This window comes from Leifsonia sp. GW821-FHT13C09, from assembly GCF_058806435.1.
In genome coordinates, this window is the sequence record NZ_JBXAPS010000002.1 from 282,383 (window position 1) to 338,527 (window position 56,145).

A 56,145-nucleotide genomic window follows, 5' to 3' on the forward strand; every position below is an offset into this window, starting at 1 on the left:
CGGGGCGAAGAAGACCGCCCGGAAGAACGAGCCTGCGCGGATGCGCTGGTTCAGCAGCACGGCGACCAGCAGCGGCACGAGCAGCAGGAACGGCACGCTCGCCACGGTGAAGATTCCGGTGGCGAGCATGGATTGCCAGAAGTCGCCGGAGGTCGCACTGCCCGGCGTGAACAGCTCGAGGTAGTTCTTCAGCCCGACGAACGACTGCGTCGCGCGGAACGGGCTCCAGTTGGTGAGGCTGATCCACAGGCCGAAGACGGCCGGCGCCAGCACGAACACCAGGAACAGCACCAGGAACGGCGCCAGGAAGAGGTAGGCGACGCCCGTGCGACGACGCCCGCCCGGCCGTCCGGCCGCGCGGGCGGGCCGGGTCGACCGGACGGAGCGTGCCGAGCCGCGCGGGCGGGGCGCCCCGGTCTCCCGGGGCGCCACCAGCGAGTCGGTGTCAGTTGCCATACGTGTCTTTGTTCTGCTTGATCAGCGCGTTCGCCTTGGCGGCGGCGTCGTCGAGCGCCTGCTGCGGGCTCTTCTTGCCGGTGATCGCGTCATTCACGGCGGTGGTGATGGTGGCCTCCACGCCGGTGATGCCGGGCGCCGTGGCCTCGTAGTGCGCGTACGGCAGCTCGTCCAGGAACGGCTTCAGGGCCGGGTAGTCCTTGACCAGCTTCGGGTCGTCGCGCACCGAGTTCTTGGCGGGCAGCTCACCGGTCTTGGGCCAGTCGGCGGAGTTGTCGTTCATCCACTTGACGAAGGTCGCGGCAGCGGAGGTCTTGTTCTTGTCCTGGCCCTTGTTGTTCATGAACATCCAGTGGGTGGAGCTCGACCAGACCGCCTTCTTGTCGCCGATCTGCGGCACGGCGACGGCCTGCCAGTTCAGTTTGCCGAACGCGGTGTTCGTGGTCTGCCAGACGCCGTTCCAGTTGAACGCGGTCTTGCCGGCGATGAGGGCGTTGATGTTGCCGTCCTGAGCGACGTTCGCCGGGCTGTAGCCGTTCTTGATCAGGTCGGTCATCCAGGTCAGCGCCTTGACGCCGGCGTCGGAGTTGAAGGTCGCCTTGGTGACCGGCTTGTCGAAGAGGTCGCCGCCGTACTGCCAGAGCAGGCTCTCGAACTCGAAGGTGCCGGTGAACACGTAGCCGTCCACCCACTCGCCCTGCACGCCCGCGGTCTTGAGCTTGGCGAGGGCCGCCTCGTACGAGGTCTTGTCGGCGGGTATCGAGCTCGGGTCGACGCCGGCGTTCTGGAGGACGTCCTTGTTCACGTAGAGGCCGAGCGGCGTCACGCTCCACGGCACGGCGTACTGGGAGCCGTTGTACTTGCCGGCGTCCATCAGGCCCGCGGGGAAGTCGCTCGCCGAGTAGCCGAGCGACTTCACGATCGAGTCGGCCTTCAGAACGAGACCCTGGGCCGCGTAGGTGGCGATGTCGTCGCCGTGGCCGACCGCGACGTCCGGGCCCTTGCCGGCCTTGACCGCGAGCGGCATCTTCTGGGCGATGTCCGACCACTGCATCGGCACGTCCTTGACGACGATGTTCTTGTGCTCGGAGTTGAACTTGTCGATCATCTTCGGCACGAGGACCGGGGCGGCGCCGCCGGTCCAGCCGTTCCAGAAGCTGATGGTCACCTTCGGGCCGGTGTAGTCGCCCGAGGAGACCTCGGAGCCTCCGGAACCCGAGTTGCTTCCGCACGCCGTCAGCGCGAGGCCCAGCCCCACCGTGACGGCGGCTGCGACCGCGCGCACCGCGAATCGCTTGTTCATGTGATCTCTCCCTTGAGTGCTCCCCGCCGGCCGCTGAGACGCGGCGGCCTGCCCGGGAAGGGCCGATGGTGTCCTTGCATCTTTACAGCGCTAGATATTTTCTGTCAAGCGGTCGCGGTTTTCCTCCGACGGTACACTCGTGCTCAGCAGTGCCACGCCAGAGGGGAGCCGACATGGCCGTTCGCTTGCAGGATGTCGCGGAGTACGCGGGCGTCTCCATGAAGACCGTCTCCAACGTCGTTCGTGACTATCCGCACGTCAGCCCGAAGATGCGCGAGCGCGTCCAGAAGGCGATCGACGAGCTCGGCTACCGGCCGAACGTCATGGGCCGCCGCCTGGCGACCGGGCGCACCGGGCTCCTCGCGCTCGCGTTCGCCGACGTGCGCATCCCCTACTTCGCCGAGCTCGCCCGGGTCATCGCCGACGCAGCCGAGGAGCGCGGCTACCGCGTGCTGCTGGAGCAGACCGAGGGCACCCTGGACGGCGAGCGCGCCGTCGTCTCGGCCAGCGAGTCCGGCCTGGTCGACGGGATGCTGTTCCAGCCGAGTCTGATGAACTCGACCGAGCTGGCGCAGAACCGCGCGGACATCCCGCTCGTCGTGCTGGGCGAGAACGCGGCTCCGCTGACCGTCGACCAGCTGATGGTGGACAACGTCGCGGCGGCCCGCACGGCGACGGCGCACGTGATCGCGCACGGCCGCCGCCGGATCGGTTTCGTCGGCCACGAGGCCGGCGGCCTGACGCGGACCTCCACCCTGCGCATCGCCGGCTACCAGCAGGCGCTCGAGGACGCGGGGATCGCGCCCGATCCCGGCCTGCTGATCCCCACAACGGCGATCAGCGCGTCGAGCGCGGTGACCGCCGTGGGGGACGCACTCGACGCCGGGCTGAAATTCGACGGGCTCGTCTGCCGCGACGACCTTGCCGCGATCGGCGCGCTGCGCGCTCTGCACGAGCGGGGCGTCCGGGTGCCGGAGGACGTGGTGGTGACCGGCTGGGACGACATCCCGATGACGCAGGTCACCTATCCGTCGCTGACCTCCATCGCGCCGGATATGCGGGCCCTGGCGACGCGCGCGATGGACATGCTCCTCGAGCGCATCGGCGGCTACGAGGGCATGGGGCGTCATGAACTCGTGCCCTACACCCTGGTGACGCGGGAGAGCGCTCCCGCGATTTTCTAACTTTACAGCGCTGGATAGTTGCGTCATGCTTGAGGCGTGCTCGACTCCATCCCCACCCGCCACCGCTCCTCCGGCCTGGGCCTGCGCGCCAGCGACCAGGACGGCGGCCACCCGCGTCCCCAGCTGATCCGCCCGGACTGGCTCGACCTCGGCGGCGCCTGGACCTTCGCCTTCGACGACGACGACCGCGGCCACGCGGAACACTGGGAGCGCCGTGGCGAACTGTCCGGGCGCATCATGGTGCCGTACCCGTCCGAGTCGCCCGCCTCGGGGGTCGGCGACACCGGGTTCCACCCGGTCGTCTGGTACGCGCGTCGCATCGCGGTCGATGAGCTCCCCGAGGGCGAGCGGACCCTGCTGCACTTCGGCGCCGTGGACTACCGGTGCGAGGTCTGGATCGACGGCCGGCTCGCCGGACGCCACGAAGGCGGCCAGACCCCCTTCAGCTTCGACATCACCGACCTGATCGAGGGCGACGAGCTGACGATCACAGTCCGCGCCGAGGACGACCCGTTCGACGTCTCCCAGCCGCGCGGCAAGCAGGACTGGCGCGAGCGCCCGCACTCCATCTGGTACCACCGCACCACCGGGATCTGGCAGCCGGTCTGGCTGGAGGGAGTGCCGGCCTTCCACGTCTCGCAGGTTCACTGGAGCAGCGACATCCACCGCGGCATCGTGACCGCCGACCTCCGCTTCGCCCAGCGCCTCCCGGAGGGGTCGCGCGTGCGGCTGGAGCTGGCTCACGGAGAGCAATCGCTGGCGTCGGTGGAGGCCGTCGTCTCCGGGACCCGCGCCGAGCTGGTCGTACCGGTCGCCCGGCAGCACAACGGCCAGGCCTACGAGGAGCTGCTCTGGTCGCCGCAGCGCCCGACGCTGATCGACGCCACCATCGCGGTGACGGCGGACGGTGCGACGGGCGATGTGGTGCACTCCTACCTCGGCTTGCGCTCGATCGCAGTGGAGAACGGCCAGTACCTCCTCAACGACCGCCCGGTGTACCTGCGCTCGGTGCTCAACCAGGGCTACTGGCCGCAGTCGCACTCGGCCGCGCCCGACTCGGAGGGGCTGCGCCGCGAGGCGGAGCTCATCCTCGACCTGGGCTTCAACGCCGCGCGGCTGCACCAGAAGTACGAGGACCCGCGCTTCCTGTACTGGGCCGACCGGCTCGGCCTCCTGATCTGGGCGGAGGCGCCGGCGGCCTATGCGTTCGACGCCGACGCGGTCGAGCGCACGATGGCCGAGTGGATCGCGATCCTCGACCGCGACCGGTCGCACCCGTCGATCGTCACCTGGGTGCCGCTCAACGAGAGCTGGGGCGTGCAGCACCTGGCGCACGACCAGCGGATGGTCGCCTACGCCAAGGCGCTCGTGCACACCACCAAGACGCTCGACCCGACCCGGCCCGTCGTGTCCAACGACGGCTGGGAGCACGTGGAGTCGGACATCCTGAGCATCCACGACTACGACGCCGACCCGGACGCCGTGCGCGAGCGCTACCGCTCGCGCGAGCACATCCTGAGCGCGTCGCACACCTTCCCGGGCCGGCGGCTCGTGGTGGACGGCGCACAGCGGCTGGACGTGCCGATCATGCTGACCGAGTTCGGCGGCATCTCGTACATCGAGCAGGCGAGCGAGGACGCCTGGGGTTATTCTTCCGCCGCCACAGCCGACCAGTTCGGCGACCGGCTGGACGCGCTGTTCGACGCCGTGCGCGCCAGCGAGGGGCTCGCCGGCTTCTGCTACACCCAGCTCGCCGACACCGGCCAGGAGACCAACGGCCTCGTGTTCGAGGACCGTCGGCCGAAGGTCCCGCTCGAGCGCATCCGCCGGGCGGTGACCGGCCGGGAGGCCTGACGCCCCGGGAGGCCTGACGCCCACGGAGGCCTGACGCATCGAGATCTGAGGCACCGGGAGACCTGAAGCACCATCCATCCAGACGAAGGAGTCTTCATGCGCACCACGACCGTCGCGCTCGCGATCGCCGCCACCGTCGCCCTGCTACCGTTCGCGCCCGCGACGGCCGCGGAGCCGGGAGCGTCGCCCGGAGGCTCGCCCGGCGTCTCGGCGTCGGGGCGCCCCACGACGCCGGGGAACTATCAGAACCCGATGACGCTGCGGCTCCCCTCGGGCGAGACGGCGGCGAGCTGCGCCGACCCGTCCGTCATCCACGGCGCGACGAACGGCGACACGAACTGGTACCTGTACTGCACCACCGATGCGCTCACCTCGACCGAGAAGGCCGCGGACGGGTCGCTCGTGATGCACAACGTCCCCACGTACCGGTCCGCCGACCTCACGCACTGGACCTACGTCGGCGACGCCTTCCCGCAGAAGCCGTCCTGGCTCGGCGCGAACGGGTCGATGTGGGCGCCGGACGTGGTCTTCCGCGACGGCCGGTACCTCCTCTACTACGCGGCCTCCGACTCGGCGCTGCCCGGCGGCGGCTCGGCCGTCGGCGTCGCGACCAGCAGCAGCCCCACCGGCCCGTGGACCGACACCGGCACCCCGGTCGTCGCCCCGCAGGCGCATCCGTCCGACCCGAACACTCGCCGCTGGGAGTTCGACCCGGAGGTCATCACGACCGGCGGCACCAGCTACGTCTACTTCGGCAGCTACTTCGGCGGCGTCTTCGCCCGGAAGCTCAGCGCTAACGGGCTGACCTCGATCCCCGCCACCGAGACGCCGATCGCGATCGACAACCGCTACGAAGGCACGAACATCGTCCAGCACGACGGTTGGTTCTACTTCCTCGGCTCGGCGACGAACTGCTGCGCCGGCCCGCTCACCGGCTACAGCGTCTTCGCCGCGCGGTCGCGCAGCCCGCTCGGGCCGTTCGTCGACCGCGACGGCGTGCCGATCCTCGCCAACCGCGTCGGCGGCACCCCCGTGCTCGCACAGAACGGCGACCGTTGGGTCGGCGCCGGGCACACCTACGTGGTCACCGACTTCGGCGGCCAGGACTGGATGGTCTACCACGCGGTCGACAGGAACGACCCGTACTACGCGGGCGACGTCGGCTACACGAAGCGACCGGTCCTGATCGACCCGCTCGACTGGAAGGGCGGCTGGCCGTCCGTTCGCGCGGGAGCCGGGCCCTCGGACTCCGTCATGCCCGGCCCGGCCGCGCAGCCCGGCCAGCGCACGGCCTACAAGCCGGCGTACGCCCCGGACCCGCGTCCCGGCCGCCCGGACCTCTCGCGCTCGACCGAGTTCGACGGGACCTCGCTCGGCGCCAGCTGGAGCTGGGTGCGCCGGCCCGACCCGGCCACCTACGCGGTGAAGGGCGGGACGTTGACCTGGCAGACGCAGGCGGCCGACCTCCAGCCGCCCGCAACGCCGCTCGCGTCGGTGCTCACCGAGTCGGCGCCGTCGGGTGACTACGTGGTGGAGACGAAAGTGTCGGTGAACACGCCGAACGACGGCAGCGTCCACAACTACGTGCAGGGCGGCCTGATCGTCTACGGCGACGACGGCAACTACGTGCGGCTGACCTCCAACAGCATCTGGAACACCCGCCAGACCGAGTTCGGCAAGCACGTCTCGCCGGTGCCCGCGGGCTACCCGAGCTACGGGAACGGCGTCGTCGGCCCGGTCGCGGACCGGACGTACCTGCGCATCGTGCACCGCGTCCAGCAGGGCACGGACACCTACACGGCGTACACGAGTGTCGACGGCGGCCGCTGGGACCGCGGCGACACCTGGACGGCCGATCTGGGCGCGCATCCCCGCATCGGGCTGATCTCGCTGGGCGGCGCCGGGTACACGAGCAGCTTCGACTACGTGCACGTGAGCGCGCCGGCGGGAGGGCCGACGCAGTAGGAGCGGCTCAGCCGGCGGGCTCCGTCCAGTACGCGTACTGCGACGCGGGACGGAAGCCCAGCCCGGCGTAGAGCGCATGGGCGGCCGCGTTGTCCGCGAGCACCTGGAGCCACAGGTGCCGGACGCCGCGGCCGCCTGCCGCGTCCGCGAGGGCCACGGCGAGCGCGCGGGCCAGCCCGCGCCGACGGGCGGCCGGGAGGGTGGCGACGGCGTAGAGGCCGGCCCAGTCGTCGGCGAGCGCCAGCCGGGCGACGGCGTCGGGGGCGGCGGGATCGCCGGACCAGGCGTACAGGGCGGGAGCGGCGTTCAGGATGCGGGCGACGATGTCGCGCTCGGCGTCGCCGCCACGGCCGTCGACGGCCCACCAGGTCTCCAGCCAGCCGGGTGGCGGGGTGTCGGAGACGGCGATGGGGGCAATGCAGACCCGCGTGCGCGGCGCCCCATCGGCCGGCGGGATGGCGGTGGTCGCGGCGGCTCCCGCAGCTCCCGCAGCCGCGACCTCCGCTCGCTCGGCCACCAGGATGTCGGTCTGCGAGTGCTCCCGATAGCCGCGGCCCGCGAGCGCCGTCACCAGCTCGGACGGGGTCGCCGGGCTCACCTGGAACACCGCCGGCAGGCCGCGCTCCCGGTACCAGCCCTCGGCGCGGCCGATCGCGGCCTCCACGTCCGCAACCTCCCCGCAGGTCAGCACCGAGTTGGCGCGGTTGGTGACGCCGCCGGTGGCCCGCAGCGTCCAGCCGTCCAGCCGGTCGCGCTCCAGGGCCGGCCAGCCGCGGTCGGCGAGACGGTCGAGATCGGCGGGCTCCGGCGGGCGCATCCGTCGACTGTATCGGCTGCCACGGCCGGCCGCGAAGGCGTACCGTTCGTGCCATGACCGACGCGAAAGACGCCGCCTCCGCAGCCGGCGCCGACCCGTTCCCCGCGGCCGAGATCGCCGGGCTGAAAGCCAAGACCGTGGCCCATGTCGTCCACTACCGCCGGAAGACCTACGTCACGCTGCCGGCCGAGGGCTACGCCCTCCTGAAGCGCGTCCGAACCCTGCTGCGCGACGGCACCACCGACCTGGTGCCGCTGGTGCACCGCGACGGCTTCGTGTGGCTGGCGATCGGGCCGAACATCCCGATCGCGGTGGACGAGGTGGAGACCGACAACGGCGAGAGCGAGAAGCACACCCTCAAGCGCCTCGGGCTGCGCTGACGCGTTGCCCGGCTGCCGCGCTCAGTTACCCGCGATCTGCAAGAGCTGTCGCGCTGCCGGCTCGATCGGGATGGGCTGCGCAGGGATCGACCCGGTGTCGGCCGGCCCCGCGTTCGCGGCGAAGTCGCGCAGCCACGGCAGGAGGTCGGGGCCGAGATCGTCGCGAGCGACGGCGAGCTGCACGATGGCCTTGAGGTAGTCGAGCCGGTCGCCGGTGTCGTAGCGACGGCCGCGGAAGACGACGCCATGCACGCCGCCGGTCCAGGCCGGAGCGGTGGCCAGCCCTTCCAAGGCGTCGGTGAGCTGGATCTCGCCGCCCTTGCCCGGCGCCGTCTTCTCGAGGATGTCGAAGATCTCCGGCCGCAGCACGTAGCGACCGATCACGGCATAGTTCGACGGCGTGTTCTCGCGGCTCGGCTTCTCGACCAGGCCCGTGATGCGCAGGACGTCCTCGTGCTCGGTCGGCTCGACGGCCGCCGCGCCATACAGGTGGATGCTCTCCGGCGGCACCTCCATCAGCGCGACCACGGTGGTGTTGAGCGCATGCTGCACCTGCAGCATGCGGCTCAGCAGCGGGTCGCGCTCATCGATCAGGTCGTCGCCGAGCAGCACGGCGAACGGCTCGTGGCCGATGTGCATCTTGGCGCGCAGCACGGCGTGGCCGAGGCCCTTCGGGTCGCCCTGGCGCACGTAGTGCAGGTCGGCGAGCGACGTGGAGTAGTTGACCTTGTGCAGACGGTCGGTGTCGCCCTTGCGGGCCAGGGTGTCCTCCAGTTCGGCGTTGCGGTCGAAGTGGTTCTCCAGCGCGTTCTTGTTGCGCCCGGTGACCATCAGGACGTCGTGGAGGCCGCTGGCGACCGCCTCCTCCACCACGTACTGGATGGCCGGCTTGTCGACCACCGGGAGCATCTCCTTCGGCATCGCCTTGGTCGCGGGGAGGAACCGGGTGCCGAGCCCCGCGGCGGGGATCACGGCCTTGGTGACGTAACTGCTCATGTGGATCGCTCGCTTTCTCGAATGTGGAGTCCGCAGAGGGACGTCAGTGGATGGGGAGGGCGTCGGGGACGAGCGACGCGGAGGCGGGGACGCGGCCCATGCCGAGGACGGTCCAGCCCGCGGCGTTCCAGGCCGCCTCGTCCAGGCAGTTGCGGGCGTCGATCACGGTCGCGCCCGCCGTCAGCGCGCGCACCGCCGCCGGGTCGGCGCCGGTGAACTCGTCCCACTCGGTGAGGACGACGGTGAGATCGGCCCCGGTGAGCGCGTCCTCCATCGAGTCCGCGTAGCCGAGGGTCGGGAAGAGCCGCTGCGCGGTTCCGCGCGCCTGCGGGTCGTACACGACGACCTGCGCGCCGCGCAGGTGCAGGGCAGCGGCGACGTTGAGCGCCGGCGAGTCGCGGACGTCGTCGGTGTGCGGCTTGAAGGCGGCGCCGAGCACGCCGATCCGGCGGTTGAGCACCGAGCCGCCGAGCGCCTGGAGGGCCAGGTCGATCACGCGTTGCCTGCGGCCCATGTTGATCTCGTCCACCTGCTGCAGGAGGCCGACCGCGGCGTGCGCGCCGAGTTCGTTAGAGCGGTGCATCAGCGCGCGGATGTCCTTCGGGAGGCAGCCGCCGCCGAAACCGAGACCCGCGTTGAGGAACTGGCGCCCGATCCGGGAGTCATGGCCGAGCGCGTCGGCCAGGAGGGCCACATCGGCTCCCGCGGCGTCGCACACCTCCGCGATGGCGTTGATGAACGAGATCTTGGTGGCCAGGAAGGCGTTCGCGCTCACCTTCACCAGCTCGGCGGTCGGGAGGTCGGCGACCAGCACCGGTGTCCCGTCAGCGATCGGCTTCGCGTAGACGCGGCGGAGAACGGCCTCCGACCGCTCCGAGGTGCCACCGAACACGAGCCGGTCGGGCCGCATGGTGTCGTCGACCGCCTTGCCTTCGCGGAGGAACTCGGGGTTCCAGACGAGTTCGGCGTCGACGCCCGCCGGCGCGGCCTCCGCCACGATCGCCCGCAGGCGCGCGCCGGTGCCGACCGGCACGGTCGACTTGCCGACGATCAGCGCCTCATGCGTGAGCGCGGCGGCGATACCGCGGGTGGCGGCCTCGACGTAGCTCAGGTTGGCGGCGAACGAGCCGGACTGCTGCGGCGTCCCCACGCAGATGAAGTGCACGTCGGAGGCGGCGACGGCCTCCGCGAGGTCGGTCGTGAAGCGCAGCCGCCCGGCCGCGACGTTCGAGCGGATGAGCTCGGGCAGGCCAGGCTCGAAGAACGGCGCCCTGCCTTCGGTGAGCTCGGCGACCTTGTGCGGGTCGGTGTCGACGCCGATGACGTCGAAGCCGAGCTCGGCCATCGCGGCGGCGTGCGTCGCGCCGAGGTAGCCGGTGCCGATCACGCTGATGCGCGGGGCGGGCAGGTCCTTCTGAGGCTTCTTGCTGGTGGTCATGTCGATTCCTTCCGGGGTCACGGTGCCGGGGTGAGGGTGAAGTCGTCTTCCGGTCGGGTGAGGCCGGCGATGAACGCCGACAGCGAGTCCGAGCGGGAGTCGATGCGCCAGTCGTTGGTGGCGCGCACGCCTTCGACGTAGCTGGTCACGGCGAGGTTGAACCAGGAGAACCCGATGATGTCGGAGTTCTCCGGCTTGGCGAGACCTTGGAAGAAAGAGGTGATCCAGGCGGGCTTGTGGCCGTCCGTCTCGGACGCGCCGACCTCCGCGAGCAGGATCGGTTTCTTCGTGATCGCGCGCAACGCATCCAGGCTCGGCTTGAACGTGTAGTCGAAGCTGAAGTCGTTGTCGGACTTGTACGGCGGGCGCAGGTACCCGGAGACTCCCACCCAGTCCACGTACTGGTCGCCCGGGTACAGGGCATCCAGGTAGCCGGGCACCTTGTGCGAGGCCGGGAGGTTGTTGACGATGTTCGGAGCCCACACCCAGACGACGAGGTCGTTCGCACCCTCCTGCTGGAAGATGTCGTGGACGTGTCGCCACATCTTCACGTAGTCGCCCGGGCTGTTGCCGTTGATGGACTTGCCCGCTCCGTCGGTCTCCGACCACGGGTACCAGATGCCGTTCATCTCGTGGTCGAGCCGGATCGCGAGCGGGAGGCCGCTCGCGACGACGTCCTTGGCGTACTGATGCAGGTAGGCGTCGAAGCCCCCGTTGATGATCTTCGGGAGGGAGTAGTCGGGAGCAGAGTTGGACGAGTTGTCCGCGCTGATGGGGCGCGACTCCCAGGTCATCATCGGCATCCGGCCCTGCTGCCAGGCGCGTTTCACCGCGTCGGCCCGGAACGTCTGGTCCCAGCCCTGGAAGTAGCCGACCAGGTTCGGGGAGACGCCGATCTTCTTGCTGGTGGCGTCGAAGCTCGCCCAGTTGAAGGGCGCCTGGTCGGTGTACATGCCGAAGTAGCGGGTCGCCGGGTTCAGGAGGCCGGCGCGCGCCGGAGCGGTGATCGGCGTGGTGGCACTGCCGGAGGAGCCCGACGACCCCGCCTTGACGGACACCGTCGCACCGGTCGAGCCCGCGGATGGGTGGCCGGCCTTGGCCTGCGCTGCGGCGAGCTGCGCCTTGACGCTCGCGAGCTCGCTCTGCGCGGCCTGCGCCTTCTGCTGCGCGGCGGCGAGTTGCTTGGCGGCGCCGGCCTGCGCCGCGAGCGACTCGGCCTGCATCGCCGTCATCTTGCCCTTCTGGGAGGCGATGGTCTGCGTGGCGCGGTCGAGGTTGCGCCGGAGCTCCGCGTTCTGCGTGGCGAACGGCGTCACGGTCTCGGTGGCGTCGGCGACGGCCTCCCGCAGGGGGGCGCTGCTGGGCGAAACCCACACGTACGCGGAAATGCCGACGAGGGTCACGGCGAGCACGAGGAAGGCGGCCAGGGTCGCCTGCGAGCGGGACTTGGGCTGGGCCCACCAGCTGTGGGCTCGGCCGGCGACGCGGCCGGTGAAGGTCGGGCTAGACAAGGAACAGGGCCTCCAGGGTCAGGATCGCGATGCCGATCACGTACGGGATGGCGGCGAGCGGGTTCAGCCGGCGCCGACGGCGGGTGGTCTTCGTCGCGGTCGTGGTGGCCGCCTTCACCTGCGCTCGGGTCGCGACGGCGGTGGTCGGGCGGGTGGCGGTGGCGAGCGCGGTCGTCGACGTAACGCCGCCGACAGCATCCGGCAGGTCGAGCGCCGGCGCGCTGGTGGTCGTCGTGCCGAGCGCGGCGATCTCGTCGTCCGAGCTGATCTCGCCCGGCCCTCCCGCGTACGCCCCGGCACGGGTCCCCCAGCCGCTGGCGTGCGCCATCCGGAAGAATCCGAGCAGCCGGATCGGCATGAGGAAGAACGTCGAGACGATGATGAAGACCGGCAGCCGGAAGAAGTCGCTCGGCTTCTCCGAGAGGTGCCGGATCTGCCGGATGGACATGCTGATGACCGACGACGCGACCATCAGCGCCGCCACCGTGAGGATGCCGCCCTGGATGCCGTAGGACTTCAGGAAGCCCTCGTAGAAGTTGTAGCCCTCGCCGGTGATCGACCGGTAGACCCAGCCGCCCATGACGCCTGCGAGGATGAACGGCAGCAGGATGTCCATCACGAAGAAGAACGCCAGGATCGGCGCGTGGCCGAGCATCCACGGGAGCATCCGCATCGTGTTGTACTGGCTGCCGCGCGCCCAGCGGAGCTGCTGCTTGAACAGCTTCTTCACCTTCAGCGGGGCGTCCGTGTAGCAGAGGCTGGTGTGCTGGTAGACGGTGCGGTAGCCCTCCTTCAGCGTGAGGTTCGTAAGGGTGCGGTCGTCGGAGACCTCCAGGAACACGCCGAGGAACTTCTCGGTCATGAACTTGTCCATGACGCGCATCAGGATCGAGCGCCGGAAGGCGATGGTCCGCCCGGGCAGGCAGCCGATCTGGCCGACCACGCTCTGCGCGGGCATCGAGTAGAGCGCCCGCGAGTTCTCCAGCCAGTCGGCCCAGCGGGTGATCCAGCTCCGCTCGGGCTCCAGGATGCGCTGCTTGGTGGTGACGCCGCCGACGCGCTCGTCGGCGAACGGCTTGACCAGCTCGCTGAGGGTGTCCTGCGTCCAGACGGTGTCGGAGTCGACCAGGACGGTGATCTCGCCGGTGGACATCCGCGTCCCGATCATCACGGCGTTGCGCTTGCCCGGGATGGGCGTGTGCACCCAGCGCACCAGCGGGGCGAACTCCTCGCAGACCTCCGCCAGCTCCGGGTTGGGGGCGCCGTTGATGACGACGATGATCTCGCCCGGCTTCTGCTCGACCATGCGGCCGAGCACGTCGCGGAACAGGTCGAGCGGTTCGTCCACGACCGGGACGACCACGCTGGTCGTGCCGTGGAACTCGCCGGTGTACGGGCGGTAGCGACGCGACATCAGCACTTTGACGATCCAGATGACCCAGATCAGCGCGGAGTAGATGGCGAACAGGTAGAACTCGGGATGGCCGCCGAGCATGTGCCGCAGTTGCAGCAGGAAGATGAACACGAGACAGGCCTCTCGGGGTGCTGAAGGGGATGGCATCCACGGCGGTGGGGATCTGGTCGGTTCGGGTGGTCCTAGTTGTACGGGTCCTCATGAACGACCCGCAAGTGGGGGTGGAACGGACTTGACGCCGCGTCGCCGATCTGCATCCGGGGGACATGTCCGCCGAGATGCCGACACGCAGTGCCACCCCTTCGAGGACCACAGGAACCCCAGGTCAACGCAGCGATCCGTGAGCGCAGGCCCGGGCGCGTGGCCGACGGAGGCCGGCATTTCTGTACCCCGATGAGGCCGAGAAAGCGCTCTCTATGAGGTTACGAAGATTTACACGCATGACACACAGCGTTCACACGGGAGGGCGGTTTCGCGGCCTCCCCTGACCGCGCGGACGGGCCTACTGCGATCGCCTCCGCCGGGGCTATCCTGACGCCGTGAGCGCAGACGCCGGTTTCGCACCCCGCACCGCACAACGCGGTGGGCCAGCGCGGACGCGTCGCCGCGTCGCTGCAGCACTCGTCGGAGTGGCCGTGCTGGGGCTCCTGGCCGGCTGCGACCTGATCGCCCCGCAGGACACGAAGTACATCCAGGAGACGGCGGACGGCGTGAACGGCGACATCGGCTCGATCTTCATCGGCGACGCCGTGCTGCTGACGGCGCAATCGTCGTCGCCGGTGAGCCTGGTCGCGACCCTCGTCAACCAGGGCAAGTCGACCGAGGACGTGCGCATCGTGACGTCGGCCGGGTCCCACACGGTGACGGTCAAGCCGGCCGAGTCGCTGCAGCTCGGCACACCCGAAGGCCAGGCGGTCACCTTCGGCGGTCTCGACGTGAAGCCGGGCGCCCTGGCGCCGGTGACGTTCCAGACGAGCACGGATGACCGAGACGCTCGAGGTCCCGGTGCTGGACGGGTCGCTGCCGCAATACCGGGATCTGGTGCCCTGAGCGCTGGGCCGGTCAGGTGCTGTGCCGGTCAGGCGCTGCGCCGGGTCAGCGGCGCGCTGCGAGCAGGGCCCTCCAATCGGCAGGCACGCGGTCGGCCGGCCCCGGAGTCGTCTGGGCGGCGGGACGGCTGTCCGGCGGCGCGAGGCGCGGGCCGTCCACGTACGCGTCGAGGGTGTAATCCCAGAACCAGTCCTCCCCCGGCTCGAAGCTCTGGGCGACCCGATGCCCGGTCGCGGCGGCGTGAGCGCGCGCGTGACGGGAGAGTGAGGAGTCGCAGCAGCCGACATGCCCGCACCCGGCGCAGCGGCGGAGGTGGGCCCACCACCCGCCGACGGCGTCGCAGTCGACGCAACCGGTGCGCCCACCGCCCGCAGAAGCGCCACCACAACTGGGGCGCTCCGCCGCCCCTTTCCTGAGAGCACCATCATCGTCGACCGGCGCCGACTCAGCGGGGAGGCCGTAGGTTGGAATGTCAGCCAACGAGGAGGTCGCGTGTCGCAGCAGGTTCAGGAGGGGTCGCTCCAGCTTAGGGGGACGCTCTTCGACGGAGACACGCGCACGGATGTCGCGTCGCTCGCCGACCTCATGGAGGAGTTGCAGACCTCGACCGCTTTCGGGTTCCTCGAGGTCCAGGATCCCGACCGGTTGCAGCTCGCCGAGCTCGCCGACCGGCTCGGTGCGCACGACCTCATGCACCCGCCCGCGTCGGCCTCCGCCGGGCACATGCCGCTGGTCGCGGGCGAGCACGTGCGACTCTCCACCCACCGGGTGCAGCTGGAGGAGCCGACGTTCCAGCTGGCCGTCGCGGACCTGCACATCTACGTGCTGCCGCGGTTGCTCATCCTCGACCACGACGGCGACTTCGACTTCGAGCCGCTGCGCGCGCGGCTGGCCACCGAGAAGCGCCACCGCGACCAGGGCGTCGGCTGGCTGCTGTGGATCGTGCTCGACCAGCTGCTCGGCGAGGCCGGCGCCGCCCTGAACGCGCTGGACGACGAGCTGGACGACATCGAGGACGTGCTGCTCGCCCCCGGCGCGAAGCCCGCCGTGATCCAGAACCGGGTGTACCAGCTGCGCAAGTCCGCCTCCCGCCTGCGCCGCTGCCTCCTGCCGCTGCGCGACGCCGTCGACGCCCTGCTGCGCCGCGAGGCCGACTGCGTCAGCCCGGCGCTGTTCCCGCTGTTCCAGGGTCTTTACGACCGGGGCGTGCACCACGTGGAGTGGGCGGATTCGCTGCGCGACCTGGTGACGGCGCTGTCCGACACGCAGATCGCGATGGAGGGCAACCGGCTCAACGTGATCATGAAGAAGGTGACGAGCTGGGCGGCGATCATCGCGGTCCCGGCGGCGGTCACCGGCTTCTACGGGCAGAACCTGCCGTACCCGGGCTTCAACACGATGGGCGGGCTGTGGATGTCGACGCTGCTGATGGTGGTCGGCTGCGGAGGGCTGTATGTGACGTTCAAGCGGAAGGATTGGCTGTAGCGCGACGCTTAGGAGACACGTCACCAAAATCCTGGAATACCCTCCCAGGTCCATGTGTTCACATGGACAGAAGAAGGCAATGGAGCCTCGTGATCCCGTTTTCCACCGTCGAGGAGTTCCACCCCATGTCGCTGACCGACACCGTCAACCGCACCGCCGACACGTCCTTCCCGCTGCTGCCCGCGCTCGCCGAGCGCTGGAGCCCGCGCGCCTTCGACACCGAGGCCGCGATCGACGAGGACAAGCTGACCGCCGCCCTGGAGGCCGCCCGCTGGTCGCCGTCCGCCAACAACTCCCAGCCGTGGCGCTTCATCGTCGCGCGGCGCGGCAGCGAGGCGTTCGACGCCATCGTCGCCAACCTGATGGGCTTCAACCAGGCGTGGGCCGGCGCGGCCGGCGCGCTCGTGGTCGCCCTCGCCGAGGTCGCCGACGCCGAGGGCAACGAGCGTCGCTGGGCCACCTACGACGTCGGCCAGGCCGTCGCGCACTTCACCGTCCAGGCCCACCACGACGGCCTGCACACCCACCAGATGGGCGGCTTCGACCCGGCCGGCATTCGCGCGGCGTTCGACGTCGAAGAGCGGTTCCTGCCGGTCTCCGTCACCGCCGTCGGCATGCTCGGCGACGTGGACGCGCTGCCGGAGCCGCTGCGCGAGCGCGAGCTCGCCCCGCGCACCCGCAACGCGCTCGACGAGGTCGTGCTCGTCAACTCCTGAGTCCTCCCGCCCCGCACAACGGAAGACCCGCACAACGGAAGAAGGGCACGTCGCGAAACGCGACGTGCCCTTCTTCCGTTGGGAGACCTACGGACGCACCAGCGTCTTGATCGCGCGGCGCTCGTCCATCGCGGCATACGCCTCGGCGATGTCCTCCAGCGGCACCTCCAGGTCGAAGACCTTGCCCGGCTCGATCGCGCCCGACCAGACGTCCTGCAGCAGTTCCTCCACGTAGTTGCGGACGGGGGCGACGCCCCCGTTCACGCCGACGTTGGTGTTGAACAGCGTGCGGATCGGCAGCTCGGCTCCGCCGTTCGGGACGCCGACGTAGCCGACCATCCCGCCCGGACGGGCGGAACGGATGGCCTGGTCCATCGACTCCTTGGTGCCGACGGCCTCCAGGACGCAGTCCGGGCCGATGCCGCCGAACAGCTCCTTCACGGCCGCGATGCCCTCCTCGCCGCGCTCGGCGACGATGTCGGTCGCGCCGAACTCGCGAGCCAGCGCCTGGCGCGACTCGTGGCGCGACATGGCCACGATGCGGGAGGCGCCGAGCCGCTTCGCCGCGAGGACGGCGCACAGGCCGACCGCGCCGTCGCCGACCACGACGACGGTGCTGCCCTCGGTCACACCCGCCGAGACCGCGGCGTGGTGGCCGGTGCCCATGACGTCCGACAGCGTGAGGAGGCTCGGGATGAGCTCCGCGCTCGGGTACTCCGGGGTCGCGACCAGCGAGCCGTCGGCGTGCGGGACGCGCACCTTCTGGCCCTGGCCGCCGTCGGCGAAGCCGCCGAGCCGGTCCTCGGCGCCCCACCAGCCGCCGTGAAGGCAGGAGGTGCTGACGCCGTTCTTGCAGTTCTGGCAGGTCATGTCGCAGTCGTAGAACGGCGCGATCACGAAGTCGCCGACCGAGATGGTCTTCACCTCGGGGCCGACTTCCTCCACGACGCCGACGAACTCGTGGCCGATCCGGCGCGGGGAGGCGGTCGGGGTCACGCCGCGGTACGGCCACAGGTCGGAACCGCAGACGCACGCCGCCACGACGCGCACGATGGCGTCTCCGCCGGTCGAGAGGACGGGGTCCGGGACTTCTTCGAGGCGCACATCGCGCTCTCCATGGATGATGGTCGCAAGCATGCCCTCCAGCCTACGCGCGGCGGGTGAATACCCCCTCTCTGCGGGCCAGAGGCCCGCCCGGCGGATGCTCTAAGCTCGCATCCGTGCTCCGCGGAAACCCGCCGCGACGAGCCGAGGAAGGATCGCCCGTGCCCGAGGTGTCGCGACGTGCCGTGACGGCGCTGCGCACGCTCGTGCTCGGGACGTCCGAGCTCGGCGCCGGCGAGCCGTGGCCCGCCCGGCTCCGCCCCGTCGAGGCGGTCGAGGCGGTCGGCGCGGCCGAGCCGAGGCCCGCGACGGCGCCTCCGGCGGTCCTGCCCGGCCGGGTGACGCTGAGAGCGGCGACGCCCGCCGACGAACCGTTCCTGCGGCGCGTCTTCCAGGACGCGCGCCGCTGGGAGTCCGGCGCCGGCGCTGCCGACCTCGACCCGTCCCTCGGCCTCAAATACCGGGCGCACTCGGCCGACCGGCGCGACCGCTACCCGGACGCCGAGACCTCCATCGTTCTGGAGGACGGCCAACCGGTCGGCACGGTCACGGTGCACGTCGACGACGGCCGCACGCACCTGGTGGCTCTCGCCGTGATCGCCGAGCGCCGACGCCGCGGGATCGCGTCCGCCGTGCTGACCGGACTGCTGGGCACGCACCACCGGCTCACCGTCACCGTCTGGGAGCGCAATCGCGCGGCGCAGCGGCTGTACGAGCGGCACGGCTTCGCCGTGGTCGCCGAGCAGTTCGGCTACCTGCTGATGGCGACGGAGGCCGACCGCTGAACGGCCGGCCCCGCCGAAGCGCCTAGGCCTGCTCCTCCGGGGGTCGGAGGGACCTTCAGCCCCAGCGCCTAGGCCCGCTACTCGCGGACCGGCGCGACCGTCAGCCGTTCGCCGGACGGGTCCAGGTCGACCCGCACCGTGTCGCCGTCGCGGATCTCGCCCGCGAGCAGCTCGGTTGCCAGCCGGTCCTCGATCTCGCGCTGCATCAGCCGGCGCAGCGGACGCGCCCCGTAGATCGGGTCGTAGCCGCGCTCGGCGAGCCAGCGCCGGGCGTCCGGGGTGACCGCCAGCTCCAGTCGGCGCTCCTCCAGCCGCCGCATCAGGCGGTCGATGTTGAGCTCCACGATCTCGCCGAGCTCCTCCTGGCTGAGCGCCGAGAACACGACGATGTCGTCGAGGCGGTTGACGAACTCGGGCTTGAACGCCTGGCGCACCATCTGCAGCACGGCCTCCTCGCGCTCGGTCTCGCTGAGCGTCGGGTCGACCAGGAAGTTGCTGCCGAGATTGGAGGTCAGGATCAGGATGGTGTTGCGGAAGTCGACCGTGCGACCCTGTCCGTCGGTGAGCCGGCCGTCGTCCAGAACCTGCAGCAGCACGTCGAAGACCTCGGGGTGGGCCTTCTCGACCTCGTCCAGCAGGATGACCGAGTACGGACGGCGCCGCACAGCCTCCGTCAGCTGGCCGCCCTGCTCGTAACCGACATAGCCGGGAGGGGCGCCGACGAGCCGCGAGACGGAGAACTTCTCCCCGTACTCGCTCATGTCGATGCGGACCATCGCCTTCTCGTCGTCGAACAGGAACGCGGCGAGCGCCTTCGCCAGCTCGGTCTTGCCGACGCCGGTCGGGCCGAGGAAGAGGAACGAACCGGTCGGACGTCCGGGGTCGGAGATGCCCGCCCTGGTGCGGCGCACCGCGTCGGCGACGGCTTGCACGGCCTTCTTCTGGCCGATGATGCGGCGGCCGAGCTCGTGCTCCAGGTTGAGCAGCTTCTCGGTCTCGCCCTGGGTGAGCCGATCGACCGGGATGCCGGTCCACGCGGCGACGACCGCGGCGATGTCGTCCGCGGTGACCTGCTCGTTCACCATGCGCGGGTGGCTGTGCTCGGCCTGCTCGGCCTCCGCCAGCTCGCGCTCGATGTTCGGGATGGTCTCGTACTCGATGCGGGAGGCCTCCTGATAGCGGCCGTCGCGCAGTGCGAGGTCGCGGCGGGTCTTCGCCTCTTCCAGCTCGGAGCGGAGCTCGCCGACCCGGTTGAGCGCGGCCTTCTCGGCGCGCCAGCGCTCCTGCAGCTCTTCGAGGGTGGCCTCCTGCTCGTGCAGGCGCTCGCGGAGCTGCTGGAGACGGTCCTTGCTGGCGTCGTCCTTCTCCTTCTTGAGCGCGAACTCCTCCAGCTTCATCCGCTCCACCTGGCGCTGCAGGGTGTCGATCTCCACCGGGGCGGAGTCGATCTCCATCTTGAGACGGCTGGCGGCCTCGTCGATGAGGTCGATCGCCTTGTCGGGGAGCTGCCGCGCCGTGATGTAGCGGTTGGAGAGGGAAGCTGCGGCGACGAGCGCGGAGTCCTCGATGGTGACGCCGTGGTGCGCCTCGTAGCGGCCCTTGAGCCCGCGCAGGATGGCGACGGTGTCCTCCACGCTGGGCTCGCCCACGTACACCTGCTGGAAGCGGCGCTCCAGGGCGGCGTCCTTCTCGATGAACTCGCGGTACTCGTTGAGAGTGGTCGCGCCGATCAGCCGCAGTTCACCGCGGGCCAGCATGGGCTTCAGCATGTTGGATGCCGCGACCGAGCCCTCCCCGCCGCCGGCGCCCATCAGGATATGCAGCTCGTCGACGAAGGTGATGATCTCGCCCTCGGCGTCGTTGATCTCCTTGAGGACGGCCTTCAGCCGCTCCTCGAACTGGCCGCGGTACATCGCGCCCGCCACCAGGGCGGACAGGTCGAGGGCGACCAGTTGCTTGCCCTTCAGCGAGTCGGCGACGTCGCCGGCGACGATGCGCTGGGCCAGGCCCTCCACGACCGCGGTCTTGCCGACGCCCGGCTCGCCGATGAGCACCGGGTTGTTCTTGGTGCGCCGGGTCAGCACCTGGCTGACGCGACGGATCTCGGCATCTCGCCCGATGACCGGGTCGAGTTTGCCGCTCTTGGCGATCTCGGTGAGGTTGATACCGTACTGTTCGAGCGCGCTCTTCGCGTCCTCCTGCGTGGACGGGGCGCCCTGCATGTTCGCCATGCTGGTGGGTTTCCTTTCGAAGTCCTGTGACAAAGTTGAGTCTAGTAGGCTCAACTTTGCTTCCGCCAGAGGTATTCCGATGCGACTACCCTGACTCCCATGATCGACCCGTTGGACGTGCGAGTGGTACTGCTCGACGGTCCGACCGCGGCCACGCTCGCGCAGATCCTCCCGCTGCTGCTGCTGACGCTCATGGTCGAACTGCGGCGGGTGGAGGTCCACCGGCGCGGGCGCATCCGCCTCACCCGTACCCTGCTGGCGCTGTTCTTCATCGCGTTCGGGATCGTGGAGACCGTACTCGTGATGTCGATCGACGGCACGTTCATCCCGTTCGAGTGGACCGACCTGGCGCTGGCGCTGCTGATCTTCGGGCTGCTCGGGCTGCTGTTCTGGCTGTCGCTCTTGGACGCGCCCAGCACCAGGAAGCGCGCGCACGACGACGCTCGCTCGGAGCACCCCCGGTCGTGACGTCGGCTCCGGAGGAGATCCGGGCCGATACGCCGCCGCCGAGCAGCCGACGGAGGAGATCGCTGCGGAGACGCGCCGCGACTCCTCCGTTCGCGCCGGGTGGGGAACGGAGGAGTCGCGGCGGTGGGAGGGGCTGATGTCCTCCGCTAGCTGCGGTCGGACGGGGTGTCGGGGCTGGACTCCTCCGTTGCCGACGGGCGCCTCCGTGTGAGGAGGAGGATGACGACTCCGATCACGGCCAGGGCCACGATGCCGATCGCGATGCCGATGACCAGGCCGAGGTTGTCGTCGGCCGCCTTGGTGGGCACGGCGGTGGACGCGGTCGAGGTCGGCGCGGGGGCGGCGACCGTGGTCGCGGACTTCGCGCAGCCCGGGGTGGCGCTGCCGGGGGCGGCCGACGTGCCGGCGGGCGGCTGGTAGGTGAAGCCGTAGGAGCCGGACACCGTGTGGCCGTCCGCGGAGACGACCTGCCAGTCGACCGTGTACGCGCCGGCGGCGCCGAGCGCGACCGGAGCCGAGACCGCGGTGTCGAGGATGGTCGGGCATCCCGTCTCGTAGTGCTTGCCGGCGCCGGTCACCCGGAGGACCGCGGACGAGCCGTCGCCGCCCAGGTCGAGTATGCGGTCGTTGAACGTCAGCTTCACCTGGGTCAGCGGCTCGGTCTGCGTGGAGCCGCTCGCGGGTGACGTAGCCACCAGATAGTCGTGGGCACTTGCGGTGACGGAGGGCGCCAGCGCCAGCGCGACGGTGGCCACGATGGCGCCGATCCCGGCGAGCACGCGCGTCGTTCTCGTCATCTCACTGCTCCTTCGTGGTAGCACGCGGCCGCCGGGTCACTGCGAACACCGCGACGACGAGCGCGATTGCGCCCAGCGCGAGGCCGCCGATGCCGAGGCCGATCGCGACGGCCGCGGCGCCGGGGGAGGCGGCGGCCGGCGCCGTCGCGGCGGAGGTCGCCAGCACGCGCGACGCTGAGCCGGCCGCCGGGGGCGCGTCGTTGATGTACACCGTGGGCGCGGGGTGCTCAGGCTCTGCGCCGGAGGCCGGCGTCGTCTGATCCCAGTTCACGACCGTCCCGTCCGAGTAGTACTGGTGGACCGGGAGGAGGATGCTGCCGGTGTCGGGCATCGCGCCCGCCGAGATCACGAACTGCTGGAACTGGCCCGGGGCGACCTGGACTCCGGACGCGGCCGTCCAGATGACCTTGACCGGGGCCTCGTTCACGGTCCCGTCGTCGGTCTTGATGGGCTTCGCGAGCTTCTCGGTGACGACCTGCGTGGTCCAGCCCGTGAGGGGCTGGTATGCGACCGAGCCCAGGGGCGTGTCGGTTGGGAGGTCGACCTCCAGCTTGACGGTGCCCGCGGACGCCGACTCGGTGGGGACCTTGAAGGTGAGGGTGGCGTAGCTGCCGGGTGCGGCCTGGTCCGGTCCGACGGTGACGTGCGCGCTGGCGGCGAGGGGGGCGGAGAGCGCGAGGGCGAGGGCGGCGACCGAGGCGGCGCCGGCGACGGCCCAGGTGCGGGTGCGGGAGGTGAGGGAGCGTGCGCGAGTGCGCGCGGAACTGCGGTTCATGGGTTCGTCCGATTTCTCGACCGCGCGGAGGCGGCCGGGTGGGGAGAGGGGGTGAGCCTGCCTTCCCCGGACGGCGACGAGCGAGCGTTCAGCCGGCCGGGACGACGACCCGCGGCGGCCCCCGGCGCCGCATCGCGCCGATCAGCGCCTCGACCCCGTGCAGGGTTGCGGGAGCAGTGTCGATCGGCGCGGAGACGCGGCCCAGCGCCACCGGCGTCACCGCAGCGACGCGGTCGACGAACCGGCGCAGCCGGAAGAACGTGAAGCGGGCGACTGCGAGCAGCGTCCGCTCGGCGTGCAGCAGCACGGCGATGGTCAGGGCGGCGGCCGCGGCGTGAGCCAGCCACATCCAGCCGTCCTCGCCCAAGAAGGTCGGGCCCAGGAAGGTCGGGCACAGGAAGGTCGGGCGGGCCGTCGCGGCGCCGGAGGCCGCGCCCGGCACCAGGGTGAGGTGCATGCCCGCGTGCAGATGCCCACCCATCGGCATCCCGCTGAAGCTCGCCGACGGGCTCAGCGTGAACAGGGCGTGGAAAAGGAACTGGCTGACCGCCACCGCCAGCGTCACACGCCAGAGCGCGACCCGCCGTCCGACGAGGACGATGCTCGCGAGCGACGAGAAGACGAGGCTGAGCGTGAGGGCGACGGCGCTCGGCGCCTCTCCGCCTCCCGCCATGTGGGACAGTGCGGCGACGAGCGTCGCGACGCCGGCGGCCGCGAAGCCGCGGACGACCCGTGCTCCGCGCGAACTCATGCGTCCCACTCTACGCGGCGTCGAAGACGCGGCCCCGCGCACAGACGCGAACGCCGAGCACAGACGCGAACGCCGAGCATCCCGGGGTCAGTGGATGCTCGGCGTCTGCGTCGGGCAGACAGGGCCGCGTTCGGCTCGGGTCAGAGCGCGGCCGGGTCCCTGTCGTCGATGTTGGCCGGGGCCTTCGCGTCGAGCTCATCCGGCAGCTCGAGCGGACGGCGAGAGTAGTACGCCTTCCCCTTCCGGTAGAAGAGCACCAGCGGGACGATGCCGACTGCGATCAGGCCGACGCCCAGGACGTTCACGATCGGGTCGTTCTGCGAGATGCCCATCACGAAGATGTAGCCCATGAAGATCGCGCCGACGAGCGGCCAGAGGAAGATCAGGAGGGCGTTCTTCACCGATTTGAACAGCACCCGGCGATAGGCCACGACCACCGCGAGGCCGGCGAGCGTGTAGTAGAACGCGATCTGCATTCCGATCGACGCGATGGCGTTGGTCATGATCTCGCCGACCGAGCCCAGAAGGTTCGAGCCGATGAACAGGATGATCGAGACGCCGACGACGATGAGCGTCGCGAACGCCGGGGTCTTCCAACGCGGGTGGATGCGGCCGAACGCCTTCGGGATGGTGTGGTCGCGGCCCATCGCGAAGAGGGTGCGCGTCACCTGGATGAGCGTTGTCTCCAGCGTCGCGATGGTGGAGAGCGCGACGGCGACCACGAGGATCTTGCCCCCGATCCCGGGCCAGACCGCGTCGCCGAGCACCGAGAGGATGTTGGCGCTGTTGTTCTCGATGGTCTTCGACGGCAGCATCACCAGCGTCGCGATGGTGAAGATCTCGAACAGCAGAAAGACGATGACGATGCCGATGATGCCGGCGGACCCCGCGTTCTTGTGGCCGTCCTTCGTCTCCTCATTGAGGTTGGACGAGACGTCCCAGCCCCAGTAATAGAAGGCGGCGATGAGCGCGGCCGAGACGAAGACGCCCTGGCCGGTCAGGTGGCTGAAGCCCAGCCAGTCCCACGAGAAGTTGGGGCCGGCGTGGCTGCTGGTCGCCGCGCGCACGATCATCAGGACGGCGAAGAGGATGAGGATGCCCACCTCGATGAGCGACATGATCCACTGCGCTCGCGCGGTCACGTGAACGCCGAACAGCACGCACGCCGCCATCACGAGGAACCAGATCGCTCCGACTCCGGTGATCAGCCAGGCGTTGTTGGCCTGCTCCGGCGCGAACAGCGTGACCGTCATCGCGCCGGCCGGGAGGGCTCCCGCGACCATGAAGATCGTCGCCGAGATGACCAGCGCCCAGCCCGACAGGAAGCCGAGGATGGGGTGGAGGGCCCGGGCGACCCACGAGTAGGTGGCCCCGGCGTTCACGTCGGCGCGACCGAGGTAGAGGAACGCCCACGCGATGCCGAGCATCGGGAGGCCGCACCAGAGCAGGGCGGCCGGCGCCCCGAGCGCCGCGGCGCCCACGAGCGTCGCGGTGGTGGCTGCGATGGAGTATGCGGGCGCGCTGCCCGCGACGGCCATCACGATGGATCCGGCGGCGCTCACTCCGTTTGCCTGCAGCTCGTGCTTGTGTTCGCCCCCGCGAGGCTCGGCTCCGCTTTCGGGTGCAGCGGAGTCCGGCCGGGAATATTCCTGCGTCATTGCTCTCCCTGGCTAGGGTCGCGTATGCGACAGGGGGACGTTAGCAATTCCAGGACCCGAGGACAAGCTTTTTTCACCACGAAATCGGTTGTTAATTTGACCGAAACAGACGGAAACAGAGGTGAATCTCGGTCTACTCAGAGATTATCGATACTTTTTGCTCCGAACGGCGGCGTCTCCCCAGCCCCGCACACCGGCTGGGCCGCTCGATCGCCGGCATAGTCCGCCTCCGACAGCACGAACGTGGCCCGTCGGGTGGTCCCACCCGCCAGGCGGAAGCCCAATCGGAGCGCCAATCGCGCGGACGAAAGGTTGGCGCGGTCCACCACCGCGGTCACCAGGCACGCGCCGAGCTCGCCGAAGGCCAGGTCCAGCATCGCGCCGGCGGCCTCGGTCGCGTAGCCGTGGCCTCCCTCCGCGGAGAGTTGCAACCAGCCGATCTCCGCGACCCTGGTCTCCGGCGCGACGGTGCGCAGATGCAGCGAGACGTCGCCGATCACGTGGCCGTCGTGCTCCACCGCGAGCACGAGGAGGTCGCCCGGTGCGGCGAGCACCGTGTGCGTCGTGCGCGCGAGCAGGTGGTCGCGCACCTGACGGGCGGTCCGGAGCGGCCAGTCCAGCCCGCGCCGCACCTCCTCGTCGTCCTCGATGCGGCGCCAGTCGGCGTCGTCCGTCGAACGGTAGGGCCGCAGGAGCAGACGCGCGGTCCGCACCTCGTGCGCCTCGACCGGCACCCCGAGGACCGGGGAGCCCCACAGCGCGCGCAGCGCATGGCGGCCCCGCAGGCGCGGGCGGCCCCGCAGGCGCGGGCGGCGCGGCAGAGAGGTCACGGCGTCCTCCTCTCCTCCTCGACCGTAGAACGGGCGCGCTATGGCTGCGCTGCGACCTCCGCGGCGAGCGTGAGAGGCCCGGAAGCGACGCATAGTCCACGCCCAGGGCGGTCGAAGGCGGCTGGATCAGGCGCGGCGGGAGGCGGTGACGGTGAACTTGGGGTTGCGGGCGATCTGACGGGTCGGGCCGACCGCGCGTTCCAGGGCCGGGCGGTAGCCGAGGTGCGAGTTCCACACCGTCCACAGCTCGCCTCCCGGCGCCAGGACCCGGCCGGCGTCGGCGAACATGCGGTGCGCGATCCCGGTGTGCACCGCGCCGCCGATGTGGAACGGCGGGTTGAGGACGATGAGGTCGGCCGACGCGTCCGGCTGGGAGGCCAGGCCGTCGTCGCGCACGACCTCCACCCGCTCGGCGACGCCGTTCGCCACGGCGGTGGCCCGCGCCGACGCGACGGCCGCTGCGGACTGGTCGGTCGCGATCACGCGCAGGCCCGGCCGGGAGACGGCGAGCGCGGAGGCCAGCAGCCCTGTTCCGCAGCCGAGGTCGATCGCGGTGTGAGCGCCGGGCACCGCGTCGCTGAGCACGGTCAGCAGGAACCGTGTCCCGATGTCCACGGTCGCGCCCGCGAACGCGGCGCCGTACGCGCAGACGTGGAGGCCGGTCGCCTCGTCGAAGGCCCGGTCGGGCCAGTGGTCGAGCGCCATCGCGGCCGCGGGCTCTGGCGTGCGGGCGGTGAGCACGCGGGCCTTCTGCCGGGCGAGCGACGCCTGCACGTCGCCGAAGACCTCACCCAGCACGCCGTTCATCGCGGTGGTCATGTGCTTGAGCATCCCGCCGGCGAAGACCACGACCTCCGGATGTGCGTGCTCGGCGGTCAGAGCTGCGATCTCGGCGAGCGCCTCCAGGCTGCGCGGGAGCCGCAGCAGCACGGTGCGGGCGCCGGCGACGAGGGAGGCGTCGAGCGGCCGGTGCTCGAACGTGCCGGCCAGCCCGAGCTCGGCGGCGTTGGCGTCGAGCGCCCGCTCGCCGGTCAGCGGGTCCTGGCACACGCGGATGCCGCGGGCGCCGCGCACTGCGGCGGCGAGGGTGAGCGCTCCGTACGCGTCGCCGATGACGACCAGCCCGTCGAGGAGGACGTCGTCGCCGGCGACGTCGGCGAGGAGGCGGTCGGCGGCGTCCGACGCGAAAAGGTTGGGCGCCTCGACGTCGGGGCGGCGGCGCAGGCGCTCGTAGGGGAACACCGGTTCAGTCAACCAGACGGAACCGCGCCGTGTGGTACTCCTGAGCCATGACCGACCCCGACCCGCACGTCCTCGCGCCAGGGCTCGCGCCGACGCCGTTCACCGCCGCGGAGATCCGCACCGGCTGCCCGACCGGGCGCGTGTCGGTGGTCCGCACGCCAGGCGGCCTGACCGCGATCCGGTTCGCGGAGGGCGACGAGGAGGGCGCCTGGATCGAGGACACGCCGCTCGACGAGGACGGGCGGCCCGCCGGCCCGGTCGAGCGGGAGCGGTCGACCTGGCTGGAGCTGCAGGAGCACGCGGCCTTCCCCGCCGAGCACACGACGATCGATCGCGTGGAACTGCTCGGTCCGCTGGAGCAGCGCCGCTGCCTCCGCTACACGGTGCGGCGCGGCGAGGCGACCCTGGTGTTCTGGTTCGCCGTGGACCTCCCGGGGATGCCGATCCGGGTCGAGCGCACCGAGGGCGGCGAGACGCGGACCACGCTCGAGGTGGTGTCGGTGTCCGGGGTGCCCGCCGTCAGAAGCTGACGTCGGCGGTCCGCACGACCTCCGCCGTGCGTCCGGGCGCCCGGTGGTTGCCCCAGTACAGGTTGGTGTGCGCGATGACGAGATCCGGCGTCGGCGCGCCCCACTCGCTCAGGTCCTCCGTCGTGTGGGCGTCGCCGACGAGCGTCACGTCGTAGCCGCGCACGAGGCCGCCGTGGATGGTCGAGCGGATGCACTCGTCCGTCTGCGAGCCGGTCACGACCAGCCGGCCCACACCCGCGGCGGCGAGCACGTCCTCCAGCTGCGTCTCCTCGAACGCGTCGGCGTAGTGCTTGGGCACCAGCGCCTCCGCCTCGTCGCGGGAGAGCTCGGGGACGTACTCCCACGCCTGGCTGCCGTACTCGACGTTCTCGTCGGAGTGCTGGATCCAGACGACGGGGACGCCCTCCGAGCGCGCCCTGTCGACCAGGTCGCGGATGTTGGCGACGACGTCGTCGCGGCGGTAGGCGCCGCCGATGACGCCGTTCTGGACGTCGATCACGAGCAGGGCCGAGCCTTCGCGGCCGTGGAGTGTGGTCATGCGTTCCCCCTTACCGGCCCGAGGCTACTCGGGTCGGCCGCTGGAGGAAATGGTGCGCCCCACCGACGGCGCCCCAATTCGGGCCCGGTCAGTCGGTGGCGTCGCGCTCTGCCAGGAAGCGCTCCATGATGAGACGCCCTCCTATCCGCCGAGTCCGAAGGTGATGGCCCAGTGGGCGTCCTGCTCCAGGGTGTTGCGCACCGCCTGGGTGATGCCCTGGCTGAGCTGGCCGACGCGTTCGATGTGGCGGTCCATCCGCTGATCGACGGCCCGGACGGCGGCCGTGTCGACGTTCTGGTGGACGTGGAGCCGGTGCCGGTCGATGCAGGCTTCGATGTCGTAGGCGGTGATCGTGGGCAGGAGTGCGGCGGCGTTCTTCGCCGCCAGCAACCCTTCCTCCATCCGCGGGATGATCCGGCCGTTGGCGGTCTTGATCTCCACCAGCGCGACCGCGGTGCCGCCGATGCTCGCCGCCAGGCCCAGGGCGGCGACCGTGTTGACCGCGACCAGGGCCCCGGATGCGTTCTTGCCCAGCGTCTTCATCGCCGCAGGGTTGCGGGTGATGCCCGCCAGCCCCAGCAGCAGCGGAGAGAGGGCCTCGGACGCCCCGGGGAGGGAGGAGTCCACCATGTTCCCGAGGATGTCCTCCAGCCGCCGGCCTTTCGCCCCGGCTCCCACGATCGAACCATCCTCGAACGTGAACGCCCCCTCCTTGCCGATGTTGTGATAATCCAATTCGCTGCGGCCCGGCTCGTCGGTCACGAAAACGGTGGAGCCGGTCCGGTGGGCGTAGAGGTTGCCGATCAGGTCCCACTCGATCACGTAGTTGGTCATCCGGTCGCGGCCCGCGCGCTTCTCGGCCTCCAGCCGTTTCTTCGCCTCCGGCGACAACCACTCCCACGGGTCCGGGCCGTTGAACGACGTCGCGTCCCAACCGTGCTCCGCGGCCACCAGCAGGGCGAGGAACCCGCCCAGCGAATGCCCGGCGGTCGAGATGGACGAGTCGGGATGCGCCTCACGCACCTGCTCGGCGAACCGTTGCGCGTCCGCGACCTGGCTCAACGGACCCTGCGTGCCGCCGACGACCGTCACGATGTCCTCCACCACATCGGCGCGGTGATCCGGGTTCGTACCCGCGTACGACACCACGATGTGCGACAGGTCAGGAACGCCGTCCACGAGCGGCGCGACCGCCATTGCCTGGAAGCCGTTCGCGGGGTGATCCTGGGTCTCGATCACTCGATACTGCTGCTTGTTGGCGTCGCTTCCGACGCCGAATTCTTCGCCCACGCTCAGCGGGGGGTCTTGGATCAAACGATCGACCCGGTATGCGTGTTCTGCCAGGTCCATGTACTCTTCGGCGGTCGTCACTCGATCACCTCTGACGTTCCGTCGCTATAGATCACCGTCAGGGGGAGGTGCTGTGCCGGCGTCGGCGCCTCGGGGGGCACACCATCACCACCCACGAACGACGGGCCCGTGTTTGGCCCGATAATCACGTGGTAGTCCAAGCCCTCTATGGTGGCCACGGCGTTCACACACCAGGGGACCCCCAGGCCTGGCCTGCTGCCGTCACGAGTGAACCGGATCTTCTCGACGTTCGGTCGCCACTCGTCGCGGAAGTAGAGTGCGGATGCTCTCTGCTGTTCTTTGACCGGGGGGTCTGGTGTCATGAGGCGATCTCCTATCAATGAACAGGCCGTCAGGCCGACAATCAGCGCAGCGGTCAGCAGGACGGTGCTCACCGCTCGAGTTACTCGCACGCGCAGCCCGTTCCCGCGGTGTTTCATCCGAGTTGCGGCGGTCGTCACTCGATCACCTCCAAGGTGCCGTCGCTGTAGATCACCGTCAGTGGGAGGTGCGGAGAAGGAGTCGGCGCTTCGGGCGGCATGCCGGTACCTCCGACCCAAGCCACACCGCTGTCCGGCCCGATGATGACGTAGTAGTCACTGCCAGCGACGGTCGCGATCGCGTTGGCGCTCCACGCCGCGCCGAGTCCTGGGCGATTTCCGTCCATCGTGAACCGGACCTTCTCGACGTTCGGTTGGTACGTATCGCGGAAGTAGAGCGCGGACGCTCGCTGCTGCTCTTTGACCGGAGGGTCGGGTGTCATAAGCCGATTTCGTATCGGCGAACACGCCGTCAGGCCGACGACCAGGACAGCGCCCAGCAGCACAACGCTCGCCGCTCGAACCACCCGCATGTGCACCCTCCCGCATCAGCCGACGTGACGCGAATTCACGGCCGGACGCAGGTGAGCCGGCACTGGAGAGACGCGTCGTTCTACCCAACCGGACACCTGCGACGGGAAGTGCGCGATCGGGCCGTAGGTCACGCGGGCATCGGCGACGGTCTCGGCCGCGCCCTGCCCGAGAATCACCGACAGCAGCAGCCGCGGGCACTCCCGCGCGTCACACGGACGCCGCCGGGGTATCCGGCTCGATGATCACCCGACGGTTCACACCCTCCATCGCGAGGACATGGTGCGCCCCCTCGGCCGGGAGGTCACGGCCGAGGGGGCGGGTCTCGCAGCGGACGGCGCAGCCGCCCCGGACTCACACGGTGAACCGGATCGGCCCCCCGAGGGTCGCGACGGAGGTGCCGACCTGCACGGCGTACTCGCCCGGCTCGGTGCGCCAGGCGTGGTCGTCGACCGACCAGTACTGCAGCGAGCGCGGCTCCAGCTCGACGGTCGCGACCGCGGCCTCCCCCGCGTGCGCGCGGATCAGCGCGTAGCCGGCCAGCCAGAGCACCGGGCGCTCGATGTCCGACTCGGACACCCGCGACAGGTAGACCTGGACGACCTGCTTGCCCGCCCGGTCGCCCACGTTCGTGACCGGGACGCTGACGGTGCGGCCGTCGAGGGTCGCCTCGCCGAGCTCCCACTCGGTGTAGCCGAGGCCGTGCCCGAACGGGATGGCCGGGGCCGGGCCACCGAGGGCCGCGCGGCGCAGCCACTCGCGGTAGCCGACGTTCAGCTTCTCGTCGTAGAACAGCTTCCCGTCGATCGGCTCGACCTGCCACACCGGCACGTCCTCCTCGTCCGCCGCCCAGGTGGTCGGGATGCGGCCGCCGGGCTCGCGCACGCCGGAGAGCACGTCGGCGAGCGCGCCGCCGGTCTCCTGGCCGGGGAACCAGGTGAGCAGCACGGCCGGGGCCTCCTCCAGCCAGGGGAGGATGACCGGGCCGCCGGAGTTCACGACCACCACGGTGCGCGGGTTGGCCGCGAGCACCCGGCGGACCAGCTCGTCCTGACCGTCCGGGAGCCGCAGGCCGGTGCGGTCGAAGCCCTCCGACTCCAGCGTCTCGGTCGTGCCGACGACCACCACGGCGACGTCGGAGGCCGCGGCCAGCTCGACGGCGCGCCGCAGCTCGGCCTCCGGGTCGGAGAAGGGCTCCTCGTAGCCGAAGGTGAACATGACGGCGGCGAGCCCGGCCTGCTGCTGCGGGCGGTGCTCCAGCCGCAGCGAGACGCTCTGGCCGGCCTTCAGGTCGACGGGGAACGACTGCTTCGGCGGGTTGAGGAACGCCATGAACGGGTCGGTGCCCTCCGGGAAGAACAGGCCGTCGCTCTTCAGCTCGCCGTCCACCTCGAACCGGAACAGGCCGAGGCCGGCGAAGCCGACCGAGTACTCGCCGTCCGCCGGCGCGGTGAACTCGGCGGTGGCCTCCACCACGGCGGTGTCGCCGAGGATCGGGTCGCCCAGCCAGACGAGCTTGCCGGAGGCCCGGTGCTCGTCCAGCAGCACGGCGCCGTCCTCCGCCAGGAAGCGGACGTGCACTCCGGGCTCGCCGGTCACCGGGTCGGTGGCCACGCGCCCGTCGATCGGGAGGACCGACTCCGACGACTTCACGCCGGCCGCGTAACGGACGCGCTCGGCGCCGTAGGCCTCCACCAGCCCGTCGAACGGGGTGACGACGTGATCGGGGAACACGGTCGCCGAGCCGCCACCCTGGGTTCGGGCGATGCGGGCGTGCTCGCCCAGCAGCGCGATGGTCGGTGCGGCAGCGGGATCGAGCGGCAGGACGCCCTCGTTGCGCACCAGCACCATCCCATCGGCCGCGGCCTCGCGCAGCAGGGCGTCGATGCGCTCCTGCGGCCAGGGCTCGGCGGGCGGGGTCGCGGCCTCCACGCCGTCGAGCGCGCCGAGGCGGCCTGCGAGGCGGAGGATGCGGCGCACCTTCTCGTCGATCGCGGCCTCGTCCACCTGGCCGGCCTGGACGGCCTGCACCAGCGCGTCGCCCCAGACGCCGTCCGGGCCGGGCATCGCCAGGTCCTGCGCCGAGCTGCCGGCGGCGACGGTGTCGCGCACGCCCATCCAGTCGGAGACCACGACGCCGTCGAAGCCCCACTCCTCCTTCAATGGCGAGCGCAGCAGGTCGTTCTCGGTCATCGTGACGCCGTTGACCGAGTTGTAGGAGGACATCACCAGCCAGGCGCCGCCCTCCACGACCATGCGCTCGAACGGGGCGAGGTACACCTCGCGCAGAGTCCGCTCGTCCACCTGGACGTCGACGGTCATGCGGTCGGTCTCGCTGTCGTTCGCCACGTAGTGCTTGGGCGTGGCGCCGACGCCGCAGGACTGGACGCCCTTCACGAAGGCGGTGCCGACGACGCCGGAGAGCCAGGGGTCCTCGCTGTACGCCTCGAAGTGGCGGCCGCCGCGCGGCGAGCGCTGGATGTTGACGGTCGGGCCGAGCGCGACGCCGACGCCCTTGCGGCGCGCCTCCGCCGCGATGAGCTGACCCAGGCGGTGCACCCGCTCGACGTCCCACGACGCGGCGAGGGAGGTCGGCGACGGGAGGCTGGCGGACGAGTCGCGCTCGTCCCAGAGCTGCCCGCGCACGCCGGCCGGGCCGTCGGAGACCACGATGGTCTCCAGCCCGATCTGCGGCTCGTCGTGCAGGGTCCAGAACGACGCGCCGGTGAGGAGGCGGACCTTCTGCTCCAGGGAGAGGGAGCCGAGCAGGCCGTCGAGGAACTCGTCGGCCACGTCGGTGGTGGTGATGTCGGTCATGACGGTGGTGCTCCTAGCGGACGGACTTGATCGGGAGGACCGCGAAGGCGCCGAGGAGGGCGATCACGATGCCGATCGGGAACAGCGCGGCGTAACCGCCGAGCGAGAGGATGACGATACTCGCGATTCCGGGGGCGAGCGTCTGCGGAAGGGTGGCGGCGATGTTGAGCACGCCGAGATCCTTGGCGAAGTCGTCCTTGGACGGCAGCACCTCGCTCATCAGCGCGGTGTCGACGGCCTGGAATGCGCCGAAGCCGAGGCCGGCGACGAACGCGAACAGCATCATTCCGACCAGCGACGGGAAGATCAGCGGGAACACCATCGAGAGCGCCATCACCGATCCGGCGACGATGACGACGACCTTCCGGCGCCCGAGCTTGTCGGAGAGCGGACCGCCGATGAGGGTGGTGATGATCGTGCCGGCCATGCTGATCAGGCTGAGCAGCGGAACGAACGCGCCCGCCTTGGCACCGAGGCCGACGTAGTCGCGCAGGATGAAGAGCTGGTAGCCGGTGACCATGAAATAGCCCGCGTAGAGCAGGAGTCGGCCGGTGAAGCCCCAGAAGAAGTCGGGGTGCTTGACCGGGTTGACCCAGAAGGTGCGGAGGAAGGCAGCCAAGCTGAACGGCGGCTTCGGCTCGCTCTTGTTGGAACGGTCCGGGTTGAACACCACGAACAGCACCAGAACGATCAGCGCGAAGCCGGCGAAGACCAGGTAGCCGGTGGAGACGTTGGAGAGGAACATCGCGCCGGCGATGCTGCCGCCGAGGGCGCCCACCATGAGGCCGAGACCGGACAGCGACGAGAACGTGCCGCGCGCTCCGCTGGGGACGCGGTCGGGCAGGATGGCGGAGAGCGGGCCCTGCGCGAAGTTGTAGCAGATCTGGACCATGACCCAGGCGATGCCGACCTGGACGATGCTGTTCGAGGCGCCCATGAAGACCAGCGACAGGCCGCCGAGGAGGCCACCGGCGACCATCCACGGTGCGCGACGACCGAAGCGGCTGCGGGTGCGGTCCGAGACCAGACCGGCGATGGGCTGCGCGACCATCGCGGCGAACGCGCCGATGGTCGCGATGAGACCGAACGCCCCGACACTCGCGTCTTTGCCGACGATGTTCGTGATCTGCGTGGGCAGCAGGAGTCCGGGGACGGCTCCCCAGATGCCGAACACCGCGATGTTGGCCAGGGCCATCCACAGCATCAGCTTCAGCAGCTTGCCGCGCACCTTCACCTTCTGCGGCGCCTGGGCGGACACGGCGGAGGTCGGGGCGGCGGAGAACGCCGAGTCGGCGGTGGTCAGGGTCGAGCCGAGGGCCACGCTGTCGGGCGCGCCGGAGAGGTTCGGCGGCAGGGTGGGCTGGACTGGTCGGGGGCCTTCGGGGAAGTCATCAGACGGCGTTGTCACGGGGTTTGTCCTTTCAGAGCAGGCGACGTTGCGTGCTAACACGCGTAACCATACGGCACCGGCTTCCCCGAATACAAGTCATCGGTCGGTTTTTGCTGACGCGAGTAAGCAAACCCCTGGCCGAGACCTAGACTGAGCACACCATGTTCACGCCGCAGGTCGTCAAAGCCCCGACGAGCGCCGACGTCGCGCTCGCGGCGGGCGTCTCACGCGCGACAGTGTCGTTCGTCCTCAACGACAAGCCGAACTCCCGCGTCTCCGACGACACCCGGCACCGCGTCCTGGAGGCCGCCCGACTGCTCGGCTACACGCCGAACACCGCCGCCCGCTCGCTCGCGAGCGGCGAGGCCGTCGCCGGGCTCCTGGTCGCGTCGTCGGCGACCGACCACGGCGCCACGGTCGCCCGGGCGCTCGAGGCGCTGCTGGCCCGCACAGTGGACGACGGGATCGACGCCCTCCGGCACGCCGACACCGCGACGACCGGCGCGGAGGCCGGCCAGCTCTGGGCCAAACTGCGCCCGGAGGCCGTGCTCGCCGAGTCCGCGCGCTGCGACGCGGAGGCCACCGAGGTGCTGCGCCTTGCTGGCGTGCGCGCCCTCGTCGTCCACGGCACGGCGGCGGTCGACTACGCGCCGTCGCTGGTCATCCCGCAACGCCCCTTCGGCGGCCTCGCCGTCGAGCACCTGGCGGCGCTCGGCCACGAGCACATCGTCTACCTCGCCCCCGCGACCCCCGGCCCGGCCGCGGCCGAGCGCCTCGCCGGGGCCCGCGAGACGGCTTCACTGCTGGGGGTCCGCCTGGACGTCACCCACGCCGCGGCGTCCGCCCGCACCCTCCGCGACTGGGCGCACGGCCTCCGCTACTCCCCTGCGGCGCCGACGGCGATCGCGGCCTCCGATGACGGGCTCGCGATGGCCGCGATCCGGGCGCTCGCGGACGCCGGCCTGCGGGCGCCGGCCGACCTGTCGGTGATCGGCGCCGACGACCATCCGGGCGCGGCGGACTTCCTCCCCCGGTTGAGCACGGTGACATTCGACGCGGACGCGCTCGCGGGGACGCTGCTCGACGCATTCGCGCGGATGCGTGCGGGCGAGCGCGTGGAACTGCTGGAGGCGCCGCCGATCCGGCTGGAGGCGCGGGAGTCGTCGGCGGCGCCGGGGCGCTGAGGCCAGTCCACCCCTCCACGGGCGCCACCCGGTTACGGGGTCGCTCGCCGCTCCTGACGGCCGAGCCCGCCACCTAGGCTGGATTCGTGGGGACTCTCGCCTGGCTCACGCTCGCTCTGGGGCTGCTCGCCGCCTACCCGGTGGCGCGTTTCGCCGTGCGCGGCTGGCGGTTCCGTGCCGGGTCGACCGTGCGCCTGGTGGTCGTCGGCCAGGTCGCCGGGCTCCTGCTCATCGTCGGGTGGTGCCTGTTCGCACCGCGCGCCGACCTCGGCGGGATCGGCTGGTTCGCCGTCGCGCTGGCCGCGCTCGCGTTCCCGCTCGCGCTCGGCGACGCCCTGCAGTCCGACGGGCGGCTCCGGGTGCTCGCGATCGCGCTCACCGCGACCATCGGGCTGGCGGGTGTCGCCGCGGGAGCGCTCACGATCGCCCCGAGCTTCACGACGGCGACGGTTGCCGGGAGGGTCGTCCCGGTCACCGAGCAGACGCTCACCGACGGCGCGCAGCTCGCCGTGCACATCCCGCCCACCGCCTCCGGGTTCTCGGCCCGCGACGCGCACCTCTTCGTGCCGCCGGGCTGGCTGCGCGACCCGTCGAGCACGCGTCCCGTGGTCGAGATGATGATGGGCCAGCCGGGCAACCCGACCCTGGGCGCGACCCTCGACGCGCTCCACGGTCTCGACGCCGAACGGCTGGACGACGCGCCCTTCATCCTCGTCGTCGACCAGCTCGGCAACGTCACGGCGAACCCGCCGTGCAGCGACACCAGCGCGGGCAAGCTCGACACCTACCTGTCGAAGGATGTCCCCGCCTGGATCCGGGGCAACCTCCCGGTGAGCGGCGACCGCGCGGACTGGGCGGTCGCCGGGTACTCGCACGGCGGCGAGTGCGCGGCCTACCTCGGCGCGACGCACCCGGCCATCTGGGGGAACGTCGTCTCCCTGTCCGGACCGGGCAAGCCCGGTGAGCACCGCCCGAACTACACCCGCGACACCTACTACGGCGGCAGCCAGGCCGCGTACGAGGCCGCCTGGCCGGAGAACATCCTCGCCTCCACCCGCTACCCGCAGAAGACGACGGCGATCTTCGTCGCCGGCGCTCTGGACCCGCACTTCCGCCCGCAGATCGAGGCGACGGCGACGGCCGCGGAGAAGGCGGGTTGGAAGGTGACGTACTGGGCCGTGCCGGACTCCACCCACACCCAGGTGCTGGAGCCCGGGCTGAAGACCACGTACAACCAGCTCATCGGAGGCTGGGTCTCCTCCGGCGCTGTGGCGCCGCAGGCCGACCGGTTGTCGTGCTCCCCCGACCAGGACGCGCGAGCGTGCGGCCTGACGCAGGCGGGCGCGGTCGTCGGGACCGTGACGATCGTCGACTTCAGCGTGCTGGCCGTATTCCTCGCGGCACAGCTGCTGCTGTTCTTCCGCCGCGGGAGGCCCCTCGGCGTCGACGCCGCCTGACGGCAATCGTGATTCGCGCCGAATGTGGCGTTAGGCGGCGGCTAACGCGACATTCGGCACGAATCGTCAGGCGGTGACGGCGTCGCGCGCGGCGCTGAACGCCGCGACGCAGCGGCGGATCTCGTCGTCGGTGTGCGCCGCGGACAGCTGCACGCGGATGCGCGCCTTGCCGCGCGGCACCACCGGGAACGAGAACGCCGTCACGTAGACGCCGTGCTTCTGCATCTCGTCCGCGATCCGCGCGGTGAGCGCGGCGTCGCCGAACATCACCGGCACGATCGGGTGCTCGCCCGGCAGGAGGTCGAAGCCAGCAGCCGTCATCAGCTCGCGGAACAGAGCGGCGTTGGCGACCAGGCGCGCACGCAGCTCGTCCGACTGCTCCAACAGGTCGAGCGCCGCCAGCGTGCCGGCGACGATCGACGGCGCGAGCGTGTTCGAGAACAGGTACGGCCGGGCGCGCTGGCGCAGCAGGTCGACGACCTCCTGGCGGGACGACACGTAGCCTCCCGAGGCCCCGCCGAGCGCCTTGCCGAAGGTGCCGGTGTAGATGTCGACGCGGTCGGCGACCCCGCAGAACTCCGGCGTGCCGCGGCCGTGCTCGCCGACGAAGCCGACGGCGTGGGAGTCGTCCACGAACACCAGCGCGCCGAACTCGTCGGCCAGGTCGCAGATCTCGCGGAGCGGCGCGATATAGCCGTCCATCGAGAACACGCCGTCCGTGACGATCACGGTGTACCGGGCGCCGGCCTCCTTCGCCGCCGTGAGCTGGGCACGGAGGTCGTCCAGGTCGCGGTTCTTGTACCGGAACCGCTGCGCCTTCGACAGCCGGATGCCGTCGATGATCGAGGCGTGGTTGAGCTCGTCGGAGACGATCGCGTCCTCCGCCGAGAACAGGGTCTCGAACACGCCGCCGTTGGCGTCGAAGCACGACGAGAACAGGATGGTCGCCTCGGTGCCGAGGAACTCCGACACCCGGCGCTCCAGCTCGAGGTGCTGCTCCTGGGTGCCGCAGATGAAGCGCACGCTCGCCATCCCGTAACCCCACTCGTCGAGGGCGGCCTTCGCCGCGTCGCGGAGGACGGGATGGTCGGCGAGGCCGAGGTAGTTGTTGGCGCAGAAGTTCAGCACCTCCGCACCGTCGGCGGTGATCAGCGCCGCCTGCGGACCGTGGATGCTGCGCTCGTGCTTGGTGAGCCCGGCCTCCTCGATCTCCGCCAGCTGTGCCGCCAGGTGCTCGCGAAACGTCCCGTACATCAGACCTCCGTCCAGTCGAGGATGACCTTGCCGCCGCCGGCCGATGCCGCCGCGGCGAACCCCTTCTCCCAGTCGCGGGCGGGGAAACGGTCGGACACGATCGAGGCGATGGAGTCGTGCAGCGGCTTCGACGTCTGAAGCATCGCGCCCATCGCGTTCCAGGTCTCGAACATCTCGCGGCCGTAGATGCCCTTCAGCGTGAGCATGTGCGTGACGACGATGCCCCAGTCGACGGCGATCTGCTGGCTCGGCAGCCCGAGCATCGCGATCCGGCCGCCGTGGTTCATGTTCTCGATCATCGAGGGAAGCGCGGTGGGGGCGCCGCTCATCTCGAACCCGACGTCGAAGCCCTCGCGCATCCCGAGCGCGCGCTGGGCCTCCCGGATGTCGTGCTTCGAGACGTCGACGGTGAAGTCCGCGCCCATCCCCTTCGCGAGCTCCAGCCGCTGCGCGCTGACGTCGGTGCCGACGATGAAGCGGGCGCCGACATGCCGGGCGACGGCGATCGCCATCAACCCGATCGGGCCGCAGCCGGTGACGAGGACGTCCTCCCCGACGACCGGGAAGGCGAGAGCGGTGTGCACGGCGTTGCCGAGCGGGTCGAACAGCGCGCCGACCTCCGGCTCGATGCCGGTGTGGTGCACCCACACGTTCGTGGCGGGCAGCACGAGGTACTCGGCGAACGCGCCGTCGCGCTGCACGCCGACGCCCTGCGTGCGGATGCACATCTGGCGGCGGCCGGCGCGGCAGTTGCGGCAGGTGCCGCAGACGATGTGACCCTCGCCGGAGACCTTGTCGCCGACCTCCACGTCGTGGACGAACGGCCCGACCTCCACGACCTCGCCGTAGAACTCGTGACCCGGAACCAGCGGGGCGGCGACGGCGGAGGCCGCCCAGTCGTCCCAGCGCAGGATGTGCAGGTCGGTGCCGCAGATGCCGGTGCGCAACACCCGGATCTTGACGTCCTCCGGGCCGATCTCCGGCTCCGGGACGTCGACCAGGGCAAGCCCGGGCGCGGCTTCGCTCTTGTACAGGGCCTTCATTTCGCCATCCTCGTGGGGTCGTGCGGGTGCGTCTTCGCGGTGTCGCTTGGCTGTGGCCGGCGTGCCTTGTGAGCGTGGAGGCCGCGCACCAGCCTACCCGCCCGGGCGCGCTACATTTCATCCCATGTGGTCCCCGTTCGGGCACGTGCTCGCGGAGTTCTTCCCCCTCGCGGTCGGGGTGGCGATCAGCTCGACGCCGCTCGTCGCGGTGCTCGTGATCGCGCTCGGCCCCCACGGCGCTGTGCGCGGCGCCGCGCTGGTCCTGGGCCGCTTCCTCGGCATCGTCGTGGTGGTCGGCGCGTTCGCGGCGGCGTCGGAACTGTACGTCGACTTCCGCGGCTCCGACATCGTCCTCCACATCGTCACCGCACTGATCGGGCTGGGGATGATGACGCTGGGCGCCGTCACCTGGGTGCGCCGGCCACGCGGCGCCGTAGCGGGTAGGCCGCCGCGCTGGCTGACCTCCCTCACCCGCGTCTCGGCCCCGAACGCGTTCGGTCTCGGCTTCGCGCTCGCGGCGACGAACGTGAAGGAGCTCGCCCTCGGCGCCGGCGCCGGCGTGGTGATCGGCGGCTCGCTGACGGAGCCGCCGCCCACCATCGCGGCGGTGGCGGTGTTCGCGGCCATCGGGGTCGTCGCGGTGACTGTCCCGGTCGTCGCCGTGGCCGTCGGCGGCGACCGCTTCCGTCCGCGCCTGACCCGGGTGCGCGCGGCCCTGGAGCGGTCGAGCCGGACCATCACGTGCGTGGTGCTCGTGCTGTTCGGCGCGGTGCTGGTGGGGAACTCGTTCCTGTGACGCGGTCGCTATAGGCTCGGCGGCATGACGGGCGAACTGATCGCGGGCGGCGGGGGCCGGCCGTGGACGGACGCCGACAGCGCGCTCTGGCACACCGCGCGCATCCTCGCCGCAGTGGAGAGCGGAGTGGTCCCCGATCCGGGCATCCGCACGCTCTTCCCCCTGCGGGACGGGGAGGTCGCGCTCGCGCAGGGCGCCTACACGCTGGACTCGCTGCGCGCGATCGGCGACGGCAGCTACCAGCGCACGGGCACGTTCGCCTTCGGGTTCGGTGTGGTCGGACTGGCGGTGTCCGCCGCGGCGCTCGCCGCCAACGCCTCGCGGAACAACGCAGCCCGGGCACAGGCCATGGCCGACGCGCAGGTCATGTGGCGCCCGGACCACGCCGGGCTGCTGACCGTCACCGACCGCGGCTTCGTCATCGTCACCGGCACGGGCACCTTCCGCTGGGAGTGGTCGTCGATCGACCTCATGCAGGTGATCGCGTTCAACACGGTCGTGCTGCAGGGCCGGTCGGATCGCGGGCCGGTCACCTGGCGCATCTACTCGCACTGGTCGGAGCTGGTCTTCGTGCTCTGGGCGCGGGCGCGGCATCCCGGGCATCCGCAACTCGCCGGGCGGGCGTGGCTGCCGGAGCGGTGGGAGGCCTGGGCGGCGTGGGTGGGGCATCCGCTGCCGGCGGGCCCGTCGCTGCCCGCGACACCGACGCTGCCGGCTCTGCCCTGAACCCCCTCCCTGGGCGGCGTCCCGCGGAGTTAGAGTGCCGTCATGAAGCGCGCACTCATCGTGATCGACGTGCAGAACGAGTACGTCACCGGCAACCTGAAGATCTGCCACCCCGACCTGATGACGTCCATCCCGAACATCGAGGTGGCGATGGACGCGGCCGCCGACCACGACGTGAAGCTGGTGATCGTCCAGCACGTCGAGGACGAGGGCTCGCCGCTGTTCGCCCGCGGCTCGGAGGGCGCCGCGCTGCACTCGTCGGTCGCCGACCGCACGCCCGACCTCCTGGTCACCAAGCAGGGCGTCTCTTCGTTCGCGGGCACGCAACTCGAGCAGTGGCTGCATACGGAAGGCGTCGACACCGTCGCGATCGCCGGCTACATGACCCAGCACTGCTGCGCCGGCACCGCCCGCGACGCCGCGGCCCTCGGCTTCACGGTGGAGTTCCTCTCCGACGCGACGGGCACGCTCGACCTGGTCAACGAGGCCGGCTCGATCTCGGCGGACGCCCTCCACATCAGCGTCCTGGTGACGATGGACTCGGAGTTCGCGGCAGTGGCGACCACGGAGGAGTGGACGCTGGCGGTGGAGGCCGGCGACACCCTCCCGGTGTCGAACCTGTGGAACAGTACCGGGCACGCGCGGGTGCCGGGCAAGCACGAGGAACTGCACAAGCTGATGCGCGAGGTGCGGGCGGGCATCGACAGCGACATCGCGACGGAAGAGGCGCGCGAGTTCCGGAACACGCTGTACGTGGGGCAGGGGGCGTCGTCGGCGTTGTGAGGGGTCAGCGGCGGGGCGGACGCCGTGCCGCGCGACTCGCCAGCACGGACGCTACGAGAGTCCCCGCGAAGAGCACCGCGACCGCGGCGGAGGTGAGCGCAACCGAGCTTGCGTCGTTCTGCGCGATCGAGGTCGCCGACAGGGCGACGACGATGCATACGGTCGCCCAGGTGGGCGCCACCGCCGCCCGATGCCCGCGAACCCATGTCGCATCATCGCGGCGGACCGAGGCAGTCCGGATCCCGAGAATGCCGTTTCTCGGGAGACGGCCCCGCGCTGCTAGGTGCACCGCCACTCCCGTGAAGACAGCCAGGACAACAATGAGGATGTCCAACGGCATCATTCCGGTCTTCCCACGATGGGCTGCGACATACTTCCGAGACGCAGAGCCTGAACAAATCGCTGTAGCCGCCCAGCAGCCGGCTGGGATGCAAACTCGGACGCGCTGGTCGATGCGGCGATGAGGACCGTGCCGACCATGATGGCGGCGAAGCTCCACAACCCGATCGTCAGGACGATGAACCCGTGCAGCGCGAGGTCAGCGACTACTGCCCAGCGGCGCCAGGACGCCCGGCCGAGGATGAGAACTGCGATCGCGAGCTCGATCAGGATCGCACCCCATGTCAACGCAGCAACGAACAGCGGAACCTTCGTTATCTCGAACATCAAGGCTCCGATCCAGCCGGACGCGCCGAACATCAAGCTTCGAACGTAGTAGTACTCGGCAGAACCATCGACCCACGCGTCTGTCCCGAATTTCGCGATTGCACTGTTGAGATAGATCGCAGCGACTTGGATTCGAATGGCGATTATGAATGCCGATGCCACACCACTTGCAAACGGCCGCAAAGGCCGACTCGGCATCGACCAATGCCAGCGCCTGCCGTCGACCAGGGCTATCGGAATGAGGAGCAGACCGACTATGCGAGCGACTTGATCCCCACCATCGGGCAAGGAAATGCTCATTCCCAGAGAGAGGCAGATCCATGCATGAGGTATCGCTGTCCAGCGCGGTCGCCATCCGCTGGCGGTCACGCAAAGAAGAACGATCATTATCCAACGACGCCATTCTTGGGAGACCGCATCGCCACCGACACAGTAGATCGTGAGGGTGCGAACGCTGTCGCATATCGGTCCGGGTCCTTGGCCGATGACCGGCTGCAGCAGAGCAGCAGGAGGCGTCAAGGCGACGATGCTCAACTGAGCGAGCGCGATCAACGTGCGCCCCGCACCTATCAACCGGGTCCGGGGATCGAAGCGAGCGATGCGGTCGATGAAGCTGAAAATCATGGCGCGTTTGCGGGTCCGGAACAGTCCACATCAACGTATGCTCCCTGATCGATTCGCGAAGATAGCCCGAACCCTCGATACGCCCACGGCACTGGACGTTCCGAAGTCAACACCACGCGGCCGCACACGGTGCGAATGAAGGCCTCGTTGGTCAAGGACTCCGGGGGCTCGTCCGTAACAGCCTTCAGGCACGTAATCGCACCTCCCTCGCAGGCCTCCCATCGGGTGACCTGCGCGGAAAGAGACGCCAGTTCGGGCCCTTGAGCTCGCTGGATTCGGCTCAGCCCGAACAGGTTTTCGGCCTTCGTCTGCGGAGTGGCGAGCAGGCTCTGTCCTGAACGCGCCTCGTAAACTCCCAATTCGGGATCATCCGGTGGCTTGGTGAAGAAGGCCCATCCTTGGGGAACCGTCATGGCAATGTGCTTTCGAATCGGGTCTGAGCCACCTGGATTGAGGACGTTGCTCGGCCATCCTGCGTAGAGCGATAGCAAGAAGCTGGGTACCAAAATCGCAAGGGATGTCAGAAATCCCCACCGGCGCTGAGACTTCATCTCGTTTCGATCAAAGGGTGGCTGCAAGCGCCGCAGCGAAGTTCTGCAGATCGAATTGTTTCGCGCTCTCATCCGGCACGTAGTAGACGGCATAAACAGGCACAGCGACCGCGCCGACTACTACCGCGACGACAACCGCGAGAGCGCTCGCCACAAAGACCCAGACACCGACGACGCAGCGACCCTTACCGACTCCGGTCGGTTGCTCTGCCGCGAACAACTCGATGTCTGCCCGGAACTTGTTCAGCCCCGCTTCGGCGAGGTACGGGTCGCCTGATTGAACCGGCACCGTGACGTTGTCGTGGAACTCCGGATCCACCTCGTAGAGCTTGTTCAAGACAGCTTCATAGGCCTCCATTGGCTGTTCAGGAGCTTTGTCAGGGACAAGTGTGTCCGCGAGTGCGGGATAGCGGTCCGCGATCGGGCCACGACCGGCCAGAAGCAGCATCACGATGTCGATGTCCCCGTAAACCGGGCGTGCGGGCGACTCCTGTTCAGCGGTGACGACACCTGCCGGATCGGGTGACCCATCGCGTCCATCCACGGGCGCAGCAGCGATCGACGATGTCGCGACCAACACACCGACCGCTCCCCCGAGAACCGCCCTTCCGATCCGGCTCGCCGCCAAACTTCCCAGCTTCATCAGCGATACCTCTCATCAAAATCTTAGATCTGCAATCTACAAGAGGACTCGGTCCCTGTAAACCCTCACAGATCTGAATAGCCCCACACCCCCGCCGCCTCCCACCTGAAAGCCCCCTCCACGCCGTCCCCCGCCCGGTGAACTCCGCATGAAGCCTGGGCGAGCAGTCGTCCGCGCGCATGGTGGCGCGCCGTACGCAACGGCAGGATCGACAAGGTTGAACGCCCTCGTTCGGGGGCGACCTGTCGAAAGGATGCTGATGGCCACCATCAGACGGACCGCCCGCCCGCGGTTCCTCGCCGCGAGCGCCGCCCTCGCCGGCGGCGCGCTGCTCGTCGGCGTCACCGCCGCGCCCTCTCTCGCCGACGACGGCCACGACGGCCACGGAGGCGACCGCGACGGCCGCACCGCTGTGAAGCACGTGCTCCTGCTCTCGGTGGACGGCCTCCACCAGAAGGACCTGGACTGGTACGTGCGCACTCACCCGGCGTCCGCGATGGCCGCCCTCGCTGCCCACGGCACCGACTACACGCGCGCCTCCAGCCCGGTCCCCTCCGACTCGTTCCCCGGGATGGTCGCCCAGGTCACCGGCGGCAACCCCGGCACGACCGGCGTGTACTACGACGACACGTACAACCACGCCCTGCTCCCGGCCGGCACCACGAACTGCGCCGGCGCGAAGCCCGGCGCGGAGGTCGCGTTCACCGAGGCCGCGGACAAGGACCAGACCAGCATCGACGCCGGCCAGGGGCTCTCCGGCCTGCCGAGCAGCATCCTCTCCATGACCGGCACCCCGGCCACGCTGCTCGACCCGGCCCAGCTGCCGGTCGACCCGGCCACCTGCAAGCCGGTGTACCCGCACCAGTACATCAAGGTGAACACCGTGTTCGAGGTCGCCAAGCACGCCGGCCTCCACACCGCGTGGAGCGACAAGCACCCGGCCTACGAAATCCTCAACGGCCCGTCCGGCACGGGCGTCGACGACCTCTTCACGCCGGAGATCAACAGCAACGCCGCGGCGCCGTTCACCGGCGACTGGACCAAGGACAACTTGGCCACCCAGCAGTACGACGGCTACAAGGTGAAGGCCGTGCTCAACGAGATCGACGGCAAGGACCACTCCGGCGCCAACGCCGAGCCGGTCCCCGCCATCTTCGGCATGAACTTCCAGACGGTCTCCACCGCCCAGAAGCTGCCGACCTCCGACGGGCTCACCGGCGGCTACCTGGCCGGCGGCTCCACCCCCGGGCCGCTGCTGAGCAAGGCGCTCGACTACGTCGACGCGTCGCTGGGCGCGTTCACCTCCGAGCTGAAGAAGACCGGACACGCCGGCGACACGACCGTGATCCTGTCGGCCAAGCACGGCCAGTCCCCGACCGACCCGGCCGCCCTCAAGCGCGTCGACGACGGCCCGATCATCGCCGGCCTCAACGCCGCGTGGAAGGCCGCCCACCCGGGTGCGACCGACCTCGTCGCGTTCTCCACCGACGACGACATCATGCAGCTCTGGCTGAACGACCGCACCCAGGCGGCCGCCGACTTCGCCAAGCAGTACCTGGCGACCCACACCGCCGCGGGCAACACCATCTCGAAGGCGCCCGTCACGGTGCAGGCCTCCGGCCTGACCACGATCTACGCCGGTGCGGGGGTCGCGAAGTACTTCGGCACCGCGTCGACCGACGCGCGCATCCCGGACATCCTGGGCATCGCGCAGACCGGCGTCGTCTACACCGGCGGCACCTCGAAGATCGCGGAGCACGGCGGCGCGAGCGCCGACGACCGCAACGTCCCGATCCTGGTCTCGACCCCCGGCGCGAAGCACGCGCAGCGGATCGGCGCCCCGGTCGAGACGACGCAGATCGCGCCGACGATCCTGAACCAGCTCGGGCTCGACCCGCGCGCCCTCCAGGCGGTGAAGATCGAGGGCACGAAGGCCCTCCCCGCGTCGCAGCGATAGCGGAGAAACCGGGCTCCAGACCGGAGCTCCCGACGGGGCCCGACGCCTCGCCCTCCTTCCGGAGGCGAGGCGGCGGGCCCTCGCCATTTCCGGGGTTGACGACCCGGTGCGCAAAAGCCCGATGTGTGTGCACCCGAGGCGAAACAGCCCTGATCGTGAACGGAATTAAGGTGAAGCAGACGGTGAGTTCCACCCCCGAATGCGGCTGTGGACCGTCGAATTTCGCGGGGACGACGACGTGGCCCCCCTAACGTCCTGCGGTGACGGCCTCCCCGCCGAAGCACCATCGAGAAACAAGGAACCACATGTCGAGTACCAAAGAAGCTCTGCGACCAGACGCAGGGCGCCGCCTCCCCTCCCGACGGACCGTCGTCGCGGCGAGCGCCTGGAGCGTCCCCGCCGTCATGGCGGCCACCGCATCCCCGGCCTACGCCGCGTCCACCGACGGCCCGGTCACCATCCCCCCTGCGCTGACCGGCGTGATCGGCGGCGGCTGGTCCATCGCCACCAACTTCGGCGCCAACGGCCTGCCGACGGGATCGCCCACCGCCTCCCGGTCGACGGCCACCGTCGTCCCGATCACCGTTTCGCCCGCTCGCGCGACGACCATCACCCTGACCCTGAGCGGCGCGGGGTTCTCGTTCTTCACCGCGGCGACGAACGCGACGTTCACCCCGACCCAGACCGTCACGGTGACGACCTCGGCGAACGGGGTCGCCGAGGTCTACGTCGCGATCCCGCCGTACAGCAAGGGCGACGCCGTGGCCACGATCACCGCGACCGGGAACGGCGGGAGCGCCGTCGCGACGCTGACGGCCGGCGTCGCGAACGTGTACGCCGTCGGCGGTCACACTCCGGAAGGCCAGACCGGCAACGGCTCCAGCCTCAACGGCGTCGCCTGGCCGACGCCGATGGCGATCGACGAGCGCCTGTCGAGCGTCCACGCCAGCATCAGCTCGTACCTCTTCGTGACCGAGAGCGGGAAGCTCCGCTCCGGCGGCTACAACCCGTTCGCCGAGGTCGGGACGGGCGCCAACGAAGTCTCGGTGCTGAACCCCATCGAACCGCTGAAGAAGGACGGCACGGCATTCACGGACGCCGTGCGGGCGGTGGTGGACACCTGCGGGTCCGAGCAGGGCCTGTTCGTCGTCGAGGACTCGGCCGGCGACTGGTGGGCGACCGGTGAGCAGGTCTCCAACTACCTCGCCATTCCAGGCGACACCACCGGCTCACGTTATCTGACCCGGTGGGAGAAGATCGGCGGCAACCTCCCCGCCAAGCCCGCCACGCTCAGCCCCAACCGGTTCGGCGACACGCTGGTCTGGAGCCTCGTTGACGGGACGGTCTGGTTCAGCGGCTACGGCGGAAGCTTCCGGAACTACTCCAACGGCCTGCCGCAGAGCACCCTCCGGGGGCAGCTCGCGCAGCTGATGATGCCGGACGGCACGCCTGTCACGGGCGTGAAGCGGGTCCAGCAGAGCGAGGACCGCTCGGTCCTGATGCTCACCACCGACGGACGCCTGCTGTACTCGAGCACGCAGCCCGCCAGTATCAGGCCGGCGGACTACGCCGTCGGCGGCGATGTCCAGGAGATCGCCGGGCCTCCCGGCGACGTCATCGAGATCTGGGCGAAGCACCCGTTCGACACGGACGGCGGAGCCTATTACGCCAAGACCTCGGATAACTCGCTCTGGGCGATCGGCAGCAACGGAGCGTCGCGCGGCTACCTCGGCATCGGTACGACCACGGCGAGCCGGACCTGGGCGAAGGTGCTCGTCGACGATGTGAAGGAGATGGCCTGCGGCGCCCACAACCTGATCGTCCTCGACAACTCGGGCGACGTCTGGTTCGCGGGCCTGTACGAGGAAGGCAACCCCGGCCTCGGAACGGGCATCCCCGCCACCTTCCCGACGCCGGTGAAGATCACCACGCTGCCGCCGAACGCGCGGACGATCGCCAGCACCTGGTGGGACGTCCCGTATATCGCCTACTGAGCGCTCACCGGCAGGACGACGAAAGCCGGCCGGCGCCGTTCTCACGGCGCCGGCCGGCTCGGTCTCACAGCCCGATCGGGCGCTACCGCTCCAGCGGACGCCAGACCACGATCTGGTTGCTCCGGCGGACACGCGTCCCGGCGCGCATGGAGACGACCTCCCCTTCGGACCCTGCGGCGAAGACGCGGCGGCCCGGGCGGGTGAGCAGTTCGTCGGCGAGCGCCGACTCCAGCTCCCGCACCCGCTCGCTCAGCGCGTTCACGTGGTCCTCGAGCTCCAGGATGCGGCGGATGCCTTCCAGGCTGACGCCCTCCGAGCCCAGCCGCGCGATCTCCTGCAGCTTCTGGACGTCGCGCATCGAGTAGCGCCGCGACTTTCCGGCCGTTCGGCGCGGGCTCACGAGCCCCAGCCGGTCGTATTGCCGGAGCGTCTGCGGGTGCATGCCCGCCAGCTCGGCCGCGATCGAGATCACGAAGACCTGGGTGTTCTCGTCCATGGGCGGACTCAGCTCCTCGCCTTCGCCAGGATGTCCTCACGCGGGTTCTCGTCGGGCAGCTTGGCGGCGAACGCCTCCAACGCCTCCTTGGCGTCGCCGGACAGGTGCGACGGCACCGCGACCTGCACGACGGCCAGGAGGTCGCCGGTGCCTTTCGCGGTCTGCACGCCACGGCCCTTCACACGGAGCACGCGCCCGCTCGGGGTGCCGGGGGCGACGCGGAGCTTGACCGGCTCGCCGCCGAGCGTCGGCACCTCGATGGTCGCGCCGAGCGCGGCCTCCGCGAACGTCACAGGCACGTTCACGCGGAGGTTCAGGCCGTCGCGCTCGAACACGGGGTGCTTGCGCACCGTCACGGTGAGCACGATGTCGCCGGGCTCGCCGCCGTCGGGGCTGGGCTGGCCCTTGCCGCGCAGCTTGATCTTCTGGCCGTCGGCCACGCCCGCCGGGATCTTGACCTTGAACGGCTTACCGTCACCGGCCTGCAGGCTGATGGTCTCGCCCTTGGTGGCGGTGACGAAGTCGATGGTGGTGTGCGCGGTCACGTCGTTGCCGCGGGTCGGTCCGCCGAAGCCGCGGTAGCCGCCGCTCGTTGTGCCGAACCGGCCGTTGCCGAACAGGCCGCTGAACACGTCGTCGAAGCCGCCCTGGCCGCCCTGCTGGAACGTGTAGCGCTGGCCGCCCTGGCCGCCGCCGAACATCCCGCCGAACACGTCGTCGAAGCCGCCCTGACCGGCCGAACCGGGGGCGGTGAACCGCGCGCCGGACCCCATCGCGCGGATCTGGTCGTACTCCTTGCGCTGCTCGGGGTCGGAGAGCACCGAGTGCGCCTCGCTGATCTCCTTGAACTTGGCCTCCGCGGCCGGGTCGCCGGGGTTGGAGTCCGGGTGGTACTTGCGTGCGAGCTTGCGGTAGGTCTTCTTGAGCTCCGCCTCGCTGACGTCCTTGGAGACGCCTAGGACCTTGTAGAAGTCCTTGTCGAACCAGTCCTGGCTTGCCACGGCGCCTCCTCTCCTGTCTGTGCTGTCGTGGTCGCGGCCCTCGTGGGGCCCGCTGTCTGTGTCGAAGTCTGCATGTCTGGGGGCACAAGGAGCGGCGGGACACGCATCCCGCCGCTCCTGGCGCTCATCGTCCCGGTCAGGCCGGGGTGGCGACGACCACCTTGGCCACCCGGACCACGGTGGAGCCCAGCCGGTAGCCGGTCTCCACCACCTCGGCGACGGTGTCGGCCGTCACACCCGGGGTGGGCTGCTGGAAGATCGCCTCGTGGATCTGCGGGTCGAAGGGCTCGCCCTTCTCGCCGTACGGGGTGAGGCCGAGCCGCTCGACCGCGGTGCGCAGCTTGGCCGCGATGGTCGCGAACGCGCTGCCCTCCGTCAGGTCGCCGTGCTTGTCGGCCCGCTCCACGTCGTCGAGCACCGGGATGAGACCCTTGACGGCGTCCCCGACGGCGCGCTCGCGCTCGATCTCCCGGTTGGCCTCGGTGCGCTTGCGGTAGTTCGCGTACTCCGCGGTCACCCGCTGGAGGTCGGCGAGCCGCTCGGCCGCGAGCTGGTCGGCCGTGGTCTGGCCGGAGAGGATGTCGAGGTCGTCGTCGGACAGAACGCTCTCCTCCTCGCCCGGCCCCACGTCGACGAGCTCCTCGTGCGCGAGGTCGTGCTCTTCGCCCTGCGGCTCGCGAACCTTGCCGGTCTCGGGGTCGATCCGGCGCTTGTCGCGGATGATCGGCTCCTCACGCTCCGGCTCGTCCGAGCCAGGCCCGTCGCGGTTCTGGTCGGCCATGGTTACTTCTTCTCCTCGTCCTCGACGACCTCGGCGTCGATGACGTCCTCATCGGAGGAGGAGCCCTCACCCTGAGCGCCGGCCTCGCCGGCGTCGCCGGCCGGGGCCTCGGACGCCTGCGCGGCCGAGTAGATCGCCTGGCCGAGCTTCTGCTGGCTCTCGTTCAGCTTGTCGTACGCGGTCTTCACGGCCTCGTCGTCGTCGCCGGCGAGCGCAGTCTTCAGCGCGTCGATGTCGCCCTGGACCTCGTTCTTGACGTCCTCGGGGAGCTTGTCCTCGTTGTCCTTGATCAGCTTCTCGTTCGAGTAGACGAGCTGCTCGGCCTGGTTGCGGGTCTCGGCGGACTCGCGGCGCTTCTTGTCCTCCGCCGCGTGCTCCTCGGCCTCGCGCACCATGCGCTCGATGTCGTCCTTCGGCAGGCTGGAGCCGCCGGTGATCGTCATCGACTGCTCCTTGCCGGTGCCCTTGTCCTTGGCGGACACGTGCACGATGCCGTTGGCGTCGATGTCGAAGGTGACCTCGATCTGCGGGATACCGCGGGGGGCCGGGGCGATGCCGGTCAGCTCGAAGGTGCCGAGCGGCTTGTTGTCGCGGGTGAACTCGCGCTCGCCCTGGAAGACCTGGATCGCGACGGACGGCTGGTTGTCGTCGGCCGTGGTGAAGGTCTCGCTGCGCTTGGTCGGGATGGCCGTGTTGCGCTCGATGAGCTTGGTCATGATCCCGCCCTTGGTCTCGATGCCGAGGGACAGCGGGGTCACGTCGATGAGGAGGACGTCCTTGCGCTCGCCCTTGAGGACGCCGGCCTGCAGGGCGGCGCCGACGGCGACGACCTCGTCCGGGTTCACGCCCTTGTTGGGCTCCTTGCCGCCGGTCTCCTGCTTCACGAGCTCGCTCACGGCGGGCATGCGGGTGGAGCCGCCGACGAGGACGACGTGCGCGATGTCGGACACCTTGATGCCGGCCTCGCGGATGACGTCCTGGAACGGCTTCTTGGTGCGGTCGAGGAGGTCGCTGGTCATCTGCTCGAACTGGGCGCGGGTGAGCGTCTCGTCGAGGTTGGCCGGGCCGTTCTCGGTCAGCGACAGGTACGGCAGCTGGATGCTGGTGCTCATCGAGGAGCTGAGCTCCTTCTTGGCCTGCTCCGCGGCCTCCTTGAGGCGCTGGAGGGCGATCTTGTCCTTGGAGACGTCGACGCCGGTCGAGTCCTTGAAGCGCTTGATCAGCCAGTCGACGATGCGCTGGTCCCAGTCGTCGCCGCCGAGGCGGTTGTCGCCGGCGGTCGCGCGGACCTGGATCGTGGAGAAATCGTCGTCCTTGCCCACCTCGAGGAGGGAGACGTCGAAGGTTCCGCCACCGAGGTCGAAGACGAGGATGAGCTCGTCCTCCTTGCCCTTGTCGAGCCCGTACGCGAGGGCCGCGGCGGTGGGCTCGTTGATGATGCGGAGCACGTTGAGGCCCGCGATCTCACCGGCCTCCTTGGTGGCCTGGCGCTCGGCGTCGTTGAAGTAGGCCGGGACGGTGATCACGGCGTCGGTCACGGTGTCGCCGAGGTACTGCTCGGCGTCGCGCTTGAGCTTCTGAAGGATGCGGGCCGAGATCTCCTGCGCGGTGTACTTCTTGCCGTCGATCTCCTTGGTCCAGTCGGTGCCCATGTGGCGCTTGACGGAGGAGATGGTGCGGTCGACGTTGGTGACCGCCTGGCGCTTGGCGGTCTCGCCGACGAGCACCTCGCCGTCCTTGGTGAACGCGACGACGGACGGGGTGGTGCGGAAGCCCTCCGCGTTGGCGATGACCGTGGGCTCGCCGCCCTCGAGCACCGAGACGACGGAGTTGGTGGTTCCGAGGTCGATTCCTACTGCACGTGACATGTGTGCTTTCTCTCCTTTATTGCTGGGCGTGGATAGCCGGTGTAAGTCTGTGGGGTCAAGAGTTGAGCCTCGACGGCTCAAGCCTGGCATCCCGGGTGGATGCTGTCAAGCCGTTCGGATCAAAACTTGAGTTCGCTTGACTCAACTTTGGGATCACGCCGTCTATTCCGAAGTGAGAGAAGAAATCCCGGTCAGGGCCGAAGTCCACGCACGGTCCAGGAGCCGTCGTCGCCGCGTTCGTTCCGCAAACGGCGATGCAACCGGTCGGGACTGCCTGCCAGTACTGGTCGACGGGCTGCGTGATCGGCCGGGCCTGCGTGTTGATGCGGACGACCTCTGCCCGGACCTCGGGGGTCTCGGGGGCGAGCTGCTTCTCGAGCTGCGTGTTCGACATCACCTTCGCGTGGACGACGGCCGAGATCGAAACGTTCATCAGCGAGGTGTCCACGACCAGTACGAACATCGCCATCGCGAGCAGGATCGCGAGGCGGAAGTTGAAGGGCGTGACGGCGCCGTCCCCGCCGCTCATGCGCACACGAAAGCACAGTGCGAGGGGGTTTGGCGACAGCCGATTCACACCCGTTCCACAACCCGCGTCGCTAGCGTCGAGGACATGGATTCGGACCCCGCACCGCTGCTCTCGACCCGGGCGATCGAGGCTCTGCAGAGCATCGATCCGGCCACTCTGAGCGAGGTGCAGGCGTTCCGCGAGGACTTCGCGCGGTTCATCATGCCGTACAAGTTCGGCATCGACGAGATCTCCACCAAGGTGTCCATCCTGCGCGAGGAGTTCGCCGAGCTGCAGGACTACAACCCGATCGAGCACATCTCCAGCCGGCTCAAATCGGCGGAGAGCATCGAGCAGAAGGTCATCCGCAAGAACTGCGAGCCCTCGTTCGACGCGATCCGGGAGGCCATCACCGACATCGCCGGCGTGCGGATCGTCTGCTCGTTCGTCTCCGACGTCTACCGGGTGTTCGAGCTGCTGACGGCGCAGGAGGACGTGCGCGTGCTGCGGGTGAAGGACTACATCGCGCACCCGAAGCCCAACGGCTACAAGAGCCTCCACGTGATCGTCGAGGTGCCGGTCTTCCTCAGCGGCGGCCCGGTCGCGGTGCCGGTGGAGGTGCAGCTGCGCACCGTCGCGATGGACTTCTGGGCGAGCCTGGAGCACAAGATCTACTACAAGTACGACGGGGAGGTGCCGGAGGCGCTGCTGCGCGACCTCACGGCGGCGGCGGGCACGGCGGGGCAGCTCGACATCACGATGGAGGACATCCACCGGCAGGTCCGCGGGGACGGCGGGGCGGCGCAGTACGCGCTGCCGGTGTCGGTGTAGAACCTGGACAGTGCGAGGATGACGGGGTGACCGACAGCACCCCACCGTCCGAGACCGAGCCTGCGGCCGCCGACGCCGCGTTCCTCCGACGCCGCTCGCGCGCGCTCGCGCTCATCCTGGCGATCGCGGTCGTCGTCGTGCTCGCGGACCAGCTGACCAAGCTGTGGGCGACCGCCACCCTCCAGGTCGGCGTCTACCATTCGCTCATCGGCAACCTGCTCGGCATCCAGCTCATCTACAACTCGGGGGCGGCGTTCTCGTTCCTGGTCGACCAGACCTGGGTGTTCACGATCATCGCCGCGGCGGCGGTCGTCGCGCTCCTGTACTTCTCGCGACGGGTCGGCGCGCGGTCCTGGGCGGTCGCGTTCGGCCTCCTGCTCGGCGGCGCCGTGACGCATCTCGGCGACCGGCTGTTCCGGGCGCCGTCGTTCGGGCAGGGCCACGTGGTCGACTTCATCGCCTACGCGAACTGGTTCATCGGGAACGTCGCCGACATCGCGATCTTCTGCGGCGCACTCCTCGCGCTGGTCCTGGCGGTGGTGGGGGTCCCGCTGCGCGGCGGGCCGCGACACGCCCGGACGGAGCCGGCGTCGACCACCGACGCGGACGGGACCGGTCCGGAGAAGCCTCGGGTCTAGCCCCGAGGCGTACGCGCAGGCTCCGGCACGGAGCGGCCGCCGGTGTCCACCCGGCCCTCGTCGATCAGCCACTGCAGAGCCTCGGCCACGGCTTGCAGGCTGGTGTACCGCGGCGCGTAGCCGAGCAGGCGGCGAGCCTTCTCGATGCTGCTCGACGGGCTGCGCGCGATGTGCTCCCAGGTGGTCCGCGCGTGCTCGGCGTCGATCAGCTCGGCGTACCGGGCGAACGGCTCGAACCGCAGCTGCGGCTCCCGGCCGAACCAGCCGGCCACGGCCGTCGCGAACCCGCGCAGCGTGAGCGCGCGGTCGGAGACGAGATGGAAGCCGTGGCCTGCGGCGGCCTCCGGATTCTCCAACGCCAGCTGGAAGCCCTGGGCGACGTCGTCGGCGTGGACGTGATGAACGGTCTCCAGCCCGAAGTTCGGCAGTATGACCTCCTCACCGGCCGCGAGCCGACGGTAGACGTCGAGGTCGAGGTTGCCGACCGGTCCGATCATGTTCCAGCCGGGGCCGGTGATGTGACCCGGGTGCAGGACCGCGGTGCGGAGCCCGCCCGGCGTGCGCGACTCCTCGAGCAGCAGCCTCTCGATGGCGTCCTTGCCGACGCCGTAGTCGCCGAACGGCTCGCGCGCCTCATCCTCAGCGGTGGGCACCTCGGTCGCCGGACCGTGGACCCAGATGGTCCCGCAGCTGAGCAGCAGGCTCACCCGTCCCCGCAGGGCCTCCACCAGCTGCCGCGCCGACTCGGGCGTGAAGCAGACCATGTCGATGACCGCATCGCCGCCGAGCTCGGCCACCCGCCCGGCGAACGTACCGTCGGCGTCGCCCGCGTCACGATCGAGGTGGACGCGCTCGACCGCCTCCCACGCCGGGTCGGGATGGTAGGGCTCGCTCGGCCCGCGGGTGATGGCGACCACCTCGTGGCCGGCGCGGACGAGACGCGGCACGAGGTAGCTGCCCACATGCCCGGTTGCTCCGATGACGATGACACGCATGGCGCCCACACTCCCACGATCTGGGGAGGCCCGGGAGACCCGGGAGGCCCGGGAGAGTCGGCCGGCTGCCGACGACGTAGCATCGGCGCATGACATTCACCGGGTTCGACGAGGACGCGATCGCGTTCTACCGCGAGCTGACCCTGCACAACGACAAAGCATTCTGGCTCGCCAACCGCGAACGCTACGAGCAGCGGGTCGCCGGGCCGATGCACGCCCTCGCGGAGGCGCTCGAGCCGGCCTTCGGCGCTGGGCGCCTGTTCCGTCCCTACCGGGATGTGCGGTTCTCCCCGGACAAGTCGCCCTACAAGCTCCACGCCGCGCTGACGTTCGAGCGCGGCGGGTACGTGCAGGTCTCCGCGGAGGGCCTGGCCGGCGGCGCGGGCGTGTACCAGCTCGACAAGGAACAGCTGGACCGCTACCGACGCGCCGTCGACGCGCCGCGCACCGGCGGCGAGCTGGAGGCCGCGCTCGCCACGCTGCGGGCCTCTGGGATCGGCGTCGAGATCCCCGACCAGCTGAAGACCTCCCCGCGCGGCTACCCGGCCGACCATCCGCGCGCCGAACTGCTGCGGTACAAGGGGATCATCACCTGGGCCGAGTGGGGCGTCCCGGAGTGGTTCGGCACCCCCGAAGCCGCCGACCGGATCGCGGAGTTCCTGC

At 70.2% G+C, this 56,145-nt stretch carries 52 protein-coding genes and 1 pseudogene (2 of these 53 only partly in view); 19 read left to right on the forward strand and 34 right to left on the reverse strand.

Going from position 1 to position 56,145, the window contains the following annotated elements; all coding sequences use genetic code 11:
* Both AC1ROW_RS09440 and AC1ROW_RS09445 read right to left on the reverse strand, forming a co-directional pair.
* A protein-coding gene (locus AC1ROW_RS09440) for a carbohydrate ABC transporter permease (RefSeq protein WP_493018626.1) crosses the window boundary here: on the reverse strand, positions 1-456 show its beginning. 555 nt of this gene lie to the left of the window's left edge; only the first 456 of its 1,011 coding nucleotides appear in the window; it begins with the start codon at positions 454-456; the stop codon falls past the left edge of the window.
* A complete protein-coding gene (locus AC1ROW_RS09445; protein WP_493018627.1) occupies positions 446-1,759 on the reverse strand; it encodes an ABC transporter substrate-binding protein in 1,314 nt (437 codons plus the stop codon). Before AC1ROW_RS09445 ends, AC1ROW_RS09440 begins: the two co-directional genes overlap by 11 nt.
* Positions 1,760-1,932: 173 nt before the next feature.
* Here AC1ROW_RS09445 and AC1ROW_RS09450 point away from each other — a divergent pair, with 173 nt between their 5' ends.
* The 3 genes from AC1ROW_RS09450 (at position 1,933) to AC1ROW_RS09460 (ending at position 6,762) form a co-directional block, all read left to right on the forward strand.
* The gene (locus tag AC1ROW_RS09450; protein WP_493018628.1) at positions 1,933-2,943 is read left to right on the forward strand and encodes a LacI family DNA-binding transcriptional regulator; all 1,011 of its coding nucleotides are present in this window, start codon (positions 1,933-1,935) and stop codon (positions 2,941-2,943) included.
* A 36-nt stretch (positions 2,944-2,979) separates the two neighbouring features.
* Complete coding sequence (locus tag AC1ROW_RS09455) at positions 2,980-4,797, forward strand: glycoside hydrolase family 2 protein (protein WP_493018629.1); 1,818 nt, start codon at positions 2,980-2,982, stop codon at positions 4,795-4,797.
* A 96-nt stretch (positions 4,798-4,893) separates the two neighbouring features.
* A complete protein-coding gene (locus AC1ROW_RS09460; RefSeq protein ID WP_493018630.1) occupies positions 4,894-6,762 on the forward strand; it encodes a family 43 glycosylhydrolase in 1,869 nt (622 codons plus the stop codon).
* Between the two features lie 7 nt (positions 6,763-6,769).
* Here the strand turns inward: AC1ROW_RS09460 and AC1ROW_RS09465 are convergent, their stop codons facing one another.
* A complete protein-coding gene (locus tag AC1ROW_RS09465; protein ID WP_493018631.1) occupies positions 6,770-7,579 on the reverse strand; it encodes a GNAT family N-acetyltransferase in 810 nt (269 codons plus the stop codon).
* Between the two features lie 53 nt (positions 7,580-7,632).
* Here AC1ROW_RS09465 and AC1ROW_RS09470 point away from each other — a divergent pair, with 53 nt between their 5' ends.
* Positions 7,633-7,959 (forward strand): hypothetical protein, encoded by a 327-nt coding sequence (locus tag AC1ROW_RS09470; protein ID WP_493018632.1) that lies wholly within the window; start codon positions 7,633-7,635, stop codon positions 7,957-7,959.
* 21 nt (positions 7,960-7,980) lie between these two features.
* Here AC1ROW_RS09470 and galU read toward each other — a convergent pair whose 3' ends face one another.
* The 5 genes and pseudogenes from galU to AC1ROW_RS09495 form a co-directional block, all read right to left on the reverse strand.
* Positions 7,981-8,955 carry a UTP--glucose-1-phosphate uridylyltransferase GalU gene (gene galU, locus AC1ROW_RS09475; RefSeq protein ID WP_493018633.1) on the reverse strand — a complete coding sequence of 325 codons (975 nt, stop codon included), beginning with the start codon at positions 8,953-8,955 and terminating at the stop codon, positions 7,981-7,983.
* Between the two features lie 43 nt (positions 8,956-8,998).
* On the reverse strand, positions 8,999-10,393 hold the full coding sequence (locus AC1ROW_RS09480) for a UDP-glucose dehydrogenase family protein (RefSeq protein ID WP_493018634.1): 1,395 nt from the start codon (positions 10,391-10,393) through the stop codon (positions 8,999-9,001).
* Positions 10,394-10,410: 17 nt separating this feature from the next.
* Positions 10,411-11,904 (reverse strand): glycoside hydrolase family 26 protein, encoded by a 1,494-nt coding sequence (locus AC1ROW_RS09485; protein WP_493018635.1) that lies wholly within the window; start codon positions 11,902-11,904, stop codon positions 10,411-10,413.
* Entirely contained in the window at positions 11,897-13,429 is a 1,533-nt protein-coding gene (locus AC1ROW_RS09490) for a glycosyltransferase family 2 protein (RefSeq protein WP_493018636.1), read from the reverse strand. Before AC1ROW_RS09490 ends, AC1ROW_RS09485 begins: the two co-directional genes overlap by 8 nt.
* Before the next feature lie 984 nt (positions 13,430-14,413).
* Positions 14,414-14,725 (reverse strand): annotated as a pseudogene (locus AC1ROW_RS09495) (UBP-type zinc finger domain-containing protein); the annotation flags it as partial.
* 135 nt (positions 14,726-14,860) lie between these two features.
* Here AC1ROW_RS09495 and AC1ROW_RS09500 point away from each other — a divergent pair.
* Both AC1ROW_RS09500 and AC1ROW_RS09505 read left to right on the forward strand, forming a co-directional pair.
* Entirely contained in the window at positions 14,861-15,853 is a 993-nt protein-coding gene (locus AC1ROW_RS09500; RefSeq protein ID WP_493018637.1) for a CorA family divalent cation transporter, read from the forward strand.
* Positions 15,854-15,978: 125 nt separating this feature from the next.
* Positions 15,979-16,569: a nitroreductase family protein gene (locus AC1ROW_RS09505; RefSeq protein WP_493019011.1), complete on the forward strand. Its 591-nt coding sequence runs from the start codon at positions 15,979-15,981 to the stop codon at positions 16,567-16,569.
* 87 nt (positions 16,570-16,656) lie between these two features.
* On the opposite strand, the gene AC1ROW_RS09510 is transcribed toward AC1ROW_RS09505, so the two are convergent.
* Complete coding sequence (locus tag AC1ROW_RS09510) at positions 16,657-17,706, reverse strand: zinc-dependent alcohol dehydrogenase family protein (protein WP_493018638.1); 1,050 nt, start codon at positions 17,704-17,706, stop codon at positions 16,657-16,659.
* Positions 17,707-17,834: 128 nt separating this feature from the next.
* On the opposite strand from AC1ROW_RS09510, the gene AC1ROW_RS09515 reads away from it, so the two are divergent.
* Positions 17,835-18,458, forward strand: coding sequence for a GNAT family N-acetyltransferase (locus AC1ROW_RS09515; RefSeq protein ID WP_493018639.1), 624 nt, complete (start codon positions 17,835-17,837; stop codon positions 18,456-18,458).
* Between the two features lie 77 nt (positions 18,459-18,535).
* On the opposite strand, the gene AC1ROW_RS09520 is transcribed toward AC1ROW_RS09515, so the two are convergent.
* Positions 18,536-20,689: an ATP-dependent Clp protease ATP-binding subunit gene (locus AC1ROW_RS09520; RefSeq protein ID WP_493018640.1), complete on the reverse strand. Its 2,154-nt coding sequence runs from the start codon at positions 20,687-20,689 to the stop codon at positions 18,536-18,538.
* A 99-nt stretch (positions 20,690-20,788) separates the two neighbouring features.
* Here AC1ROW_RS09520 and AC1ROW_RS09525 point away from each other — a divergent pair, with 99 nt between their 5' ends.
* Entirely contained in the window at positions 20,789-21,157 is a 369-nt protein-coding gene (locus AC1ROW_RS09525; RefSeq protein ID WP_493018641.1) for a hypothetical protein, read from the forward strand.
* A gap of 146 nt (positions 21,158-21,303) precedes the next feature.
* Here the strand turns inward: AC1ROW_RS09525 and AC1ROW_RS09530 are convergent, their stop codons facing one another.
* From AC1ROW_RS09530 to AC1ROW_RS09555, 6 genes are all read right to left on the reverse strand, one after another.
* Complete coding sequence (locus AC1ROW_RS09530) at positions 21,304-21,954, reverse strand: copper resistance CopC family protein (protein WP_493018642.1); 651 nt, start codon at positions 21,952-21,954, stop codon at positions 21,304-21,306.
* A gap of 1 nt (position 21,955) precedes the next feature.
* Entirely contained in the window at positions 21,956-22,729 is a 774-nt protein-coding gene (locus AC1ROW_RS09535) for a YcnI family copper-binding membrane protein (RefSeq protein ID WP_493018643.1), read from the reverse strand.
* An 88-nt stretch (positions 22,730-22,817) separates the two neighbouring features.
* Positions 22,818-23,480 (reverse strand): hypothetical protein, encoded by a 663-nt coding sequence (locus AC1ROW_RS09540; protein ID WP_493018644.1) that lies wholly within the window; start codon positions 23,478-23,480, stop codon positions 22,818-22,820.
* 140 nt (positions 23,481-23,620) lie between these two features.
* Entirely contained in the window at positions 23,621-25,042 is a 1,422-nt protein-coding gene (locus AC1ROW_RS09545; RefSeq protein ID WP_493018645.1) for an APC family permease, read from the reverse strand.
* Positions 25,043-25,275: 233 nt separating this feature from the next.
* Positions 25,276-25,968, reverse strand: coding sequence for a GNAT family N-acetyltransferase (locus tag AC1ROW_RS09550; protein WP_493018646.1), 693 nt, complete (start codon positions 25,966-25,968; stop codon positions 25,276-25,278).
* A 126-nt stretch (positions 25,969-26,094) separates the two neighbouring features.
* On the reverse strand, positions 26,095-27,210 hold the full coding sequence (locus tag AC1ROW_RS09555) for a class I SAM-dependent methyltransferase (protein ID WP_493018647.1): 1,116 nt from the start codon (positions 27,208-27,210) through the stop codon (positions 26,095-26,097).
* 47 nt (positions 27,211-27,257) lie between these two features.
* Here AC1ROW_RS09555 and AC1ROW_RS09560 point away from each other — a divergent pair, with 47 nt between their 5' ends.
* Positions 27,258-27,740, forward strand: a complete 483-nt coding sequence (locus AC1ROW_RS09560; protein WP_493018648.1) for a hypothetical protein — start codon at positions 27,258-27,260, stop codon at positions 27,738-27,740.
* Here AC1ROW_RS09560 and AC1ROW_RS09565 read toward each other — a convergent pair.
* The 6 genes from AC1ROW_RS09565 to AC1ROW_RS09590 form a co-directional block, all read right to left on the reverse strand.
* Positions 27,730-28,278, reverse strand: coding sequence for an isochorismatase family protein (locus AC1ROW_RS09565; RefSeq protein WP_493018649.1), 549 nt, complete (start codon positions 28,276-28,278; stop codon positions 27,730-27,732). The two genes, AC1ROW_RS09560 and AC1ROW_RS09565, sit on opposite strands and share 11 nt — an antisense overlap.
* Before the next feature lie 141 nt (positions 28,279-28,419).
* Positions 28,420-29,649, reverse strand: a complete 1,230-nt coding sequence (locus AC1ROW_RS09570; RefSeq protein WP_493018650.1) for a Tle-like phospholipase domain-containing protein — start codon at positions 29,647-29,649, stop codon at positions 28,420-28,422.
* Positions 29,646-29,951, reverse strand: a complete 306-nt coding sequence (locus AC1ROW_RS09575) for a hypothetical protein (RefSeq protein WP_493018651.1) — start codon at positions 29,949-29,951, stop codon at positions 29,646-29,648. Before AC1ROW_RS09575 ends, AC1ROW_RS09570 begins: the two co-directional genes overlap by 4 nt.
* 134 nt (positions 29,952-30,085) lie before the next feature.
* Complete coding sequence (locus AC1ROW_RS09580) at positions 30,086-30,481, reverse strand: hypothetical protein (protein WP_493018652.1); 396 nt, start codon at positions 30,479-30,481, stop codon at positions 30,086-30,088.
* Positions 30,482-30,833: 352 nt separating this feature from the next.
* Positions 30,834-33,296 carry a beta-glucosidase H gene (locus tag AC1ROW_RS09585; protein ID WP_493018653.1) on the reverse strand — a complete coding sequence of 821 codons (2,463 nt, stop codon included), beginning with the start codon at positions 33,294-33,296 and terminating at the stop codon, positions 30,834-30,836.
* Positions 33,297-33,309: 13 nt separating this feature from the next.
* Complete coding sequence (locus AC1ROW_RS09590) at positions 33,310-34,704, reverse strand: MFS transporter (RefSeq protein ID WP_493018654.1); 1,395 nt, start codon at positions 34,702-34,704, stop codon at positions 33,310-33,312.
* Between the two features lie 143 nt (positions 34,705-34,847).
* Here AC1ROW_RS09590 and AC1ROW_RS09595 point away from each other — a divergent pair, with 143 nt between their 5' ends.
* A complete protein-coding gene (locus AC1ROW_RS09595) occupies positions 34,848-35,870 on the forward strand; it encodes a LacI family DNA-binding transcriptional regulator (RefSeq protein WP_493018655.1) in 1,023 nt (340 codons plus the stop codon).
* Positions 35,871-35,956: 86 nt separating this feature from the next.
* Positions 35,957-37,327, forward strand: a complete 1,371-nt coding sequence (locus tag AC1ROW_RS09600; RefSeq protein WP_493018656.1) for an alpha/beta hydrolase — start codon at positions 35,957-35,959, stop codon at positions 37,325-37,327.
* 66 nt (positions 37,328-37,393) lie between these two features.
* On the opposite strand, the gene AC1ROW_RS09605 is transcribed toward AC1ROW_RS09600, so the two are convergent.
* Both AC1ROW_RS09605 and tdh read right to left on the reverse strand, forming a co-directional pair.
* On the reverse strand, positions 37,394-38,581 hold the full coding sequence (locus AC1ROW_RS09605) for a glycine C-acetyltransferase (protein WP_493018657.1): 1,188 nt from the start codon (positions 38,579-38,581) through the stop codon (positions 37,394-37,396).
* A complete protein-coding gene (gene tdh / locus AC1ROW_RS09610; protein WP_493018658.1) occupies positions 38,581-39,624 on the reverse strand; it encodes an L-threonine 3-dehydrogenase in 1,044 nt (347 codons plus the stop codon). Before tdh ends, AC1ROW_RS09605 begins: the two co-directional genes overlap by 1 nt.
* A gap of 124 nt (positions 39,625-39,748) precedes the next feature.
* Between tdh and AC1ROW_RS09615 the strand changes: the two genes are divergently transcribed.
* From AC1ROW_RS09615 to AC1ROW_RS09625, 3 genes are read left to right on the forward strand one after another with little or no spacing between them, the layout of a single operon-like run.
* Positions 39,749-40,420, forward strand: coding sequence for a GAP family protein (locus AC1ROW_RS09615; RefSeq protein WP_493018659.1), 672 nt, complete (start codon positions 39,749-39,751; stop codon positions 40,418-40,420).
* 24 nt (positions 40,421-40,444) lie between these two features.
* Positions 40,445-41,146, forward strand: coding sequence for a hypothetical protein (locus AC1ROW_RS09620; protein ID WP_493018660.1), 702 nt, complete (start codon positions 40,445-40,447; stop codon positions 41,144-41,146).
* 42 nt (positions 41,147-41,188) lie between these two features.
* On the forward strand, positions 41,189-41,929 hold the full coding sequence (locus AC1ROW_RS09625; protein ID WP_493018661.1) for a cysteine hydrolase family protein: 741 nt from the start codon (positions 41,189-41,191) through the stop codon (positions 41,927-41,929).
* 4 nt (positions 41,930-41,933) lie between these two features.
* On the opposite strand, the gene AC1ROW_RS09630 is transcribed toward AC1ROW_RS09625, so the two are convergent.
* Genes AC1ROW_RS09630 through AC1ROW_RS09645 form a run of 4 tightly spaced genes read right to left on the reverse strand, consistent with a single transcriptional unit; the run spans position 41,934 to position 44,413 of the window.
* Complete coding sequence (locus AC1ROW_RS09630) at positions 41,934-42,272, reverse strand: SdpI family protein (protein ID WP_493018662.1); 339 nt, start codon at positions 42,270-42,272, stop codon at positions 41,934-41,936.
* Positions 42,269-43,219: a sporulation-delaying protein SdpB family protein gene (locus AC1ROW_RS09635; protein ID WP_493018663.1), complete on the reverse strand. Its 951-nt coding sequence runs from the start codon at positions 43,217-43,219 to the stop codon at positions 42,269-42,271. The genes AC1ROW_RS09630 and AC1ROW_RS09635 overlap by 4 nt, the downstream gene beginning before the upstream one ends.
* Positions 43,216-43,863: an SdpA family antimicrobial peptide system protein gene (locus AC1ROW_RS09640; protein WP_493018664.1), complete on the reverse strand. Its 648-nt coding sequence runs from the start codon at positions 43,861-43,863 to the stop codon at positions 43,216-43,218. Before AC1ROW_RS09640 ends, AC1ROW_RS09635 begins: the two co-directional genes overlap by 4 nt.
* The gene (locus AC1ROW_RS09645) at positions 43,781-44,413 is read right to left on the reverse strand and encodes a sporulation delaying protein family toxin (protein ID WP_493018665.1); all 633 of its coding nucleotides are present in this window, start codon (positions 44,411-44,413) and stop codon (positions 43,781-43,783) included. The genes AC1ROW_RS09640 and AC1ROW_RS09645 overlap by 83 nt, the downstream gene beginning before the upstream one ends.
* Before the next feature lie 259 nt (positions 44,414-44,672).
* Between AC1ROW_RS09645 and AC1ROW_RS09650 the strand changes: the two genes are divergently transcribed.
* The gene (locus AC1ROW_RS09650; protein ID WP_493018666.1) at positions 44,673-46,370 is read left to right on the forward strand and encodes an alkaline phosphatase family protein; all 1,698 of its coding nucleotides are present in this window, start codon (positions 44,673-44,675) and stop codon (positions 46,368-46,370) included.
* A gap of 305 nt (positions 46,371-46,675) precedes the next feature.
* On the forward strand, positions 46,676-48,364 hold the full coding sequence (locus AC1ROW_RS09655; protein WP_493018667.1) for an RCC1 domain-containing protein: 1,689 nt from the start codon (positions 46,676-46,678) through the stop codon (positions 48,362-48,364).
* Between the two features lie 82 nt (positions 48,365-48,446).
* On the opposite strand, the gene AC1ROW_RS09660 is transcribed toward AC1ROW_RS09655, so the two are convergent.
* From AC1ROW_RS09660 to AC1ROW_RS09680, 5 genes are all read right to left on the reverse strand, one after another.
* Positions 48,447-48,860 (reverse strand): heat shock protein transcriptional repressor HspR, encoded by a 414-nt coding sequence (locus AC1ROW_RS09660; RefSeq protein WP_493018668.1) that lies wholly within the window; start codon positions 48,858-48,860, stop codon positions 48,447-48,449.
* Positions 48,861-48,868: 8 nt separating this feature from the next.
* Positions 48,869-49,861, reverse strand: coding sequence for a DnaJ C-terminal domain-containing protein (locus AC1ROW_RS09665; protein WP_493018669.1), 993 nt, complete (start codon positions 49,859-49,861; stop codon positions 48,869-48,871).
* A 136-nt stretch (positions 49,862-49,997) separates the two neighbouring features.
* A complete protein-coding gene (locus AC1ROW_RS09670; protein WP_493018670.1) occupies positions 49,998-50,642 on the reverse strand; it encodes a nucleotide exchange factor GrpE in 645 nt (214 codons plus the stop codon).
* Positions 50,643-50,644: 2 nt separating this feature from the next.
* Complete coding sequence (gene dnaK / locus AC1ROW_RS09675; RefSeq protein ID WP_493018671.1) at positions 50,645-52,510, reverse strand: molecular chaperone DnaK; 1,866 nt, start codon at positions 52,508-52,510, stop codon at positions 50,645-50,647.
* A gap of 55 nt (positions 52,511-52,565) precedes the next feature.
* Positions 52,566-53,039 carry a hypothetical protein gene (locus AC1ROW_RS09680; protein WP_493018672.1) on the reverse strand — a complete coding sequence of 158 codons (474 nt, stop codon included), beginning with the start codon at positions 53,037-53,039 and terminating at the stop codon, positions 52,566-52,568.
* 84 nt (positions 53,040-53,123) lie between these two features.
* Here AC1ROW_RS09680 and AC1ROW_RS09685 point away from each other — a divergent pair, with 84 nt between their 5' ends.
* Positions 53,124-53,849 (forward strand): GTP pyrophosphokinase, encoded by a 726-nt coding sequence (locus AC1ROW_RS09685; RefSeq protein WP_493018673.1) that lies wholly within the window; start codon positions 53,124-53,126, stop codon positions 53,847-53,849.
* Between the two features lie 26 nt (positions 53,850-53,875).
* Positions 53,876-54,487, forward strand: coding sequence for a signal peptidase II (locus tag AC1ROW_RS09690; RefSeq protein ID WP_493018674.1), 612 nt, complete (start codon positions 53,876-53,878; stop codon positions 54,485-54,487).
* Here the strand turns inward: AC1ROW_RS09690 and AC1ROW_RS09695 are convergent.
* Complete coding sequence (locus AC1ROW_RS09695; RefSeq protein ID WP_493019012.1) at positions 54,484-55,482, reverse strand: NAD-dependent epimerase/dehydratase family protein; 999 nt, start codon at positions 55,480-55,482, stop codon at positions 54,484-54,486. The two genes, AC1ROW_RS09690 and AC1ROW_RS09695, sit on opposite strands and share 4 nt — an antisense overlap.
* 89 nt (positions 55,483-55,571) lie before the next feature.
* Here AC1ROW_RS09695 and AC1ROW_RS09700 point away from each other — a divergent pair, with 89 nt between their 5' ends.
* A protein-coding gene (locus tag AC1ROW_RS09700; protein WP_493018675.1) for a DUF2461 domain-containing protein crosses the window boundary here: on the forward strand, positions 55,572-56,145 show its 5' portion. 59 nt of this gene lie beyond the right edge of the window; only the first 574 of its 633 coding nucleotides appear in the window; the start codon lies at positions 55,572-55,574; the stop codon falls past the right edge of the window.

Coding starts and splice junctions, on each gene's coding strand:
- AC1ROW_RS09445 (WP_493018627.1), bottom strand. CDS start 1,759: ATGAACAAGCGATTCGCGGTGCGCGCGGTCGCAGCCGCCGTCACGGTG.
- AC1ROW_RS09450 (WP_493018628.1), top strand. CDS start 1,933: ATGGCCGTTCGCTTGCAGGATGTCGCGGAGTACGCGGGCGTCTCCATG.
- AC1ROW_RS09460 (WP_493018630.1), top strand. CDS start 4,894: ATGCGCACCACGACCGTCGCGCTCGCGATCGCCGCCACCGTCGCCCTG.
- AC1ROW_RS09465 (WP_493018631.1), bottom strand. CDS start 7,579: ATGCGCCCGCCGGAGCCCGCCGATCTCGACCGTCTCGCCGACCGCGGC.
- AC1ROW_RS09470 (WP_493018632.1), top strand. CDS start 7,633: ATGACCGACGCGAAAGACGCCGCCTCCGCAGCCGGCGCCGACCCGTTC.
- galU (WP_493018633.1), bottom strand. CDS start 8,955: ATGAGCAGTTACGTCACCAAGGCCGTGATCCCCGCCGCGGGGCTCGGC.
- AC1ROW_RS09480 (WP_493018634.1), bottom strand. CDS start 10,393: ATGACCACCAGCAAGAAGCCTCAGAAGGACCTGCCCGCCCCGCGCATC.
- AC1ROW_RS09505 (WP_493019011.1), top strand. CDS start 15,979: ATGTCGCTGACCGACACCGTCAACCGCACCGCCGACACGTCCTTCCCG.
- AC1ROW_RS09510 (WP_493018638.1), bottom strand. CDS start 17,706: ATGCTTGCGACCATCATCCATGGAGAGCGCGATGTGCGCCTCGAAGAA.
- AC1ROW_RS09520 (WP_493018640.1), bottom strand. CDS start 20,689: ATGGCGAACATGCAGGGCGCCCCGTCCACGCAGGAGGACGCGAAGAGC.
- AC1ROW_RS09525 (WP_493018641.1), top strand. CDS start 20,789: ATGATCGACCCGTTGGACGTGCGAGTGGTACTGCTCGACGGTCCGACC.
- AC1ROW_RS09530 (WP_493018642.1), bottom strand. CDS start 21,954: ATGACGAGAACGACGCGCGTGCTCGCCGGGATCGGCGCCATCGTGGCC.
- AC1ROW_RS09535 (WP_493018643.1), bottom strand. CDS start 22,729: ATGAACCGCAGTTCCGCGCGCACTCGCGCACGCTCCCTCACCTCCCGC.
- AC1ROW_RS09540 (WP_493018644.1), bottom strand. CDS start 23,480: ATGAGTTCGCGCGGAGCACGGGTCGTCCGCGGCTTCGCGGCCGCCGGC.
- AC1ROW_RS09560 (WP_493018648.1), top strand. CDS start 27,258: ATGACCGACCCCGACCCGCACGTCCTCGCGCCAGGGCTCGCGCCGACG.
- AC1ROW_RS09565 (WP_493018649.1), bottom strand. CDS start 28,278: ATGACCACACTCCACGGCCGCGAAGGCTCGGCCCTGCTCGTGATCGAC.
- AC1ROW_RS09575 (WP_493018651.1), bottom strand. CDS start 29,951: ATGACACCAGACCCCCCGGTCAAAGAACAGCAGAGAGCATCCGCACTC.
- AC1ROW_RS09580 (WP_493018652.1), bottom strand. CDS start 30,481: ATGCGGGTGGTTCGAGCGGCGAGCGTTGTGCTGCTGGGCGCTGTCCTG.
- AC1ROW_RS09585 (WP_493018653.1), bottom strand. CDS start 33,296: ATGACCGACATCACCACCACCGACGTGGCCGACGAGTTCCTCGACGGC.
- AC1ROW_RS09595 (WP_493018655.1), top strand. CDS start 34,848: ATGTTCACGCCGCAGGTCGTCAAAGCCCCGACGAGCGCCGACGTCGCG.
- AC1ROW_RS09605 (WP_493018657.1), bottom strand. CDS start 38,581: ATGTACGGGACGTTTCGCGAGCACCTGGCGGCACAGCTGGCGGAGATC.
- tdh (WP_493018658.1), bottom strand. CDS start 39,624: ATGAAGGCCCTGTACAAGAGCGAAGCCGCGCCCGGGCTTGCCCTGGTC.
- AC1ROW_RS09615 (WP_493018659.1), top strand. CDS start 39,749: ATGTGGTCCCCGTTCGGGCACGTGCTCGCGGAGTTCTTCCCCCTCGCG.
- AC1ROW_RS09620 (WP_493018660.1), top strand. CDS start 40,445: ATGACGGGCGAACTGATCGCGGGCGGCGGGGGCCGGCCGTGGACGGAC.
- AC1ROW_RS09625 (WP_493018661.1), top strand. CDS start 41,189: ATGAAGCGCGCACTCATCGTGATCGACGTGCAGAACGAGTACGTCACC.
- AC1ROW_RS09630 (WP_493018662.1), bottom strand. CDS start 42,272: ATGATGCCGTTGGACATCCTCATTGTTGTCCTGGCTGTCTTCACGGGA.
- AC1ROW_RS09635 (WP_493018663.1), bottom strand. CDS start 43,219: ATGATTTTCAGCTTCATCGACCGCATCGCTCGCTTCGATCCCCGGACC.
- AC1ROW_RS09640 (WP_493018664.1), bottom strand. CDS start 43,863: ATGCCGTCTACTACGTGCCGGATGAGAGCGCGAAACAATTCGATCTGC.
- AC1ROW_RS09645 (WP_493018665.1), bottom strand. CDS start 44,413: ATGAAGCTGGGAAGTTTGGCGGCGAGCCGGATCGGAAGGGCGGTTCTC.
- AC1ROW_RS09650 (WP_493018666.1), top strand. CDS start 44,673: ATGGCCACCATCAGACGGACCGCCCGCCCGCGGTTCCTCGCCGCGAGC.
- AC1ROW_RS09655 (WP_493018667.1), top strand. CDS start 46,676: ATGTCGAGTACCAAAGAAGCTCTGCGACCAGACGCAGGGCGCCGCCTC.
- AC1ROW_RS09660 (WP_493018668.1), bottom strand. CDS start 48,860: ATGGACGAGAACACCCAGGTCTTCGTGATCTCGATCGCGGCCGAGCTG.
- AC1ROW_RS09670 (WP_493018670.1), bottom strand. CDS start 50,642: ATGGCCGACCAGAACCGCGACGGGCCTGGCTCGGACGAGCCGGAGCGT.
- dnaK (WP_493018671.1), bottom strand. CDS start 52,510: ATGTCACGTGCAGTAGGAATCGACCTCGGAACCACCAACTCCGTCGTC.
- AC1ROW_RS09680 (WP_493018672.1), bottom strand. CDS start 53,039: ATGAGCGGCGGGGACGGCGCCGTCACGCCCTTCAACTTCCGCCTCGCG.
- AC1ROW_RS09685 (WP_493018673.1), top strand. CDS start 53,124: ATGGATTCGGACCCCGCACCGCTGCTCTCGACCCGGGCGATCGAGGCT.
- AC1ROW_RS09695 (WP_493019012.1), bottom strand. CDS start 55,482: ATGCGTGTCATCGTCATCGGAGCAACCGGGCATGTGGGCAGCTACCTC.